51 protein-coding genes, 1 tRNA gene and 2 pseudogenes (1 of these 54 cut by a window edge) are annotated in these 56,430 nt (G+C 64.4%); 21 read left to right on the top strand and 33 right to left on the bottom strand.

Features of this window, described 5'->3' with window-relative positions; genetic code table 11:
• Positions 1-31 carry the 5' end (the start) of an MFS transporter gene (locus tag B4I46_RS05260; RefSeq protein ID WP_286898910.1) on the bottom strand. Its footprint begins 1,301 nt before the window's first position, so only the first 31 of its 1,332 coding nucleotides appear in the window; it begins with the start codon at positions 29-31; its stop codon lies off the left edge, out of view.
• Positions 32-278: 247 nt separating this feature from the next.
• Between B4I46_RS05260 and B4I46_RS05255 the strand changes: the two genes are divergently transcribed.
• The 4 genes from B4I46_RS05255 to B4I46_RS05240 all read left to right on the top strand — a co-directional run bounded on the left by B4I46_RS05255 (position 279) and on the right by B4I46_RS05240 (position 5,394).
• Positions 279-1,277 carry a LacI family DNA-binding transcriptional regulator gene (locus B4I46_RS05255; RefSeq protein WP_229589130.1) on the top strand — a complete coding sequence of 333 codons (999 nt, stop codon included), beginning with the start codon at positions 279-281 and terminating at the stop codon, positions 1,275-1,277.
• A 110-nt stretch (positions 1,278-1,387) separates the two neighbouring features.
• Positions 1,388-1,903 carry a sigma-70 family RNA polymerase sigma factor gene (locus tag B4I46_RS05250; protein ID WP_043864315.1) on the top strand — a complete coding sequence of 172 codons (516 nt, stop codon included), beginning with the start codon at positions 1,388-1,390 and terminating at the stop codon, positions 1,901-1,903.
• Complete coding sequence (locus tag B4I46_RS05245) at positions 1,890-2,846, top strand: FecR domain-containing protein (protein WP_043864314.1); 957 nt, start codon at positions 1,890-1,892, stop codon at positions 2,844-2,846. Before B4I46_RS05250 ends, B4I46_RS05245 begins: the two co-directional genes overlap by 14 nt.
• A gap of 91 nt (positions 2,847-2,937) precedes the next feature.
• Positions 2,938-5,394 (top strand): TonB-dependent siderophore receptor, encoded by a 2,457-nt coding sequence (locus B4I46_RS05240; RefSeq protein WP_286898907.1) that lies wholly within the window; start codon positions 2,938-2,940, stop codon positions 5,392-5,394.
• A gap of 9 nt (positions 5,395-5,403) precedes the next feature.
• Here B4I46_RS05240 and B4I46_RS05235 read toward each other — a convergent pair whose 3' ends face one another.
• The 3 genes from B4I46_RS05235 to B4I46_RS05225 form a co-directional block, all read right to left on the bottom strand.
• Positions 5,404-6,561, bottom strand: a complete 1,158-nt coding sequence (locus B4I46_RS05235) for an MFS transporter (RefSeq protein ID WP_210015434.1) — start codon at positions 6,559-6,561, stop codon at positions 5,404-5,406.
• Positions 6,562-6,637: 76 nt separating this feature from the next.
• Positions 6,638-6,775: a hypothetical protein gene (locus tag B4I46_RS05230; protein ID WP_168186857.1), complete on the bottom strand. Its 138-nt coding sequence runs from the start codon at positions 6,773-6,775 to the stop codon at positions 6,638-6,640.
• A gap of 86 nt (positions 6,776-6,861) precedes the next feature.
• On the bottom strand, positions 6,862-8,082 hold the full coding sequence (locus B4I46_RS05225) for an MFS transporter (RefSeq protein WP_088515261.1): 1,221 nt from the start codon (positions 8,080-8,082) through the stop codon (positions 6,862-6,864).
• Positions 8,083-8,316: 234 nt separating this feature from the next.
• On the opposite strand from B4I46_RS05225, the gene B4I46_RS05220 reads away from it, so the two are divergent.
• The 4 genes from B4I46_RS05220 (at position 8,317) to B4I46_RS05205 (ending at position 12,438) form a co-directional block, all read left to right on the top strand.
• Positions 8,317-8,838 (top strand): RNA polymerase sigma factor, encoded by a 522-nt coding sequence (locus B4I46_RS05220; protein ID WP_054916253.1) that lies wholly within the window; start codon positions 8,317-8,319, stop codon positions 8,836-8,838.
• Positions 8,835-9,761 carry a FecR family protein gene (locus B4I46_RS05215; RefSeq protein ID WP_043864309.1) on the top strand — a complete coding sequence of 309 codons (927 nt, stop codon included), beginning with the start codon at positions 8,835-8,837 and terminating at the stop codon, positions 9,759-9,761. Before B4I46_RS05220 ends, B4I46_RS05215 begins: the two co-directional genes overlap by 4 nt.
• 96 nt (positions 9,762-9,857) lie before the next feature.
• Positions 9,858-12,269 (top strand): TonB-dependent siderophore receptor, encoded by a 2,412-nt coding sequence (locus B4I46_RS05210; RefSeq protein ID WP_229589128.1) that lies wholly within the window; start codon positions 9,858-9,860, stop codon positions 12,267-12,269.
• Between the two features lie 92 nt (positions 12,270-12,361).
• Positions 12,362-12,438 (top strand) — tRNA-Met (locus tag B4I46_RS05205).
• A gap of 116 nt (positions 12,439-12,554) precedes the next feature.
• On the opposite strand, the gene B4I46_RS05200 is transcribed toward B4I46_RS05205, so the two are convergent.
• The 4 genes from B4I46_RS05200 to B4I46_RS05185 all read right to left on the bottom strand — a co-directional run bounded on the left by B4I46_RS05200 (position 12,555) and on the right by B4I46_RS05185 (position 17,271).
• The gene (locus B4I46_RS05200; protein ID WP_286898896.1) at positions 12,555-15,011 is read right to left on the bottom strand and encodes a TonB-dependent siderophore receptor; all 2,457 of its coding nucleotides are present in this window, start codon (positions 15,009-15,011) and stop codon (positions 12,555-12,557) included.
• A gap of 76 nt (positions 15,012-15,087) precedes the next feature.
• Positions 15,088-16,029 carry a FecR family protein gene (locus tag B4I46_RS05195; protein ID WP_052504321.1) on the bottom strand — a complete coding sequence of 314 codons (942 nt, stop codon included), beginning with the start codon at positions 16,027-16,029 and terminating at the stop codon, positions 15,088-15,090.
• Positions 16,026-16,541, bottom strand: coding sequence for a sigma-70 family RNA polymerase sigma factor (locus B4I46_RS05190; protein WP_043864306.1), 516 nt, complete (start codon positions 16,539-16,541; stop codon positions 16,026-16,028). The genes B4I46_RS05195 and B4I46_RS05190 overlap by 4 nt, the downstream gene beginning before the upstream one ends.
• Positions 16,542-16,653: 112 nt before the next feature.
• A complete protein-coding gene (locus B4I46_RS05185) occupies positions 16,654-17,271 on the bottom strand; it encodes a LysE family translocator (protein ID WP_058540620.1) in 618 nt (205 codons plus the stop codon).
• Positions 17,272-17,386: 115 nt separating this feature from the next.
• On the opposite strand from B4I46_RS05185, the gene B4I46_RS05180 reads away from it, so the two are divergent.
• Complete coding sequence (locus B4I46_RS05180; protein ID WP_043859822.1) at positions 17,387-18,235, top strand: LysR substrate-binding domain-containing protein; 849 nt, start codon at positions 17,387-17,389, stop codon at positions 18,233-18,235.
• On the opposite strand, the gene B4I46_RS05175 is transcribed toward B4I46_RS05180, so the two are convergent.
• Complete coding sequence (locus B4I46_RS05175) at positions 18,222-19,865, bottom strand: ABC1 kinase family protein (RefSeq protein WP_286898890.1); 1,644 nt, start codon at positions 19,863-19,865, stop codon at positions 18,222-18,224. The genes B4I46_RS05180 and B4I46_RS05175 overlap by 14 nt on opposite strands.
• 96 nt (positions 19,866-19,961) lie before the next feature.
• Positions 19,962-20,555 carry a YcbK family protein gene (locus B4I46_RS05170; protein WP_054916259.1) on the bottom strand — a complete coding sequence of 198 codons (594 nt, stop codon included), beginning with the start codon at positions 20,553-20,555 and terminating at the stop codon, positions 19,962-19,964.
• 87 nt (positions 20,556-20,642) lie between these two features.
• Between B4I46_RS05170 and B4I46_RS05165 the strand changes: the two genes are divergently transcribed.
• On the top strand, positions 20,643-21,767 hold the full coding sequence (locus tag B4I46_RS05165) for a hypothetical protein (protein ID WP_043859819.1): 1,125 nt from the start codon (positions 20,643-20,645) through the stop codon (positions 21,765-21,767).
• Positions 21,768-21,855: 88 nt separating this feature from the next.
• On the opposite strand, the gene can is transcribed toward B4I46_RS05165, so the two are convergent.
• Positions 21,856-22,494: a carbonate dehydratase gene (gene can / locus B4I46_RS05160; RefSeq protein ID WP_043859818.1), complete on the bottom strand. Its 639-nt coding sequence runs from the start codon at positions 22,492-22,494 to the stop codon at positions 21,856-21,858.
• A 118-nt stretch (positions 22,495-22,612) separates the two neighbouring features.
• Between can and B4I46_RS05155 the strand changes: the two genes are divergently transcribed.
• The gene (locus tag B4I46_RS05155) at positions 22,613-22,936 is read left to right on the top strand and encodes a serine kinase/phosphatase (RefSeq protein WP_286898886.1); all 324 of its coding nucleotides are present in this window, start codon (positions 22,613-22,615) and stop codon (positions 22,934-22,936) included.
• Positions 22,937-22,940: 4 nt separating this feature from the next.
• Here the strand turns inward: B4I46_RS05155 and rimI are convergent, their stop codons facing one another.
• Both rimI and B4I46_RS05145 read right to left on the bottom strand, forming a co-directional pair.
• On the bottom strand, positions 22,941-23,396 hold the full coding sequence (gene rimI, locus B4I46_RS05150; protein WP_043859816.1) for a ribosomal protein S18-alanine N-acetyltransferase: 456 nt from the start codon (positions 23,394-23,396) through the stop codon (positions 22,941-22,943).
• Positions 23,389-24,171: a hypothetical protein gene (locus tag B4I46_RS05145; protein ID WP_054916261.1), complete on the bottom strand. Its 783-nt coding sequence runs from the start codon at positions 24,169-24,171 to the stop codon at positions 23,389-23,391. Before B4I46_RS05145 ends, rimI begins: the two co-directional genes overlap by 8 nt.
• Before the next feature lie 166 nt (positions 24,172-24,337).
• Here B4I46_RS05145 and mksB point away from each other — a divergent pair, with 166 nt between their 5' ends.
• The 3 genes from mksB to mksF are packed head-to-tail and all read left to right on the top strand — an operon-like array spanning position 24,338 to position 29,137.
• Entirely contained in the window at positions 24,338-25,615 is a 1,278-nt protein-coding gene (gene mksB, locus B4I46_RS05140; RefSeq protein ID WP_043859814.1) for an Mks condensin complex protein MksB, read from the top strand.
• On the top strand, positions 25,605-26,306 hold the full coding sequence (gene mksE, locus B4I46_RS05135; RefSeq protein WP_286898881.1) for an Mks condensin complex protein MksE: 702 nt from the start codon (positions 25,605-25,607) through the stop codon (positions 26,304-26,306). Before mksB ends, mksE begins: the two co-directional genes overlap by 11 nt.
• A complete protein-coding gene (gene mksF / locus B4I46_RS05130; RefSeq protein ID WP_286898879.1) occupies positions 26,303-29,137 on the top strand; it encodes an Mks condensin complex protein MksF in 2,835 nt (944 codons plus the stop codon). The genes mksE and mksF overlap by 4 nt, the downstream gene beginning before the upstream one ends.
• 107 nt (positions 29,138-29,244) lie before the next feature.
• Here the strand turns inward: mksF and B4I46_RS05125 are convergent, their stop codons facing one another.
• The 5 genes from B4I46_RS05125 to rplU all read right to left on the bottom strand — a co-directional run bounded on the left by B4I46_RS05125 (position 29,245) and on the right by rplU (position 32,922).
• Positions 29,245-29,706 (bottom strand): CreA family protein, encoded by a 462-nt coding sequence (locus tag B4I46_RS05125; RefSeq protein WP_286898877.1) that lies wholly within the window; start codon positions 29,704-29,706, stop codon positions 29,245-29,247.
• A gap of 4 nt (positions 29,707-29,710) precedes the next feature.
• A complete protein-coding gene (gene proB, locus B4I46_RS05120; RefSeq protein ID WP_043860222.1) occupies positions 29,711-30,829 on the bottom strand; it encodes a glutamate 5-kinase in 1,119 nt (372 codons plus the stop codon).
• Between the two features lie 75 nt (positions 30,830-30,904).
• Positions 30,905-32,128, bottom strand: coding sequence for an Obg family GTPase CgtA (gene cgtA, locus B4I46_RS05115; protein WP_043860221.1), 1,224 nt, complete (start codon positions 32,126-32,128; stop codon positions 30,905-30,907).
• A 191-nt stretch (positions 32,129-32,319) separates the two neighbouring features.
• The gene (gene rpmA / locus B4I46_RS05110) at positions 32,320-32,577 is read right to left on the bottom strand and encodes a 50S ribosomal protein L27 (protein WP_010225698.1); all 258 of its coding nucleotides are present in this window, start codon (positions 32,575-32,577) and stop codon (positions 32,320-32,322) included.
• Positions 32,578-32,610: 33 nt separating this feature from the next.
• Positions 32,611-32,922 (bottom strand): 50S ribosomal protein L21, encoded by a 312-nt coding sequence (gene rplU / locus B4I46_RS05105; protein ID WP_038614793.1) that lies wholly within the window; start codon positions 32,920-32,922, stop codon positions 32,611-32,613.
• Between the two features lie 253 nt (positions 32,923-33,175).
• Here rplU and B4I46_RS05100 point away from each other — a divergent pair, with 253 nt between their 5' ends.
• The 3 genes from B4I46_RS05100 (at position 33,176) to B4I46_RS05090 (ending at position 34,967) form a co-directional block, all read left to right on the top strand.
• A complete protein-coding gene (locus B4I46_RS05100; RefSeq protein ID WP_054916263.1) occupies positions 33,176-34,144 on the top strand; it encodes a polyprenyl synthetase family protein in 969 nt (322 codons plus the stop codon).
• Between the two features lie 99 nt (positions 34,145-34,243).
• Positions 34,244-34,585, top strand: coding sequence for a zinc ribbon domain-containing protein YjdM (locus B4I46_RS05095; protein WP_043860219.1), 342 nt, complete (start codon positions 34,244-34,246; stop codon positions 34,583-34,585).
• Between the two features lie 133 nt (positions 34,586-34,718).
• Positions 34,719-34,967 (top strand): hypothetical protein, encoded by a 249-nt coding sequence (locus B4I46_RS05090; protein ID WP_043860218.1) that lies wholly within the window; start codon positions 34,719-34,721, stop codon positions 34,965-34,967.
• A gap of 114 nt (positions 34,968-35,081) precedes the next feature.
• On the opposite strand, the gene B4I46_RS05085 is transcribed toward B4I46_RS05090, so the two are convergent.
• The 5 genes from B4I46_RS05085 to B4I46_RS05065 all read right to left on the bottom strand — a co-directional run bounded on the left by B4I46_RS05085 (position 35,082) and on the right by B4I46_RS05065 (position 39,822).
• The gene (locus tag B4I46_RS05085) at positions 35,082-35,699 is read right to left on the bottom strand and encodes an FKBP-type peptidyl-prolyl cis-trans isomerase (RefSeq protein WP_043860217.1); all 618 of its coding nucleotides are present in this window, start codon (positions 35,697-35,699) and stop codon (positions 35,082-35,084) included.
• Positions 35,700-35,785: 86 nt separating this feature from the next.
• Positions 35,786-36,091 (bottom strand): DUF6482 family protein, encoded by a 306-nt coding sequence (locus B4I46_RS05080; protein ID WP_058540612.1) that lies wholly within the window; start codon positions 36,089-36,091, stop codon positions 35,786-35,788.
• Between the two features lie 136 nt (positions 36,092-36,227).
• Entirely contained in the window at positions 36,228-36,716 is a 489-nt protein-coding gene (locus tag B4I46_RS05075) for a TIGR00645 family protein (RefSeq protein ID WP_043860215.1), read from the bottom strand.
• Between the two features lie 109 nt (positions 36,717-36,825).
• On the bottom strand, positions 36,826-37,167 hold the full coding sequence (locus B4I46_RS05070; protein ID WP_043860214.1) for a hypothetical protein: 342 nt from the start codon (positions 37,165-37,167) through the stop codon (positions 36,826-36,828).
• 216 nt (positions 37,168-37,383) lie between these two features.
• A complete protein-coding gene (locus tag B4I46_RS05065) occupies positions 37,384-39,822 on the bottom strand; it encodes a Lon protease family protein (protein WP_043860213.1) in 2,439 nt (812 codons plus the stop codon).
• A gap of 276 nt (positions 39,823-40,098) precedes the next feature.
• Here B4I46_RS05065 and B4I46_RS05060 point away from each other — a divergent pair, with 276 nt between their 5' ends.
• The 4 genes from B4I46_RS05060 (at position 40,099) to B4I46_RS05045 (ending at position 43,582) form a co-directional block, all read left to right on the top strand.
• The gene (locus tag B4I46_RS05060) at positions 40,099-40,587 is read left to right on the top strand and encodes a DUF3015 domain-containing protein (protein ID WP_043860212.1); all 489 of its coding nucleotides are present in this window, start codon (positions 40,099-40,101) and stop codon (positions 40,585-40,587) included.
• Positions 40,588-40,666: 79 nt separating this feature from the next.
• A complete protein-coding gene (locus B4I46_RS05055; protein WP_043860211.1) occupies positions 40,667-42,520 on the top strand; it encodes a DUF4105 domain-containing protein in 1,854 nt (617 codons plus the stop codon).
• A gap of 155 nt (positions 42,521-42,675) precedes the next feature.
• The gene (locus B4I46_RS05050; RefSeq protein ID WP_043860210.1) at positions 42,676-43,026 is read left to right on the top strand and encodes a hypothetical protein; all 351 of its coding nucleotides are present in this window, start codon (positions 42,676-42,678) and stop codon (positions 43,024-43,026) included.
• 67 nt (positions 43,027-43,093) lie between these two features.
• The gene (locus B4I46_RS05045) at positions 43,094-43,582 is read left to right on the top strand and encodes a GreA/GreB family elongation factor (protein WP_054916265.1); all 489 of its coding nucleotides are present in this window, start codon (positions 43,094-43,096) and stop codon (positions 43,580-43,582) included.
• Here the strand turns inward: B4I46_RS05045 and gdhA are convergent.
• The 10 genes and pseudogenes from gdhA to B4I46_RS04995 all read right to left on the bottom strand — a co-directional run.
• Positions 43,579-44,916, bottom strand: coding sequence for an NADP-specific glutamate dehydrogenase (gene gdhA, locus B4I46_RS05040; RefSeq protein WP_043860208.1), 1,338 nt, complete (start codon positions 44,914-44,916; stop codon positions 43,579-43,581). The genes B4I46_RS05045 and gdhA overlap by 4 nt on opposite strands.
• Before the next feature lie 265 nt (positions 44,917-45,181).
• On the bottom strand, positions 45,182-46,846 hold the full coding sequence (ettA, locus tag B4I46_RS05035) for an energy-dependent translational throttle protein EttA (protein ID WP_043860207.1): 1,665 nt from the start codon (positions 46,844-46,846) through the stop codon (positions 45,182-45,184).
• A gap of 120 nt (positions 46,847-46,966) precedes the next feature.
• Positions 46,967-47,230: a PAAR domain-containing protein gene (locus B4I46_RS05030; RefSeq protein WP_054916267.1), complete on the bottom strand. Its 264-nt coding sequence runs from the start codon at positions 47,228-47,230 to the stop codon at positions 46,967-46,969.
• Positions 47,231-47,447: 217 nt separating this feature from the next.
• Entirely contained in the window at positions 47,448-48,086 is a 639-nt protein-coding gene (locus B4I46_RS05025) for an SMI1/KNR4 family protein (RefSeq protein WP_256582859.1), read from the bottom strand.
• A gap of 90 nt (positions 48,087-48,176) precedes the next feature.
• Positions 48,177-48,536 (bottom strand): annotated as a pseudogene (locus B4I46_RS05020) (hypothetical protein); the annotation flags it as partial.
• A gap of 54 nt (positions 48,537-48,590) precedes the next feature.
• A complete protein-coding gene (locus B4I46_RS05015) occupies positions 48,591-49,340 on the bottom strand; it encodes a hypothetical protein (RefSeq protein ID WP_286898870.1) in 750 nt (249 codons plus the stop codon).
• A gap of 79 nt (positions 49,341-49,419) precedes the next feature.
• Positions 49,420-49,752: pseudogene (locus B4I46_RS05010) on the bottom strand (hypothetical protein); the annotation flags it as partial.
• Positions 49,753-49,931: 179 nt separating this feature from the next.
• Positions 49,932-50,468, bottom strand: coding sequence for a hypothetical protein (locus B4I46_RS05005; RefSeq protein ID WP_275730373.1), 537 nt, complete (start codon positions 50,466-50,468; stop codon positions 49,932-49,934).
• Positions 50,469-50,471: 3 nt separating this feature from the next.
• A complete protein-coding gene (locus B4I46_RS05000) occupies positions 50,472-55,163 on the bottom strand; it encodes an RHS repeat-associated core domain-containing protein (RefSeq protein ID WP_286898868.1) in 4,692 nt (1,563 codons plus the stop codon).
• Positions 55,160-56,430: DUF2345 domain-containing protein (locus B4I46_RS04995; protein ID WP_286898867.1), on the bottom strand; the 1,271-nt coding region annotated here is incomplete at its 5' end. The genes B4I46_RS04995 and B4I46_RS05000, both read right to left, overlap by 4 nt.

The following is a 56,430-nucleotide window of genomic DNA, read 5'->3' as shown; positions in this document are numbered from 1 at the left end:
AGCGAAAGCGCGGAACGGGTGGGTTGTTCATAGGGATCTGACTCTTCAAGTGATGGCAGAAGTCAAAAATGCGGCCGCGTCCGGCGTATTTTTATTGTGTTGCCCAAACGTTTGGGTTGAGCGAATGTATTCACACAAAAACATTTAGTCAATCGTTTGGGTAAAGGTTGTTTGCCGAGACAAGCCGTCGATTGGGTTAGAATCGCGCCCCGAAATCAGCCACGGTTGGAAGCCCCTCGAACATGCCCACTCCATCACGCCCTGCCACCTTGAAGTCCATGGCAACCGCCCTCGGGGTGCACGTTTCCACCGTGTCGCGGGTGCTCAATGGCGACCCTGCCGGGGTCGAGCGCGCGGCATCGGCCGAGGTGGTGGCGCGCATTCGCGCGTTGGCGAAAGAGCTGGATTATCGGCCGAACACGCAGGCATCCAACCTGAAGTTGCGCAAAAGCCAGGAGATCTGCGTGCTCATGCCGCGCCTTACCGACCTGGTGATGGCGACCATCTACGACAGCATCGACGCCGCCGCCGAACAGGCTGGCTACCTGACCTTCGTGTCCAATACCGACGATCAGCAACCCCGCCAGCTGGCGCGGGCCGAGCATGCCCTGCGCCGCTCGGTGGCGGGGTTGATCGTGGGCGACTCGCACGTGGGCGAGCAGCAGCCATTGCTGGAGCTGCTGGGGCGCAAGCACATCCCCTACGTGCTGGTCAGCCGGCAGATTGCCGGGCACCTCACGGCGGGCAGCGATGACGAGTTGGGCGGCTGGCTGGCGGCCGAGCACTTGTACCGCCTGGGCTGTCGCGACGTGGCGATCCTGGCGGGCGAGCGGCACGCCTCCACCGGTGCCGACCGCACGCGAGGCTTTACCCGGTACTACCGCGAACAGGGCATTACCCTGCGCCCGGAATGGACGCTCAATGGCCCGTTCGACAGCCTCACCGGGCACAAGCAGGGCGAGTACCTGCTGGGGTTGAACCCGCGCCCCCAGGCGTTTTTCGCGGTGAACGACTTTCTGGCCATCGGCCTGATGGGCGCCGCGCGGGACAAGGGCCTGGAGCCGGGCAAGGACATCGCCGTGGTGGGTTTCAACGACACACCATTGGCCAACGAACTGATCGTGCCGCTGACCAGCGTGCGCCTGCCGCTGGCCGAGATGGGTCGGCATGCGGTGGAGTTGCTGCTCAAGCGCATCAAGGGTGAAGCGGTGGAGTCGATCATTCTGGCGCCGCAGTTGCAGGTGCGGGCGAGCTCGGGATTGCGGGTGGCTGGCTGAAGAACGGCTGGCAAAGCGGCCCGCACGCCCACCAATTGCATCGCGCCCTGCTCCCCGCATAGAATGCGAACGATTCACAATCACTTCTTGCGCGCAGGCCCCGACCGACGATGCCCACCAGCGACACGCTCCCTCCGTCCGAGGTCGACCTGCTCTACCGTACCCACCACTCCTGGCTCAACACCTGGCTGCAGCGCCGCGTTGGCTGTCACGCCCACGCCGCCGACCTGGCCCAGGACACCTTCGTGCGCCTGCTCAAGGCTCGCCACGCGCACCCGCTCAAGCAGCCGCGTGCCTACCTGAGCAGCATCGCCCGCGGCCTGATGATCGACCAGTTTCGTCGCCGCGCGCTGGAACAGGCCTACCTCGAAAGCCTGGCCCACCTGCCCGCCGCGCACGCGCCCAGCGAAGAACAGCGCTGGATGATCCTCGATACCCTGCAACGCCTCGACCGCCTGCTGATGCAGCTCAAGCCACGGGTGCGCCAGGTGTTTCTGCACGCGCAACTGGACGACATGAGCTGCCCGAAAATCGCCGAACAGCTGGGTGTGTCCCGCGCCACGGTGGAGCGCGACCTGGCCAAGGCCATGGGCGTCTGCTATCGGTTGCGCCATGCCCGGGGCTGAGCCAGCACCGGGCCAGGCCCACGTCGACCAGGCTATCGAATGGCTGGTGCAACTGCGCTACAACACGCCCACCGTACAGGCCGAACAGGCCTTTGGTCGCTGGCTCGACCAGCACCCGCACAACGCCCTGGCCTGGGCCCAGGTCCAGGCCATGAGCGAGGAGTTCAGCAGCCTGCCCCGCGAGCTCAGTCGGCGCACCCTGGAGGGCACGCAGCGACGCAGCATCAGCCGGCGCGACAGCCTCAAGCTGCTGGGCCTGCTCGGCGCCGCCGGCACCCTGGGCTGGGTCGGTCGCGAGCCGCTCGGGCTGCCCACCCTGCTGGCCGACAAGCACACCGCCACCGGTGAGCGGCGCACCTTCCACAACAACGACGGCAGCGTGATCCAGCTCAACACCGCCAGCGCCATCGACCTGCGCTTCGCGGCCGACCTGCGCGCGCTGAGCCTGATCCAGGGCGAGGTGTCCATCGATACCGGCAACGACCCACGCCCACTGCGCGTGACCACCCGTGACGGTGTACTGCAAACGCAAGGCTCGCAATTGCTGGTACGCGAACGTACCGACGGCACCCTGCTGGCGGTGCGCCAGGGCAGCGTGACGCTGTACCCCGGCAACGGCACCGCGCCGCGCATCGCCCGCCCCGGCGAGCAACTGCTGTTCAGCGCCAGCGGCCAGGTCGGCCCGGCCGTGACTCACGCCGACCCGTGGGGCTGGCGCGAAGGCGTGCTCAGCGTGCAGCGGATGCCCCTGGGCGAGTTCATCGCCGAGCTGTCGCGCTACCGCCCCGGCGTGCTGCGCTGCGCCGAGGCGGTGGCCGGGTTGAAGGTGTTCGGCACCTATCAGCTGGCCGACACCGACCAGATCCTGGCGCTGGTGGCCGAGGCACTGCCGATTCGCATCGACTACCGCACCCGCTACTGGGTCAGTGTCAGCCCGGCTTGAATCTGTTTGAAAAATAAATGAGGTGGTTTCTCATTCAGCTTCGGCCTGTAGGGATAAAGGCGAAACGTCTGTCTCTTCTCAGGAGCCCCGAATGATCCACCCCAGTGTTGCCCGCCCCGATCCCCTTCAGCGCGCCGTGCGTGGCGCCTTGCTCGGCCTGGCCCTGAGCGCCGCCGCTGCGCCGTTGCTGGGCGCTGCCGCACCTGCGGCCACCCAGCAGGTGCAACGCTGGAACATTCCCGCAGGGCCCCTGGACGCAGCGCTTGAGCAGATGGCCCGCCAGGGTGGGCTGAACCTGTCGTATGACGCCGCCAGCCTGCAGGGCAAGACCACCGCCGGCGTGTCCGGCAGCCACGACAACGCCCAGGCCCTGGCGCTGCTGTTGCAGGGCAGCGGCGTGCAGGTGCAGCAGAAGTCGGCCAACAGCTTCCTGCTGCTGCCGGCGGTGGACATCGGCGACGCCCTGGAGCTGGGTGCCACCAGCATCTCCAGCGACCGCCTGGGCGAAACCACCGAGCACAGCGGCTCGTACACCACCGGTGCGGTGACCATCGGCAAGATGCCCCAGACCCTGCGCCACACGCCGCAATCGGTGTCGGTGCTGACCCGCCAGCGCCTGGACGACCAGAACATCACCAACCTCACCACCCTGATGGAGCAGACCCCGGGTGTGGTGGTCGACTACGTCGACAGCGAGCGCGTCACCTACTACTCGCGCGGCTACCAGATCGACGCCATCCAGTATGACGGCGCCACCGTGGTGCAAGGCAGTGGCGGCGGCTCGTTCATCCAGAGTGACTCGGCGATCATCGACCGCGCCGAGATCCTGCGCGGCGCCACCGGCATGCTGCGCGGCGCGGGCAACCCCTCGGGCACCGTCAACCTGGTGCGCAAGCGCCCTACCCGGGACTTCCAGGCCTCGGCCAGCGTCACCGCCGGCTCCTGGGATGCGCAGCGCTACGTGGCCGACCTGTCAGGCGCGCTGACCGACAACGGCGCGATCCGCGGCCGCATGATCGCCGTGCACGATGACAAGGACTCGTTCCAGGACAGCCGCATGGAGCGCAAGAACGTGTTCTACGGCGTGCTGGCCGCCGACCTGGGCGAACGCACCACACTCACCGGTGGCATCGAATACACCGAGCTGGAGGCCACCGGCTCGTGGGGCGGCCTGCCGGCCAACTTCGATGGCTCGCCGCTGAAGCTCTCGCGCAGCACTTACCTGGGCGCCGACTGGAACCGATGGAACCGCAGCAACCTGCAGACCTTCGCCGAGCTCGAGCATGTGTTCGACAACGACTGGACGCTCAAGGTATCGGGCACCCGCACGCAGTTTCGCCTCGACGACCACGGCTTCAAGCAGACCTACTTCACCCGCGCCAGCACCACCAACCCCTACCTGATGAACTACCAGGTGACCGAGGGCGACGGCGGCGAAAGCGAGCAGACCAACCTCAGCGCCACCCTCAACGGCCCCTTCCAGCTGCTGGGCCGCGAGCACGAACTGATGGTGGGCGTGGAGCGCATCCGCAACGACTCCACTGCCTCGGCCACCAACTTCACGGCCTCCGGGGTGTTCGACATTCGCGAATGGGACCCCAAGACCAGCCTGCCCGAGCCGTCGATCAACATCAGCGCAAAGCCGGTGATGACCCGCACCACCCAGCAGGCGGCGCACGCCACCTGGCGCATCTCGCTGGCCGACCCGCTGACCGCGGTGATCGGCGCGCGCATCAACTGGTACGACTACAAGCAGGAAAACAACCTCAAGACCTCAGGCAAGTACAGCGTCGACCGCGAGATCGTGCCGTATGCGGCGCTGATCTACGACCTGAACAGCAACCTGAGCCTGTACGGCAGCTACACCGAGATCTTCAACCCGCAAAGCGCCACCGATGCGTCCAACGCGGTGCTCGACCCGGTCACTGGCGAAGCCTACGAGCTGGGCGTGAAGGGCGAGTTCTACGATGGCAGGCTCAACACCTCGCTGGCGGTGTTCCGCATCTACCAGGTGGGCAACGCCCTGGATGACCTGGGCAGCCCCGACCCGTGCCTGCCCAACTACACCAGCGGCCACTGCAAGGTGGCCGCCGGCAAGAACCGCAGCGAAGGGTTCGAACTGGAAGTGACCGGCGAAGTGCTGCCCGGCTGGCAGGTGTCGGGCGGCTACACCTACACCACCACCGAGTACCTCAAGGACACCCTCAGCAACACCGGCAACGTGCTGCGCCCCACCGACCCCAAGCGCCAGTTGAAGCTGTTCACCAGCTACCGCCTGCCGGGGGCATACGACGCCTGGACCGTGGGTGGCGGGGTCAGTGCGCAAAGCGACATCTACTCGCGCAACGGCAATGCCGTGGCCTCGCAAAGCGGCTATGCGGTGTACAGCGCGCTGCTGGGCTACCGCTTCAACCAGCACTATTCGCTGCAGCTCAACGCCAACAACCTGTTCGACAAGCACTACTACAAGAAGGTGGGCGCCACGGCCACGGGGTACTACTACGGCGACCCGCGCAACGTCTCGCTGACCCTGCGCGCAAGCTTCTGAGGCCGGCCGCTACTGCGCGGTGCGGGCCGCATAGGCCTTGCGCCGCGAGCTACGGGCAAAGCACACGAACAGCGCGGCCATCGCCGCCAGTGCCATCGGCAGGCCATGGGGGGCGACGTCCATGGCCGCGCCACTGACCAGCGGCCCCACCAGGCTGCCCACACCCCACAACAGGCCGACGCTGGCATTGGCCGTGACCAGGTCCTGGCCCTTGAACTGCTGGCCGATCAGCACCAGCGCCAGGGTATACACCCCGCCCGCCACCGCCCCCAGCAGCACCAGCGCCGGCCACAGCAGCCACTGCACCTGGATCAGCCACGGCAGCGCCAGGCCGATCAGCATCGCCACCACGCCGCACACCAGGTGCACCGTGGTGCGCTCGCAGCGGTCGGCCAGCCAGCCCAGCGGCAACTGGAACAGCATGTCGCCGGTCAGGATCACCGTGACCATCAGCGCCGCCACGCCCACCGCGTAGGCGTGGTTGGTGGCGTACACCGGCAGCAGCGAGAGAATCACCGCATCGAAGAACGAGAAGAACAGCACGCCCATGCACAGGGCCGGCGCCACACGAAAGAAGCCGCCCAGCGAAAAGCTCTTCTCGCCGTCGTCACCGTGCTCCACATAGTCGTTGGGCACTGTCCACACGATGCTCGCCAGGGCCAGGGCATAGCAGCCGCTGACCACGATGATCACCCAAGGGCTATGGGTGCCGAACAGCGCAAGCATGGTCGGGCCGAGCATCTGGCAACCGGTGAAGGCGGTGGCGTACAGCGCCATGACCTTGCCGCGGTTGTGCTCTTCGCTCAGTTCGTTGACCCAGGATTCGCCCAGGATGATCGCGATCCCCATGCCCACGCCCATGCCCAGGCGCAGCAGGCCGAGCAGCCAGGTGGAGTCGAACGCCCACTCGATCAGCCCCACGCTCAGGGCGCACAGGCCGAAGCTGAGCAGGTAGATGGTACGCCGGGTGAGGTGGCGGCAGCAGGCGTCCACCAGGAACGCCGAGAGCATCATGCCGGCAGCGGGCGCGGCCGACAGGATGCCGATGTGCAGGGTGCTGGCCCCGGCATCGAGCAGGCGCAGGGAAACCAGTGGCAGGGTGGCGCCCAGGCTCAACCCTACGATCGAAACGGCGAACAGAAGGCCCGCCAGCAAACGCGTGTTCATCTACAACTCCGAAACCCGCCGACGCGCACATGCGCGCAGGCATCAACATGACTGTGTTCTGAAAGCGACGGTCAGTTCAGGCGCGCGGAGGAGAAAAGGTGAAGGCGAACAGGACGCTGCGCCGACGCTTGAGCACCGTATCGCACGGCCAGTCGCACAGCAGGGCCTGGACTACCGGCGGCTTTGCTGCGCAAGGACGGGAGAAACGTTTCATGGGTCGACTACAGGAAAAGGAAGGCCGGCACTCTAGGTGAAACCCCGGCCAGGCGTCAATCGCATCGACGCCTGGCCGGCGCGCTGTCAGCGCTTGCGCGTGGACGGCAGCAGAATCGCCAGCAGCCCGAACAGCGGCAGGTACGAGCACAACGTGTACACGTACTCGATGCCGTGAATGTCTGCCAGGTAGCCCAGCAGCGCCGCGCCGATACCGCCAAAGCCGAACATCAGGCCGAAGAAGATCCCCGCGATCATGCCCACGTTGCCCGGCACCAGCTCCTGTGCGTACACCACGATGGCCGAGAACGCCGAAGCCAGGATGAAGCCGATGATCACGCTGAGCACGCTGGTCCAGAACAGGTCGGCATACGGCAGCGCCAGGGTGAACGGCGCCACGCCCAGAATCGAGAACCAGATCACCGCCTTGCGCCCGATGCGATCGCCGATCGGCCCGCCGAAGAAGGTCCCGGCAGCCACCGCCCCCAGGAACAGGAACAGGTACAGCTGCGAACTGGCCACCGACAGGTCGAACTTCTCGATCAGGTAGAAGGTGAAGTAGCTGGTCAGGCTGGCCATGTAGAAGTACTTGGAGAACACCAGCAGGCCCAGCACCACCAGCGCGCCGATCACCCGGTTGCGGCTCAGGCCGTGGGTGGCGGCCTGGCCGGCCTTGGCCTTGAACAGCGCCAGGTGGCCGCGGTACCAGCGGCTCAGGCCGTAGGTGACGATCACTGCAAACAGCGCGAACAGGCCGAACCACACCACGTTGCCCTGGCCGAACGGGATGATGATGGCGGCAGCCAGCAGCGGCCCGAACGCCGAGCCGGCATTGCCGCCGACCTGGAAGGTCGACTGCGCCAGGCCGAAGCGCCCGCCCGAGGCCAGGCGCGCGATGCGCGAGGTTTCCGGGTGGAAGGTCGAGGAGCCGATGCCCACCAGTGCCGCAGCCAGCAGAATCATCGGGAAGCTGCCGACATACGCCAGCATCACGATGCCCACCAGGGTGCACAGGGTGCCCAGGGGCAGCAGGTTGGGCATCGGCTTGCGGTCGGTATAGAAACCGACGGCCGGTTGCAGCAGCGAGGCGGTGATCTGGAAGGTCAGGGTAATCAGCCCCACCTGGGTGAAGCTCAGCCCGTAGTTGGCCTTGAGCAGCGGGTAGATCGACGGCAGCACCGCCTGGATGAGGTCGTTGATCAGGTGCGCCAGCGCACAGGCAGCGATGATGCGCATCACCAGCGGGCTGCTCTGGCTGGGCGCGGCGGTGCTGGCGGGCGTACTTGACGGGGCAGTGCTCAAGGCCATGGGAAAACGTCCATCGGGTGGTCGGGATCCAATTATCCAGAATTCGTTAGCAAGCGCACTATTCTTTTCAGTGAGTGGGCTACTTGTTAATAATTCTCAGTAACGCTAGCATCGCGAGCACTTGTGGGAGCGGGCTTGACCCGCGATTGCATCGCCGCGGAGCCAGGCACATGCGCGGTGACTGCATCGCGGGTCAAGCCCGCTCCCACACCCATAGCGAGCCCCGACCACTCCATGCCCGACAATCAGGAAGACCGAAGCCTGACGCTGCTCTACCAGCGTCACCGCAACGAGCTGCTGGCCTTTCTCACCCGTCGGGTGCGCTGCCGGGAGACCGCGCGCGACCTCTTGCAGGACGCCTTCGTGCGCCTGATGCACAGCGAGCGCAGCGAGGTCGGCAACCTGCGCGCCTTCCTCTACCGCATCGCCAGCAACCTGAGCATCGACCACGCGCGCCGCAACCAGGTGCGCGGGGTCAGCGACGAGCAGGCCCTCGACCAGTTGCTCACCGACACCAGCCCCGAGCGCAGCGCCGTGGCCGGCAATACCCTCGACCATCTGGAGCGCCTGATCGACGGCCTGCCTTCGCCCACCCGCGAGGTGTTTCTGCTGGCCCGGGTCGAGCAAATGAGCTACAAGGACATCGCCGCACGCCTGGGCCTGGAGCCCCGCGCCGTGGAGCGCCACCTGAACAAAGCCCTGAGCCACTGCGCGGCCGCCGCCCTGCACGCGCGCCAGCCGAACGAAGCCGAATGACGCCCGATCACTCCCCCAGCGCTGAACGCGAACAGCAGGCCTTGCACTGGTTTACCCGGCGCCGTGCCGATGACCTCACGCCCACCGAACGCGACGCCTTCGACGCCTGGGTGCACGACGCACAGAACGCCGCCGCGCTGGCCGCCGTCGAACAGCTCTGGCAGACCCTGGAGCTGCCCGCCCACCGGGTGCGCAAGGCCGACCGGCACCGCGCCAAGAAAAGCCGTTGGCCGCTGTATGCGGCCGCCGCCAGCCTGCTGCTGGGCGCCGGCCTGAGCTGGTTGCTGGTGCCCTCGCTGCACACGCTGGGCAGCGACTACGCCACCGCCGCCGGCGAGCGCCGCGAGGTGCAACTGGCCGACGGTTCGCGCCTGCGCCTGGACAGCGCCAGCGCGGTGGACATCGACCTCGACGGCGACACCCGCACCGTGCGCCTGCGCCAGGGCCGGGTGTTCGCCGACGTGGTGCACGACGGCAGGCCCTTCGTGGTGGAGGTCGACCAGGCCCGGGTGCAGGTGCTGGGCACGCGCTTTTCGGTCAGCCGTGGCGAGCACGATGACGTGGTGCTGCTCAGCGGCAGCGTCGAGGTCAGCACCGCCAGCCAGCGCCAGCGCCTGAGCCCCGGCCAGCGCCTGACCCTGCACGGCGAACGGCTCGATGCGCCGCAGACGGTGGATGCCGAACGCCTGCTGGCCTGGCGCGACGGTCAGCTGCGGGTGCGCGATGTGCCGTTGCAGCAGGTGCTCGAACAGCTGGCCACCTACAAGGGCACCCGCCTGGTGCTGCTCAACGAGGCCGCCGGCCAGCGACGGGTCAGCGGCAGCTTCAACCTGGACCAGGCCGACAGCGCCCTCGATGCCCTGCTCAGCAGCCAGAAACTGCGTGCCGATGCCGTGTTGGGGCACTGGCTGATCGTGCGCTGAAAATATTTTGCCGACGGCGCGGTAATTCCCGTTTCTGCTGCGTCACACCCCCAACATAAGAAGCATTACCATTTGCACCTTCTTGGGGGAGGAACCATGCAGTACCCACGTGACGTCGCATTCACCCGTCGACCCTTGGCCAGCGCGATCCTGGCCGCCAGCCTGCTGGCGTTGCTGCCAGGCGCCGCCGTGCAGGCCGCCGAGGCCACTCAGGCCCAGACGCAACGCATCGATTTCCATATCTCGACGCAGTCGCTGGTCGATGCCATCGAGCTGTTCAGCGCGCAAAGCGGCTACCAGGTGATCTATGACGCCAACCAGGTAGCGGGCATCGTGTCCCCCGAGGTGCAGGGCCAGTACACCGCCGAACAGGCGCTGCGCACCCTCACCGGCAGCAGCGCACGGCTGAGCCAGCCCAACCCCAACAGCTTCCTGATCGAGCTGCCGGTGGATCTGGGCAGCGGCCTGCAACTGGATGCCGTGAGCATTTCGGGCAAGGCGCCAGGCTCGACCACCGAAGGCACCGGGCTGTACACCACCTACTCCTCCAGCAGTTCGACGCGCCTGAACCTCACGCCCAGGGAAACCCCGCAGGCGCTGACCGTGATGACCCGCCAGCGCCTGGACGACCAGCGCCTGAGCACCCTGACCGATACCCTGGAAGCCACCCCGGGCATCATCGTCACCCGTGACGGCCTGGGCGCCGAGAGCGACAGCTACTATTCGCGCGGCTTCGTGATCCAGAACTACGAAGTGGACGGCGTGCCTACCACCACGCGCATGGATAACTACACCCAAAGCATGGCGATGTACGACCGGGTGGAGATCGTGCGCGGCGCCAGCGGCCTGATCAGCGGCATGGGCAGCCCGTCGGCGACCATCAACCTGATCCGCAAGCGCCCCACCTACGAGGGCCAGGCCAGCATCACCGGCTCGGCCGGCACCTGGGACCGCTACGGCAGCGGCTTCGACGTGTCCGGCCCGCTGACCGAAAGCGGCAACGTGCGCGGCCGCCTGGTGGCCGACTACAAGACCGAAAAGGCCTGGGTCGACCGCTACAAGCAGGACACCCAGCTGCTGTACGGCATCACCGAATTCGACCTGAGCGAAGACACCCTGCTGACCCTGGGCTTGAGCTACCTGCGCACCGACGTCGACTCGCCGCTGCGCAGCGGCCTGCCCACCCGGTTCAGCAACGGTGAGCGCAGCAACCTCAGCCGCTCGATCAACAGCGCACCCACCTGGTCGTACAACGACCACGAACAGACCAGCTACTTCGCCTCGGTGGAGCAGCAACTGGGCAACGGCTGGAGCGGCAAGCTCGAGTACAGCCACTCGGAAAACAAGTTCGATGAGCTGTTCGGCTTCGTCATGGGCGACCTGAACCCGGACGGCAGCGGCATGAGCCAGCTGCCGGTGCGCTTCTCGGGCACCCCGCGCCAGGACAACCTGGACCTGTACGTGACCGGCCCGTTCAGCCTGTTCGAGCGCGAGCACGAACTGATTGGCGGCGTGACCCTGTCGCAGTTCAGCCAGAGCGTGCCCGAGTGGGGCGGCTGGCGCTACGACTACAACGCCACCCCGGGTGCGTCGATCGACAACATCTTCGACTGGGACGGCAAGCAGCCCAAGCCGGCGTTTACCGAAAGCGGCAAGTCGTCACAGGAAGAAAACCAGTACGCCGCCTACCTCACCACCCGCCTGCACCTGAGCGACGACCTGAACCTGATCCTGGGCAGCCGCCTGATCGACTGGGAGCGCAAGACCGAGGACCGCCCCTATGGCGCGGCCAGCAGCAACACCGACCGCAAGGAAACCGGCGTGTTCATCCCCTATGCCGGGGTGGTGTACGACCTGAACGACACCTGGTCGCTGTATGCCAGCTACACCAAGATCTTCAACCCGCAGGGGTCGTGGGTGCAGGACGCGCAATTCAAGCCCATCGACCCGATGCAGGGCATCGGCTACGAGATGGGCATCAAGGGCAGCCACTTCGACGGCAAGCTGAACTCCAGCGTGGCGGTGTTCAAGCTCGAACAGGACAACCTGGCGATCTGGCAGCACGACAACGTGTACGAGGCCAAGCAGGACACCACCTCCAAAGGCATCGAGATGGAGATCAACGGCGAACTGGCCGAGGGTTGGCAGGCGTCGGCGGGGTATGCCTATACCCTGACCACCGACAACCAGGACGAGCGCATCAACACCGTGCTGCCGCGTCACAGCCTCAAGACCTTCACCAGCTATCGCCTGCCGGGGGTGCTGGACAAGGTGACCGTGGGCGGTGGCGTGAACTGGCAGAGCAAGGTGGGCAACGACCTGCACACCTTCACCCAGGGCAGCTATGCCATCGCCAACCTGATGGCGCGCTACGACATCAACGAGCACCTGGAAGCCTCGGTGAACCTGAACAACCTGTTCGACCGCGAGTACTACAGCATGGCCGGCCTGTACGGCACCTACGGCGCACCACGCAACGTGATGACCAACTTCACCTACAGGTTCTGAGGGGTTTTTGGCTAAGCGGTTGATCGGGCGTTAAATTTTTTGAAATTGGGTGTTGACACAACATCGTTTCGGGCGAATAATGCGCGCCACTTGGCTACATAGCTCAGTTGGTTAGAGCATAGCATTCATAATGCTGGGGTCCGGGGTTCAAGTCCCTGTGTAGCCACCAAGTACTAAAAAGGGCTTACCGAAAGGTAGGCCCTTTTTTCATGCCTGAAGAAAAGTGCCGGCCGCTTCGCCGGCAAGGCCGGCTCCTGCACGCCCGCAGGAGCCGGCCTGATCCTTTCAGAGCGACCAGCGCAACGTCAGCATCGCATTGCGTGGGTCACCGTAGAAGTTGCCGCCATACACCGTGTTGGTGGCAATGCTCTGGTAGTACCTGGTGTCGAACACGTTGTTCACGTTCAGGCGCACGTCCAGGTGCTCGGAGGCCTTGTAGCTGAGCATCAGGTCGACCAAGGTGTAGGCATCCTGCTCGATGCGGTAGGTGCTGTCGGTGGCGTACCAGTTGTCACCCTTGTTGTAGATCGCATTCTGCCGGTACACCCCGCCGCCGACCTTCCAGCGCTCGAGCTCGCCCGGCAGCTGGTAGGTCGTGAACGCCTTGAACACGTGCCGCGGGATGTCGGTGTCGAACAGCCGTCCCTCGTTGGCCGGGTCGCCGTCCTTCACGTACTTGACCTGGGCGAAGGTGTAGCCCGCGCCCAGTTCCCAGCCCGGCAGCACGGTGCCGTTCACTTCCAGCTCGATACCCTCGCTGCGCAGCTTGCCCGCCGCCTCGGAGCAGCTGGGCACCATGTCGGAGCACTGGTAGCGCTCCAGGGTCTTGGCGCGATTCTCCTGGTCGATGCGAAACACCGCGGCACTGGCATTCAATGCGCCGTCGAAGTACTCGCCCTTGATCCCCACCTCGTAGTTCTTGCCCTCGATCGGCTTGAGTTCGCTGCCGCTGGCATCCTGCTCGGACTGCGGCTTGAAGATGTCGGTGTAGCTCACGTACACCGAATGCTGCGCATCCAGGTCGTAGATCACCCCGGCGTAGCGGGTCAGGTTGCGCGTGACGCTCACGTTGACAGGCTTGCCCAGGCGCGTGCCGTTGCGGGTCTGGGATTCGCTGTCGTACCAGTCCAGGCGCCCGCCCACGATCAGCTTCAGGTCGTCGGCCAGGTTGAAGCGCGACGTGACGTAGGTGCCGGTCTGCGAGGTTTCGCGGTCCTGGTGCCAGTAGTTCAGGTCCAGGCGACGCTTGGGCAGGCTGCCGGGGTCCCAGGCATGGATGTTCATGCCGATCAGGTCGTCGCTGTAGTTGCCCTTGCCCTCGAAGGTCAGCTCGCGGCGGCTGGCCCCCACCACCAGTTCGTGTGTACGCCCCAGCAACTGGTACGGTCCGGTGGCATAGGCGTCATAGCTGCTCTGCTCGTCGTCGTAGTGGTACTGCCCCAGGTACTGGCCGAACACCTCGCCCTCATCGCCCATGCGCTCGGTCATGCTGCCGAGCATCTTGAGCTTCGACCAGGTGCGGCTGGCCGCCAGCAGCAGCTTCCAGTCGTTGTCCAGGCGATAGTCCAGGCGGCTGAACAGGGTGGTGTTGTCCTGGTCCCAGTATTCCCAGTCGTTGCCCAGGTAGGTGGAGCGCGAAAGGTGCAGGTCGCTGCCGTCGATGCCAGTGGGCAGGCCGCCCCAGGTGGAGGTGTTGTTGACGCTCTGGTTCGACAGCCCCAGGGTGAAGGTGCTGTTGTCGCTCAGGTCGGCCTCGCCGATGGCATAGAACACCGAGCGCTCGGTATCGGCCACGTCCTGGAAGCTGTTGCGGGTCTGGTAGGCGGTGACCATCCGGCCGCGCAGGGTGCCGCTGTCGTTGAGCGCGCCGGAGCCGTCGACCTCGGTACGGTAGTTGTCCCAGCTGCCGGCACTGCCGGTGATGCTCAGGCGCGGGTCGGCCGTGGGGCGCTTGCGCACCATGTTGATCGCCGCCGACGGCGTGCCCGAGCCCTGCATCAGGCCGGTGGCGCCGCGCACCACCTCGACGTGGTCGTAGATCGCCATGTCGGGCGTGGAGTTCATGTCCCGCGAGAGGTAATGCGACAGGTCGTTGGAGAGCCCGTCGTTCATCAGGTTCTCGACGGTGAAGCCGCGAGCATAGAAGGTCGGGCGCTGCGGGCCGTCCTTGGTCATGGACATGCCGGGGGTGTTCTTGAGCACATCTTCCAGGCTCTGCATGTCCTGGTCGTCCATGCGCTGGCGGGTGATCACACTCACCGACTGCGGGGTTTCGCGGATGCTCAGGGGCAGCTTGGTGGCCGTCTGCATCGGCCCGGTGGTGTAGGAGCCGGTACCCTCGGTGGTGCTCCCCAGCACCTGCCCGTTGATACTGGTGGCGCCCAGCTCCACCGCGCCGTTGGCCGCCGGCAGCGCCACCAGCACGTAGCCGTCGCTGCTGGCCTGGGCCTGCAGGCCGTGGCCGTACAGCAGCGCGGCGAAGCCGTCCTGCAGGGCATAGTTGCCCTGCAGCCCGGCGCTGGACAGGTTGGCGACCTGGCCGGCATTGAACGAAATGGCCACCCCCGACTCGCGGGCATAACGGCTCAGCACGTCGCCCAGCGCCCCGGCCGGGATGGCATAGCGCTGCACCTGCTGTTGCGCATGCGCCGGCTGCAGGGCCAGCAGCGGCAGCGTGCCGAGGGCTAGATGAACCGCCAGCGCCAGGGCGCGGCTGGGCTTGAGGGGCTTGTGTGAAGGCATGTTCCCGACTCTCCGATGTATTGGCTAATACAAGGACGCACAGGTAACGGGAACTGGAAGCGTTTGATAAGGATTTCTATTCAAGAGTGACTCGCGTGACCCACGGGGTGTAGTGCTGCACCCGGATCGGGAAGCTGCGCGCCAGCAGGCGCAACGCCCGCTCGCTGTCGTCGGCGGGCAACACGGCGGTCACGTTCAGGTGCGCCAGCGCCTTGGCATCGAACAGCAGGTAGCCGCCGTGATTGCGTGCCAGGCGCTCCAGCACCTCGCCCAGCGGCTGCTCCTTGACCATCATCTGGTGGCTGGCCCAGGCCTGCTCCAGCCCAGCGGCGTCGACCGCCTGGAGTGGCTGGATGCCAGTGGCGTCGAAGCGCACCTGCTGGCCGGCGCTGACCGTGCGGCTGCTGCCGGCGCTCTTGACCTCGGTGCTCGACTCGAGCATGGCCAGGCGTGTGCTGTGCTCGCTGCGCTCGACCATGAAGCGGGTGCCCAGGGCACGGATGCTGCCGTGTTCGGTGACCACGCGGAACGGGCGACTGGCGTCCTTGGCCACATCCAGCAGGATCTCGCCACTGAGCAGGCGCAGGGTGCGCGATTGGGCGTCGAACTGCAGGTCGACCGCCGACCGGCCATCCAGGCTGATGCGGCTGCCGTCCGGCAATTGCTGTGTAGTCCACTGGCCGCTGCCGGTACGGATATCGGCCATCAGATAAGCCGGTGGATAGTGCTGCAGCACCAGGCCGGCCGGCAGCAGCAGGCCCAGGCTGATTGCCAGCGCCTTGAGCGCGCGCTTGCCACGGGGTTGCGGCGCAATGCGCTTGAGCGCCGCGCGGGCCGGCGCACGGGGCAGTTCACGCAGTGGCGCGAGGCTGCCCTGCAACTGGCGCACGGCCTCCAGGTGCTGCGGGTCGCTGGCCAGCCATGCCTCGAAGGCCTGCTGGTCGCCGGCACTGGCGCTGTCGTCCAGGCGCACCAGCCATTCGGCAGCCTTGCGCAGCGTGGCCGCAGGCAGGTTCACAGGGCAGGATCTGTGGCAGCGTGGCAGTGCAGCAGGGCCTGCACCAGGTGGTTCTGCACCGTCTTGGTCGAGACGTTCAGGCGTGCGGCGATCTCGGCATGGCTGAGCCCTTCGAGGTGACGCAGGATGAACACTTCGCGGGCGCGCACGCTCATCAGGTCGAGGGCACGGGCGATGTGCTCCAGGGCCTGGAGCGCGGCCAGCATCTGCTCGGGAGAAGGTGCCTGGTCGAGGTACTCGACGTGCCGGGCGAGCGCTTCGCGGTAGGCCTGTTCGAGCTTCTGCCGGCGCCCGCGGTCGATCAGCAGACGCCGCGCCACGGTAGCCAGGAACGCCCGCGGCTCGCGCGGGGCCACATAGCTGCCGGCGCTGAGCAGGCGCATGAAAGTGTCCTGGGCCGTGTCGGCAGCGTTGTGCGGGCAGTCCAGGCGTTGGCGCAGCCACACCAGCAGCCAGCCGTGGTAGCCCTTGTACAACGAAGCGAGACTGTCGGCGGGTGGGGTGGCTTTCATGTCGGTGGCACTAAATGAGAATGGTTATATCTTATGGCGCCGCTGGTGGGAGATGCAATGGCGGGATCGGTGGTGCGCCTTTCGCTGGCAAGCCAGCGCAGCGGCCAGGCGCTCAGCGCACATTCACGAACACCACCGCCACCCCCAGGCCGATCAACGCCACCCCGATCACCCGGTCCACCATGCGCTGGCGGCGCAGCATCGCCTGGCGCAACGCCTCCCGCGAAAAGAACAGCGCCACCAGGCTGAACCACACCCAATGCGCCAGCGACATGAACGCCCCATAGGCAAAGTTGAGCCCCAGCGAGGCCCCCGGCTGCACCACCTGGCTGTAGGCGCTGACCACGAACAGCATGGTCTTGGGGTTCAGCGCATTGGTCAGAAAGCCCGATGCGAACGCCCCCCATGCACCGCGCCCCGTCACCCCCACCGCGCCCTCCAGGGCCACCGGCGCACGAGTGCGCAGCGACCGATACCCCAGGTAGATCAGGTACCCTGCTCCCACCACCTTCATGGCCATGAACAGCCCCGGCGACTGGCTGATCAGCACTGCCACCCCCAGCACCGTGTACACCACATGCACCTGCACGCCGCAGGCAATCCCCAGGGCGGCGAGCAATCCGCTGCGCCTGCCAAACGCATAGCTGCTGCGTGTCACCATGGCAAAGTCCGCCCCCGGGCTGATCACCGCCAACACGGTAATCAAGGCCACCGCCAGCAATTCACCCACCGTCGATACTCCATGAAATGACGCAGATGATTCTGCGCAGCGCCATTATCGAAAGCTTCAGCACGGCAAGAAAGCGATTTATAGTGGCGCAAATCCGCTAGTTTTCCTCACACATATGAAACTGCCCGCCCTCGCCGCCTTTCGCTATTTCGACGTCGCCGCCCAGACCGAAAGCTTCGTGCGCGCCGCCCAACAGCTCAACGTCACCCACGGTGCGGTGAGCCGTCAGGTGCGTCTGCTGGAAGAATCCCTGGGGGTGCAGTTGTTCGAGCGGCGCAACCGCGCCATTTTCCTCACGCCGGCCGGGCGCGCCCTGCACGACACCACCCTGTCGGTGTTCGAGCAGCTGCACGCCAGCGTGCAACGCCTGCAGCAGGCCCGCGACAACGTGCTGGTGCTGTCATGCGAGCCGACCATCGCGATGAAGTGGCTGATCCCGCGGCTGCCGGCGTTCCATGCCGCGCACCCGGACATCCAGCTGCACCTGGTGGCCGCCGGCGGGCCGGTGGACTTTGCCCGCAGCGGCATCGACCTGGCGCTGCGCCGCGACGACTTCCACTGGGATGCCAGCCTGCACAGCCTCAAGCTCTGCAACGAGGCAGTAGGGCCGGTGTGTCGCGCCGACCTGGCACTGCCCGACAAGGGCTTTGCCGGTACCCGCCTGCTGCACAGCGCCACCCGTCCCGACGCCTGGAAGCACTGGCTGCGCCTGAGCGGCCAGTCGGCCAGGGGCAGCAGCCGCGCCGGCTACGAACACTTCTACCTGTGCATCCAGGCAGCCCTGGCCGGGCTGGGCGTGGCGCTGGCCTCGCGCATGATGGTGCAGGACGAGCTCGACAGCGGGCAGTTGGTGGCACCCTACGGGTTCACCGAGGACGGTTCGGCCTACTACCTGCTGAGCCCCGAGCCCTTCGCTGCCGGCACGGCGCAGCGGCGCTTTGCCGACTGGCTCACGGGCTCTTGAACAGGCTGCGCAAAAACGCCAGCAAGCCGCCCAGGGTGGCGATAGCCGCCAGCCAGCTGACGGCGGGCAAGCCCAGCCACACCGGCCCGGCAGCGGCGATCTGCGGGCCGAAGGCAATCACCAGCGCACTGATCAGCAACGCCAGCGACAGCCGCGTCGAGGCCAGGCGCAACGAACGCTCCAGGCGCTCCAGCCCCGGCACATCGACGCGCATCTCCAGCACACCATGCTTGAAGCGGTTCACCAGCAGCCGTGTCAGCTGCGGCAATTCGCCGAGCAGGCCGCGTCCCAGTTCCAGGCCATCGAGCCCCAGGCGCCTGGCGATCTTCCAGCTCAGCTGCGCCTTGAGCTGAGCCCTGATCGCCGGTCTGGCGGTGGCCACCAGGTCCAGTTGCGGGTCCAGCCGGGTCAGTACGCCGTCGGCGGTCACCAGGGCCTTGAACAGCACCAGCAGGTCCGGGGGCAGCAGCAGGCGGTATTCGCGCATCAGCCCCAGAAAATCCTCGATCAGCGCGCCCATCTTCAGCGCCTTGCCGCCGTGACGCGCCATGTACTCGCCGGCCGCCTGCTCGATGGCGGGCATGTTGCGCACGCCGTCGTCGTTCCAGTCCACCAGCACCGTCACCAGTGCATCGCTGTTGCCCTCGGTCAGGGCGCGCATGAACGTCATCACCTCCAGCCGACGGCGCTCGCCAAGGCGCCCGACCATGCCGAAGTCGATGAAGCCCACGCGGTTGTCGTCCATGGCCTTGAGGTTGCCCGGGTGCGGGTCGCCATGGAACAGCCCGTCCTCCAGCAGCATCTTGATGAACGCGGCGGCGCCGCGGCTGGCCAGCAGGCTCGGGTCCAGGCCCTGCTCGATCAGCGCCTCGCGCTCCAGCGGGGTATGGCTGGGCAGGTACTGCTGCACCAGCAGCCGCTCGCTGCTGTGGGCCCAGTAGATGCGCGGAATGACGATGTGCGGCTGGCTGGCGAAATTGGCCGCCACCGCGTCGCAGTGGCTGCCTTCCTGGGTGAAGTCCAGCTCTTCGAGCATGGCCCGGGCCAGTTGCCGCACCATCTTGCGCGGCTGGTAGTCGGCCAGGGCGGTGTTTTGCTCGACCAGTTGCGCAACGCTTTCGAGCAACTGCAGGTCGGCGGTCATCTTGCGCCGCAGCCCCGGACGCTGAACCTTGACCACCACCTCCTCGCCCCCGAGCAGGCGTGCCCGATACACCTGGGCCATGGACGCCGCCGCCAGCGGGGTGGTGTCGAACTCGGCGAACACCTGGTCCAGTTCGGCGCCCAGGTCTTCGAGCACCTGGGCCTGCAGCTGCGCCCAGGGCAAGGTAGCGGCGCTGCTGTGCAGGGCCTGCAACTCGTCGATCCATGCCGACGGCAAAATGTCGCTGCGGCTGGAGAGGATCTGCCCGAGCTTGACGAAGGTCGGGCCCAGCGCCTCCAGCGCCCGCCGCACGCGTTGCGGGGTGCCGTCGTCGGCGGGCAGGCCGGCCACCGTTTCGGCCTCCCCCAGCAGCCTGCCCAGCCCCAGGCGGAACAGCACGTCCTGGGCGCCGAAGTTGGCCAGCACCACGACAATCTCGCGCACACGCTGATGATGCTTGAGCGCAGTCCAGGTCGATTCGAGCATGGGGCGGTTCCTCGGGGCGGGTTGATGTGCAGGGGGTGAACTACTTCCGTACCTTGCGGGGCCCAGGAGTTCCTCGCCCCGCCATCGCCGAGCTGTTCAGGAGCTGGGCGCCAGGCGCGGGCAAAACGACGAGTCGGCACTCAGGTCGCCGCCCCAGGTGCGGTAGCCGGCGGTGTCGATATGGATGCGCCCCGACGGGTAGCGGCCAAGCCCCATGTTCCAGGCCTGGCCCTGGGTCTGCCAGAACTCGCACAATGGTCGCGGATCGGCCCACGCCGGCAGCAGCAGGTCGACCGCGAAGGCGCGGGTATGCGCACTGTCGCGGGCACCACCGGCGCAGCGGTTGAGGGTGGGGTTGCGATAGGCCGAGACCACTTCGTAGGTTTTCAGGCGCTGCTGCTCGCCCAGGGTCTTGAGCAAGTGCAGGGTCGAGCGTACCGCCGGCCACTGGTCGGGCGGCGCCACGGCGAACGGCTCGGCGTTGCACAGGCGCCAGTCGCTGGCCGAGCGCAGCAGCTGGTACAACGGCACTACCCCATACAGCCGCGCCTGCACCAGCATTTCGCGAAACGCGCGCGTATCGTGGCTGCCCGTCCACTGCGCGAACGACCACAGGTCGCGCTCGTCGGCGTGGGCCGGCAACACGCTCAACAGCCCGGCGAACAGTGCAATGCCCGGATACCCCTTCATGGTCCTGCCCCCTTCCCCTCGTCCTGAGAACTACCCCAGTATGGCAAGCCTTCCGCACATCGGGAGTTCATCGACAAGGAGTTGAACATGCGTACACCTTTTGCCCTGGGCCTGATCGCCCTTGCCGCCAGCAGCGCCGTGCTGGCCGACGCCCGCGTACCGCTGGGCGATGCGCAGCGCGTGACCCGCCTATTCGCCTACCCCAACAACTGCGGGGTGATCTGCTTTCGCGACTGGTCGCTGGAGCGCACCGTGGAGCACTACCTGACCCAGAGCGTGCAGCGCGATGGCTACCCGACCGCCACGGTGACGGTGCGTCGCGAGCACGACCAGCTGCATGCCGACATCAGCGGCGTACCGACCACCTACGCTGCCCCGCTCAAGGCCCTGCTCGACAGCGGCGAACTGGCCTATGCAGGTGCCGACCGGCTCAATCGCGAGGGCAAGTGGGCGTACAACTGGGCGTTGTTCCTGCCGTTGGGCATGGCCCTGGAGAACCGGCGCAGCATCGAGCTGCTGCACTTTCCGCCGGACTACTCGCTGACCCAGGCCCAGGACTACCTGCGCTCCAACACCACCGACCGCTGGGCCCAGCTGCTGACCTTCAACGGCGTGCCGGCGCAACACACCCCGGCCTACCAGACCATCGTGGACATCGCGCCGATTGCCGCGCCAGCCAGTGCCGGCAAGGACCTTGAAGGGGTGTACGGGTATTTCACCGACTACCAGGTGCGCATGGTCAGGGACATGACCGCGGCCGCTGACGGCGCCAGCCTGCCGATGGTGGCGTTCGGTGCGCCGGTGCGCAGCTGGGTGCAGCAGCAGTACGGGCCAGAGGTGAAGGTACTGGGGCTGGTGAGCATCAGCCCGGTGCCTGGGCGCAACGTGCCGGTGCTGGGCGCAAATCACCCGAGCGCGATCTGGTACGCCGCCGACCCGAAGAACAACGACAACGACCCGGACAAGGCCGATGCGGCCGGTTTGCGGATGATGGGGCAGGACTTGAGCGCGGCGTGCTGGCAGGCGGGAATGGGGCGCAACCCGAAGGCTGATGCAAGTGCCACGCTGGGGGCATGCACGCAAAAATGGCAGGTGAAGGAGAAGAAGCAGACCTGCGGGCTGTTTTTCCGCACGGTACGCCAGATGACGCCGGAGCAGGCCCATGCCAAGTGCAATACGGGGGTGATGACGCGGGCGTTACGCAACCTGTAGGAGCCGGCGTTGCCGGCGAAGGCCGCACCACGGACAGGTAGCGCGGCCTTCGCCAGCCAGGCTGGCTCCTGCAACAGCCAATGGGCGGTCAGTCCTGCGGACGCAACCGGTACTGCGGCGGCAGCTGCTCGAACCCGCTGATGGTGGTGTTCAGGCTTTTCCACAGGCCATCCTTGATCCCGTAGATGCACCCATGGATCGACAGGCTCTGCCCGCGATGCCAGGCGTTCTGCACGATGCTGGTGTGCCCCACGTTCGCCACCTGCTGGATCACGTTCAGCTCGCACAGGCGGTCGACCTGCTCTTCCTCGGTCGCCAGCTTGGACAATTCCACACGATGCTCGTAGTACACGTCGCGAATCGCCCGAAGCCAGCCGTCGATCAGGCCCAGCTGGCGGTCCTGCATCGAGGCCCGCACGCCGCCGCAACCGTAGTGCCCGGTCACCAGGATGTGCTTGACCTTGAGTACGTCCACCGCGTACTGGATCACCGACAGGCAGTTGAGGTCGGTGTGCAGCACCACGTTCGCCACGTTGCGGTGCACGAACAGGTCGCCCGGCAGCATGCCGACGATCTCGTTGGCCGGCACCCGCGCATCCGAACAGCCGATCCAGAGGAATTCCGGAGTCTGCTGACGCGCCAGCTTGGCGAAGAAGTCCGGATCTTCCTGCTTGATCGCATCGGCCCAGCGCGCGTTGTTATCAATCAGTTCTTGTAGATCGTGCATGGTCAAGCCTCATGGGAATGCGCATGTGTGACTGGCGCCACCCCGTTCGGGTCACGCCTTTGAATCTTCCCGCCAGTGGCCGGTCCATCCCTTAGAGGCCACCCGCAGGAGAATAGACATGACCGAATCACATCGCCCGCCGCATGCCCCGGAACCCGCACCGATCGATACCATCGAGGACCAGATGGGCTCGGTGCAGCCGCTGGACTTCGATCAAGACCCACCGGTGACCGACACGCACTACGACCCCAGCGACGATGACCTGACGCCCGAAACCCTGATCCCCGAAGACGGCGCCCGCTCAGCCGATGAAGTCGGCGACGACCACCCGGCCGACTGGGACCTGAGCGTAGTCGACGAAGATGACATTGGCGGCGGCAACGGCCTGGACGAGGCCGAACTGGCGCGCCGCGACCCGCTGGACGGCAAGCGCGAGCGCTGAAGGGTTATTCTTCGAACAGCGTGCAGGCCATCACCAGCGCATCTTCGCGGCCACCAGCCACCGGGTAGTAGTCGCGCCGTCGGCCGATCTCGTTGAAGCCGAAGCGCTCGTACAGGCGATACGCCGACTGGTTGCTGGCGCGCACTTCGAGGAAGCACTCGCGGCCGTTGCTGGCGTAGGCGCGCTTCATCAGCTCTTCGAGCAGGCGCAGGCCCAGGCCACGGCCCTGGCTTTCGGGCTTGACGGTGATGTTGAGCAGGTGCGCCTCGTCGATGATCACGTTGATCACGCCGTGGCCCACCTGCTGCTGGCCTTCGAACATCAGCCAGATTTCGTAGTTCTTCAGCCCGTCGAGAAAGATCCCCCGGGTCCACGGGTGGCTGAAGGCGGCGTATTCGATCTTCAGCACGGCATCCAGATCCGCCTCGGTCATGCGGCGAAAACTGATGTTGTCACTCATTGCGTGGTTTCCAGCGCGCCATCAGCCGGCGCATGGCTTGCCAGACGTGCGCCTTGCGGGCGGGCTCGTCCATCAACAGTTCAAGGCCAGGCAAGGCCCAGCAGTTGCCCAGGCCCTCCACCGGCAATTCGCGGTAGTACGCCTGCTCGTCGGCTTCACCGGCAAAGCGCACCGCCGGCAGGCCGACCAGCCACAGGCAGCTGCAGGGCGCCTCTTCAAGGCGGGCCTGGATGAAACCCTGGACAAAATCACGCGCCGCCAGCGGGCCCTGGTCGAGGGTGCCGCGCACCAGCAACGGCCAGCGTACCGGCTCGCCGATGATCTGCGGGCTGTCGGGCAGGCCGGCGGCGCGCAGCATGTCCTTGAGCAGCAGGTAGGACGGGTCGCGGCTCTGGAACGGCTGGCCGGTGACCAGCTCCACCAGCACCAGGCAATCGCCGGCACGCAGCAACTGCAAGGCAAAGCGGGGCGGCGGTACCAGCACCGGCTTGACCACGGCGGCGGTTTCTTCGGCATCGAGCACCGGCTTGCTGGCCGGCTTGGCGCTGACCGTCGGTCGCGGAATCTCGATTTTTGGCCGCTCGGCCGGCTTGGCAGCCGGTGCAGACGCCTTGGCCACCACTGCCGGCAGCACCACCGGCGCCTCGACCAGCGGTTCGGGTACCCGCAGCAGCTCGGGACGCGATGGCGCGGCGAACGGCAGTTCGGCGCGCGGCAGCCAGTGCACCACTTGCATGGCGTTCAGGTAGGCGCGGCGGCGGGACTCGGTAAGCAAAGGGCGGCCATCTGTGGATAAGTCGGGGCGAGCATTCTACCGCCGTTACGCCGCCGTTGCAGGCACAAAACCGCCCGACAACACCGGCAAACGATCAGGGGGTGAATCGATCCCCCCCTGATGCAGTACAATCGGCGCTTTTACTTGGCAGCGAGTCGACCCGCCAATGATCGAACCCAAGCGCGTCCTGCGCGCCCTAGCCGAACACTGGGCCCTGCTCGAGCCGTTGTGCGAGCGCTTCGACGGGGGCACCCTGAGCCTGGCCGAGCTGCGCGGGCAACTGGCCGCACAACAGCTCGACAGTACGCCCCAGGACATCACCAACCTGCTGGACGTGTGGATTCGCCTGGACATCCTGGTCCCGGTGGCCAAGAGCCCGAACCGCTTCGAGCTCAACGCCCAGATCCACGACTTCCTGGCCTACCTGCGGCGCGAGCACCGCCTGGGCCTGTGCCTGGAGATCGAAGCCTACCTGCGCCACCTCGAACGACTGGCCGGGCATATCCAGGACGCCTTCGACATCCGCGACGGCAACGACCTGGCGCGCCAGCTGCGTCTGCTCGACATGCGCGTGCGTGACGTGCTGAAAAAACTCGACAACGACGAGCAGGCGCTGGTGGCGGTGGCCGAGCGGGCCAAGACCAGCGACCGGCAGATCCCGCTGCGCCAGCGCTACGCCGAAGTGCTGGCCACCTGGGACGAATACGTCGAGCCGATGATCCAGCTGGTGAACGCCGACGGCGCCTTCGAACAGGGCGTGCGCAAGGTCGAGACCGTGCTGCTGCGCCTGCTGGGCGAGCAGGCGCGACTGGGCCACCTGGTCGACGACGACATGCTGCTGCGCACCCACGCGCGCATCCTCGAGATGCAGACCAGCGCCCAGCTGACCCTGCGCCACGCCCGCGAGCTGCTGCTGCCGCTGCGTGAAGAGGCGCGCCGGCACAACGCCGTGACCCGTGGCGCCGCACTGGCGCTGTCGGTGATCCGGCGCAAGGGCATCGACGCCGTGCCGCAGGCGGCCATGCCGCTGTTCACCCGCCCGCAGAGCACCTTCCTCGGCAGCGCCAGCCAGGTCGAGGCCTACGTGTATGCCCTGGCCCGCTTCGAAGCCAAGCCGGCGCAGTTCCCCAAGGCGCACAAGAGCCACAAGGGCGCCGCGCCGCGTGCACCGCGCACGGTCAAGGAAATGCTCGAGCGCTGCGAAGACGCCCTGCCGCTGCCCGACCTGATGGTGTGGCTGCTGGAGCAGGAGCCCGAAGGCGCCACCGACGAACTGCTGTACTGGTTCTCGCGCCTGTCGCGGGAAAAACGCTTTACCCGCGCGCGCCTGGAGCGCCGCGAGTACACCACTCAGGAACACCTGGTCAGCCTGCGCTCGTTCGCCCTGACTTCAAGCCGCGAACCGTCGCCCGAGCCTACTGCGAGCCCTACCCATGCATCTTGATCTTTCCGAACTGTCCCAGCTCGCACCGATCTTCCGCGAGCTGTTCAAGGGCTTCCACATCAGCCGGCGCGACCCGGAGCTGTATGCCCAGCTGTCGAACTTCCAGGACCAGTACCGCGGCCTGTTCAAGGCCCTGGGCTTCGAACTGGTGTGCGACACCCGTGGCTTCTACTACTTCGTGCCGGAACTGGCTGCTGCCCAGGTCAACAAGACCGCCCAGCGCCTGTCGCTGTTCACCTTCATCCTGGTGGAGCACCTGGCCGACCAGGGCCGCGACCCGATGTCGGTGCTCGACGGCGGCAGCCTGGGGCGCGACGAGCTGCCCTCGCTGCTGGAAAAGTACCGCGACCTGTTCCTGCAGGCCGAGGTGCAGACCCCCGACGAGCTGGAAGAGAAGATCATGCGCCGCATGACCCAGCTCGGCTTTTCCAGCGAAGACAACGGCATCTACCGCTTCCTGCCGCCGATGCACCGCTTCCTCGACGTGTGCCTGTCGGTGCAGCAGGACCGCGACCTGGCCGCCAGCCTGCACAGTGCCCTGCCGCTGCCGACCCCGGTGCTGGTGGTGGAAGAAACCCCTGAAGAGCTGAACAGGACCGACGACCCGCTCGACCTGAGCCCGTTCGAGGAAAGCGAAGAAGACGCCTTGGCCCGTGCCATTGCCCAAGAGCAACAGGAGATTGACGCATGAGCCAGGACCGCTACGGCATTCGCCGCTTTGCATTGCTCAACACCGCCGGCTACAGCCTGGGCCTGTTCCCGCTGGAGCACCCGCTGTCGGTGTACGGCGCCAACAACCTGGGCAAGAGTGCGTCGATCAACGCCCTGCAGTTCCCTATCCTGGCGCGCATGTCGGACATGAGCTTCGGCAAGTACAGCCTGGAGCAGTCACGCCGCTTCTACTTCGCCAGCGACACCAGCTACATCCTCTGCGAGGTCAACCTGCCCCACGGCCCGCACGTGATCGGCGTGGTCGGGCGCGGCCCTGGCGGCGGCTTCGGCCACCAGTTCTTCGCCTATGCCGGCGAGCTGGACCTGGGCCACTACCAGAAGAACGACACCTGCCTGCGCCAGAAGGAGCTGTTCACCAACCTGGAGCGCAACGGCCTGAAAGCCTACGAGCTCAAGCCAGACGAACTGCGCCGGCTGCTGGTGGGCGGGCACACCTCGGTGCCGCTGGACCTGACCCTGATTCCGCTGCGCTCCACCAGCGAGCAGAGCCTGAAGACCTTCCGCGCCCTGTTCATCAACCTGCTGCACATGCGCGAGATTACCGCGGCCAAGCTCAAGCAGCTGTTCCTCGATGCGTTCGAGCACAGCCTGCGCTCGGGCAGCGTCGACTACATCGCCGCCTGCGAAGAAGCCTTCCGCGACGTGCGGCGCATGGAACAGGACTACAACTCGCTGGTAGCCGCCGGCCCGCTGGTCGAGGCCCTGGCCAATGGCGTGGCCCAGCGCGACATCCTGCGCGGCAAGCTGCACCGCCTGTCACCGCTGCTCGACCAGTTGCTCGGCACCTGGCAGGACTACGCCGGCGCACGCAAGGAAGAACTGGTGCTGCAGGCCGAGCACTACAGCCACGAGCAGGACGCGCTGCAGAACAACCAGCGCGGCGGCACCCAGGAGCTGATGCGCCTTGAACGCGAAATGACCGGTATCCAGCGCTGGCTGGGCGAACTGTCGGTGCTCAAGCACCGCTTCGCGCTGGTGGATGACGTCAAGGTGCTGGAGCAGCAGCTGCTGGCCGCCAAGGACGCCCACGACGAACTGGCCGGTGCCCTGGCGCAGTCGCGCCAGTTCAGCGCCGAGGACCTGGAAGAGCGCCTGCGCGACCTGGAGAAACGCCTGAAGTCGGTCAAGCAGCAGCTCGACCATGCCGACAACAACAGCTATGCACGCCTGCGCGAAGAGTTCTCGCAGCAGGACGTCGAGCGCCTGATGCGCCTGTTCAACGGTGCGCTGTTCAGCCTGCCGCTGGGCGAGCGCGGCATCGAGCTGGATGACAGCGACGTGTGGGTCAAGTCCCTGGAAGCGGTACTCGACGGCTTCAAGGGCGAGCGCTTCGAGGCGCCGGGGCTGTCCATCGACCTCAGCCATATCGAGCCGCCGGCCTTGCAGGCTCTGGCCGACCGCGCCGCGCTGCGCGACCAGAAGGAGCGCCTGGAAAAAGAGCTCAAGCAGCTCAAGACCCAGCAAGCCGTGGCCGCCGACCGCGCCGCGAGCAAGACCCAGACCGAAGCGCTGTACCAGCAGGTGCTGGATGCGCAAAAGGCCCTGGAAGACTACCGCCGTACCCAGACCCTGTCGGCCGAGGAAGGCGACAAGCTGGAGCAGCTGGCGCAGATGGAGGCGGCCCAGGACGAGCTCAAGCGCTCCAGCGACGCGTTCACCGAGCGCGTGCAGCAACTGTCGGCCAAGCTGCAACTGGTCGGTCGCCAGATCGCCGACATGGAGGCCAAGCAGCGCACCCTCGACGACGCCCTGCGCCGTCGCCAGCTGCTGCCAGCCGACCTGCCGTTCGGCACGCCGTTCATGGACCCGGTCGACGACTCCATGGACAACCTGCTGCCGCTGCTCAACGACTATCAGGACAGCTGGCAGGGCCTGTTGCGGGTGGATGGCCAGATCGAGGCGCTGTACGCCCAGGTACGCCTCAAGGGCGTGGCCAAGTTCGACAGCGAAGACGACATGGAGCGCCGCCTGCAGCTGCTGATCAACGCCTATGCGCACCGTACCGACGAAGCCCTGACCCTGGGCAAGGCGCGGCGCGCGGCGGTGACCGACATCGCGCGTACCCTGCGCAACATCCGCAGCGACTACGACAGCCTCGAGCACCAGCTGGCACTGTTCAACCGCGAGATCAACAAGCGCCAGGTATCCAACCTGCAGAGCTTTCGCATCGTGCTGGCGCCGAACAAGGAAGCGCTCAAGCACATCGACCAGATCATCCACAGTGCCGGCCAGTACGAGGAAGGCGAGACCCTGTCGGTGTTCGACCTGAGCCAGAGCGCCGAGCAGGACAACAGGAACGAAGAGGCCAAGGAGTACCTGGCGCGGCTGGTGGCAGCCAACCACAACCAGCTGGGCCTGAAGGACCTGTTCGAGCTGGCGTTCGAGATCACCAAGGTGGGCGGCCAGCCGATCATCCATACCGACATCGATGGCGCGGCCTCCAACGGCACCACCATGACCATCAAGGCGCTGACCAACATGTACCTGTTGCTGCACCTGATGGACCGCGACCAGGCCGGGCGCGTGCGCCTGCCGTACTACCTGGACGAGGCGGCCGACATCGACGAACGCAACCAGGCGGCATTGCTGGAGACCAGCCTGCAGTTGGGCTTCGTGCCGATTCTGGCGAGCGTGAAGCCGCAGGTATCGGCGCACGTTGCAATCGACCTGGAGGGCGGTAGCGGGCCGAACGGGATCTACATCGACGAGGCGGACTGGAAGTACATCAGCCGTCGCGATCAGGTGAAGGTCGAGGTGCGGGAAGTGGAGGTTGAGCCGGCGTCGATCTGACGGCCTTGGGGGCCCTTTGGGCCCCATCGCGGGTCAAGCCCGCTCCCACAGAGGGCACCATTGAACCTGTGGGAGCGGGCTCGACCCGCGATGGATTCAACGCGGTCTTATTCTGCCCAAGGCAGAATCGGAATCGCCGTCACCGCGTTCTGCGGACTGCCTTCGATCAGGCGGTCGCTGTACACCAGGTACACCAGCGTGTTGCGCTTCTTGTCCAGAAAGCGCACCACCTGCATGGTCTTGAACACCAGCGAGGTGCGCTCCTTGAACACTTCATCGCCATCCTTGAGCTCGCCCTTGAAGCGAATCGGCCCCACCTGACGGCAGGCGATCGACGCCTCGGCACGGTCTTCGGCCAACCCCAGCCCACCCTTCACGCCGCCGGTCTTGGCGCGCGACAGGTAGCAGGTCACGCCCTCCACCTTGGGGTCGTCGAACGCCTCGACCACGATGCGGTCGTTGGGCCCGACGAACTTGAACACCGTCGACACCTGGCCGATTTCCTCGGCACCGGCCAGCATCGGCAAGGCCAGCAAGGCGACTGCAAAAATCCCTTTGATCACGCTCATTTCCTCATACCAGAATCAGGTTGTCGCGGTGCACCAGTTCCGGCTCGGCGCTGTAGCCCAGCACGGCCTCGATGGCCTCGGATGACTGGCCGATGATCTTCTGCGCTTCCAGCGCGCTGTAGTTGGCCAGGCCGCGGGCCACCTCAAGGCCGTCCGGCCCTACGCACACGACCATCTCGCCACGCCGGAAACTGCCCTGCACGGTCTTGACGCCCACCGGCAGCAGGCTCTTGTTGGCCTGGCGCAAGGCCTGCACCGCACCGGCGTCCAGCACCAGGGTGCCGCGGGTCTGCAGGTGCCCGGCCAGCCATTGCTTGCGTGCCGCGAGCATGCCGCGCTCGGGCGAGAGCAAGGTGCCCAGGCGCTCGCCGGCCTTGAGGCGGTCGAGCACGCGCTCGATGCGCCCGCCGACGATGATGGTGTGCGCCCCCGACCGCGCGGCCAGGCGCGCCGCACGCAGCTTGGTCTGCATGCCGCCACGCCCCAGTGCGCCACCGGTGCCGCCGGCCACGGCGTCCAGCGCCGGGTCATCGGCGCGCGCCTCGTAGATCAGCTGGGCTTCGGGGTTGTTGCGCGGGTCGGCATCGAACATGCCGTCGCGGTCGGTGAGGATCACCAGCAGATCGGCTTCCACCAGGTTGGCCACCAGTGCGGCCAGGGTGTCGTTGTCGCCGAAGCGGATCTCGTCGGTGACCACGGTGTCGTTCTCGTTGATCACCGGTACCACGCCCAGCTCCACCAGGGTACGCAGGGTGCTGCGGGCGTTGAGGTAACGCTTGCGGTCGGAGAGGTCGTCGTGGGTCAGCAGGATCTGCGCGGTGTGCCGGCCATGCTCGGCAAAGCTCGACTCCCAGGCCTGCACCAGGCCCATCTGGCCGATGGAGGCGGCAGCCTGCAGCTCGTTCATCGCACTCGGTCGCTTGCTCCAGCCCAGGCGGCTCATGCCGGCAGCCACGGCCCCCGAAGAGACCAGCACCAACTCGACCCCTGCCTCATGCAGGGCCACCATCTGCTCGACCCACACGCCCATCGCCGCGCGGTCCAGGCCCTTGCCATCCGCCGTCAGCAACGCGCTGCCGATTTTCACGACCCAGCGCTGCGCACCCGTCACCTTGCTCCGCATCTTCTTCCAACCTATAGAGATCTTTAGATACCAAAACGCCGCTTGAAAAAGCGGCGTTTAGTGTACTGCAACGAATCAGTCGCGCACGTAAATGATTTCCGGGCCGTCTTCGTCGTCTTCCCAGTCGTCATCGTCATCATCGTCGCCGATGTCGTGCACGCTCTTGACGCCGGTACGGCGCAGGGCGCGCGCGTCGTCCAGGGCCTGCAGCTGGGCACGGGCCTCGTCTTCGATGCGCTGGTCGAGGTCGGCCAGCTCGTCGCGGTAGGCCGGGTCGGCCGCCAGGCGGTCGGCACGGTCTTCGAGGTAGCGCATGATGTCGCGGCTGAGCTGCTCGGTGCCCTGCTTGGAGATCGCCGAAATCACGTACACCGGGCCTTCCCACTGCAGGCGCTCGACCACTTCCTTGACGCGCTCGTCGCGCTCGTCGTCCATCAGCATGTCGGTCTTGTTCAGCACCAGCCAGCGGTCACGCTCGGCCAGCGACGGGCTGAAGCGGGTCAGCTCGTTGACGATGACTTCGGCGGCGTCGGCGCTGCTGCTTTCATCCAGCGGGGCCAGGTCGACGAGGTGCAGCAGCAGGCGGGTACGCGCCAGGTGCTTGAGGAAGCGGATACCCAGGCCGGCGCCTTCCGAAGCGCCTTCGATCAGGCCGGGGATGTCGGCGATGACGAAGCTCTTCCAGCGGTCGACGCTGACCACGCCCAGGTTCGGCACCAGGGTGGTGAACGGGTAGTCGGCGACTTTCGGCTTGGCGGCCGACACCGAACGGATGAAGGTGGATTTGCCGGCATTGGGCAAGCCCAGCAGGCCGACGTCGGCCAGCACTTTCATTTCCAGTTTCAGGTCACGCTGCTCGCCGGGCTTGCCCGGGGTGGTCTGGCGTGGCGCACGGTTGGTGCTGGACTTGAAACGGGTGTTGCCCAGGCCGTGCCAGCCGCCCTGCACCACCATCAGTTTCTGCCCGGCCTTGACCAGGTCGCCGATCACTTCCTGGGTGCCCGCGTCGATCACGGTGGTGCCGACCGGCACGCGCAGGATCAGGTCGTCGCCCTTCTTGCCGGTGCAGTCGGTGCTGCCGCCATTGGAGCCGCGCTGGGCCTCGAAGTGACGGGTGTAGCGGTAGTCGACCAGGGTGTTGAGGTTTTCGTCGGCAACCATGTACACCGAGCCGCCGTCGCCACCATCGCCACCGTTGGGGCCACCGTTCTCGATGAACTTCTCGCGGCGGAAGCTCATGCAACCGTTACCGCCGTCACCGGCCTTGACCTTGATCGATACTTCGTCAACAAACTTCATAAAAACCGCCTCTCGTCAGTTGGACGAGCTGAGTGACACAAAGACATAAGGCTCTTGCAAAAGTGAGCGCGGCGGCCCCGATACGGCCAGAACACCAGCGCCGGCAGCCCATACAAACAGCTTTGCAAGAGACTCACCCCACAAACGAAAAAGCCCCGTCGCGAGACAGGGCTTTTCCAGCGATCGCGCGATTACTCGGCAACGACGCTCACGTAACGACGACCGAAGGCGCCTTTTACTTCGAACTTGATCTTACCCGCGATCTTGGCGAACAGGGTGTGATCCTTGCCCATGCCAACGCCGTAGCCAGCGTGGAATTGGGTGCCGCGCTGACGCACGATGATGTTGCCCGGGATGATAGCCTGGCCGCCATACATCTTCACGCCAAGGCGTTTGGCTTCTGAGTCGCGACCGTTACGGGTACTACCACCAGCTTTTTTGTGTGCCATGGTTCAATTCTCCAGAAATGGGGATTTGGGCGATTAAGCCGAAATACCGGTGATCTTGATTTCGGTGAACCACTGGCGGTGGCCCATACGCTTCATGTGGTGCTTACGGCGGCGGAACTTGATGATGCGCACTTTGTCGTGACGACCTTGCGAGATCACTTCAGCAACAACCTTGGCACCAGCAACGACTGGAGCGCCGATGTTCACGTCGTCGCCATTGGCAACCAACAGAACGCGGTCGAAAGTCACGGATTCGCCAGTGGCGACTTCCAGTTTTTCGATTTTCAGGTATTCACCTTCGGCGACTTTGTACTGCTTGCCACCGGTAACAATTACTGCGTACATGGGTATTTCTCCGATAATCCTGCTCACCCAGCTCTTTATAGGAAGAGTATTGGCTGGCATGGCTGCATAGGGCTGGAACGGCCCAGTGCAATTGCGTAAGGCAGGTGCTGCCCAGGAAGTTCAGGGTGCGCGATTGTACGCAAGCCAGCTTTGCCTTGCAAGTGTGGCCATTGACCCCACGGGCAGTGCGCCTTGACACGCCGGGACCCGCAACCTAGCATGCCGCGCAACCCTTATGGAGCACCTGTGGCCGATGCAACCCCAAGCTTTCTACCGTGCGGTAGCGGACGACTTCAGCGCCGTTGACGAGATCATCAAGAAGCAGCTGACTTCGCGTGTGCCGCTGGTATCGAAAATCGGCGACTATATTACCTCGGCCGGGGGCAAGCGTCTGCGCCCGCTGCTGGTGTTGCTGTGCGGCAAGGCACTGGGCCGCGAAGGCGACGACCTGCGCCTGCTGGCAGCCACCATCGAGTTCCTGCACACCGCCACCCTGCTGCATGACGACGTGGTCGACATGTCGGGCATGCGCCGTGGCCGCTCTACCGCCAATGCCCTGTGGGGCAACGCGCCAAGCGTGCTGGTGGGCGACTTCCTGTACTCGCGCTCGTTCGAGATGATGGTCGAGCTGGGCTCGATGCCGGTCATGCAGATCCTCTCCAAGGCCACCCGCGTGATTGCCGAGGGTGAAGTGCTGCAGCTGTCGCGCATTCGCGACGCCAGCACCACCGAGGAAGTCTACATGGACGTCATCCGCGGCAAGACCGCCATGCTGTTCGAAGCCTCCACCCACAGCGCCGCCGCACTGGCCGGCGCCAGCGACGAACAGCGCGAAGCCCTGCGTACCTTCGGCGACCACCTGGGCGTGGCCTTCCAGCTGGTCGACGACCTGCTCGACTACAAGGGCGACGCCGAGACCCTGGGCAAGAACGTCGGTGACGACCTGGCCGAAGGCAAGCCGACCCTGCCGCTGATCTACACCATGCGCGAAGGCACCCCCGAGCAGGCGGCGCTGGTGCGCCAGGCCATCCAGAAAGGTGGCCTTGAAGACCTGGAGAGCATCCGCAACGCAGTGGAGGCCGCCGGCGCGCTGGAGTACACCGCACAGATGGCGCGTGACTACGTGGCCCGTGCCATCGCCTGCCTGGACGTACTGCCGGCCAGCGAATACCGCGATGCGCTGGTCGAACTCAGCGAATTCGCCGTCGCCCGCACGCACTGATCCCCTGCCCCGGCCCATCGCTCGATGGGCCTGCTTTTCCTCTGGCCGGCAAAACCCTATACAATGTGGGTTTTCTGCACGTAGTCCTGAGGAACCGTAGTGAGCACTTTGCCACCCTGCCCCAAATGCAACTCCGAATACACCTACGAAGACGCCAGCCAGCTGATCTGCCCCGAGTGCGCCCACGAGTGGTCGGCCAGCGGTGAAGCCGAAGCGGCCAGCGACGAAGCGGTGAAGAAGGATTCGGTGGGCAACGTCCTGCAGGACGGCGACACCATCACCGTGATCAAGGACCTCAAGGTCAAGGGCACCTCGCTGGTGGTCAAGGTCGGCACCAAGGTCAAGAACATCCGCCTGTGCGACGGCGACCACGACATCGACTGCAAGATCGACGGCATCGGCCCGATGAAGCTGAAATCGGAATTCGTGCGCAAGGTCTGACCCCTGCCTGCCCGGGGCTGCACTCGCAGCCTCGACCCTACCGCCCGGCGGTAATCGCAAGAAAAATCCAATAGTCACTTGCTATTTTGATAATAAGAATTATTCTCATTGGACGCTTTCAAGGAGAATAGCCATGACTTATCTGATAGACGCCTGGCTTGACCGCCCCCATCCGTACCTGCGCATCCTGCACCGCGAAACCGGCGAGGTATGCGCCGTGCTCGAAGAAGACGCGCTGGGCGAACTGCGCGACCAGGGCGACCTGGATCTTCACGGGTTGAATTCGAGCGAGCCTGTGGTGCTCAAGGAGCTGGTGAGGAATCTGTTCCTGTTCTGCTATGCCCGGGCGTTGCGCCCTGGGGGTGGCGCGCAGTGGAACTGAAAGCATCGCGGGTCAAGCCCGCTCCCACAAGGATCACTGCAATCATGAGACTGGCAGTGTACCTGTGGGAGCGGGCTTGACCCGCGATGAGGGCCGCAAGGTCCTGCGACGTACTTACAGTACGTCCAGCAGCTCGACGTCGAACACCAGCACGCTGTGCGGCGGGATGCTGCCAACGCCCTGGGCGCCGTAAGCCAGCTCGCTCGGTACGTACAGGCGCCATTTGCTGCCCGCGTTCATCAGTTGCAGGGCCTCGGTCCAGCCAGCGATCACGCCGCCGACCGGGAATTCTGCCGGCTGGCCACGCTCGTAGGAGCTGTCGAACACGGTGCCGTCGATCAGGGTGCCGTGGTAGTGGGTGCGCACGCTGTCTTCACGGCTTGGCTTGGCGCCTTCACCGGCAGTCAGTACTTCGAACTGCAGGCCCGAGGCCAGGGTGGTGATGCCGTCACGCTTGGCGTTCTCGGCCAGGAAGGCCTTGCCTTCGCCAGCGGCCGCTTCGGCCTTGGCAGCCGCTTCGGCCTGCATGATTTCACGGATGACCTTGAAGCTGGCCGAAAGGTCTTCTTCGCTGACGCGGCTGGCCTGGCCATTGAAGGCGTCGGTCAGACCGGCCAGGATCGCGTCCAGGTTGACGCCCGGTGGCGGGTTGTCACGCAGCTGGCCACCCAGCTGACGGCCAATGCCGTAGCTGACGCGGGTTTCGTCGGTGGACAGGTTGAGTTCGGACATGTTTCTGCTCCGCTACAGGGCGCACAAAAGCCGCGCCCGCTGTGAAAAGGGCAAGCAGCCTAGCACACTGCGGCAAAGCAGTTCAGCTACCAGGCAGTACGTCGCGGCATCGGCACCTTGAGGTCTTCTTCGGGGGTGCCGTGCAGGCCGCACATCTCGTCCTGCACCGACCAGTGCACCAGGTGCAGCGGCACGGCGGGCAAGCCATTGAGCAGGCGCTGGCCATCGACCACCGAGTGCACCTTGAGACGTACACCCCTGGCATCCAGCAACGGGTGCGCCTTGCCCTTGACCCGGGCCTCGAGCACGAAGTCCCCCCCTTCGATGGCGATCAGGTTCAGTTCGTCCACGCGGCCGGCCCTGGCCTCGCTGTTCAGTTCATGCAGGTTCATTGCGATACCTCGCTACTGGAACATTCCACAGGCCGTTCATTTTTTGTACAGCATCGACCAAAGCACAAGCCAGAAACGCAACCGCCCGTCCGTTATGCAACGGACGGGCGGCTGACAAGGCGTGATACCCCGCAGGTCAGTGCTTGGTCATCTTGTCCAGGTAGCCCATGGCGAACGCCGAGACCACGAAGGTCATGTGGATGATCACGTACCACATCAGGTACTGGGTCTCGATGTTGCGCGCGTCCATGAACACCCGCAGCAGGTGGATGGAGGAGATCGCCACGATCGAGGCGGCCACCTTCATCTTCAGCGAGGAAGAGTCCATCTTGCCCAGCCAGTTGAGCTTTTCGGTGCCTTCGGCGATATCCAGCTGCGACACGAAGTTCTCGTAGCCGGAGATCATCACCATCACCAGCAGGCCGCCCACCAGGGCCATGTCGATCAGCGACAGCAGTACCAGGATGAGGTCGGACTCGGCCAGCGAGAAGACGTTGGGCAGCACATGGAAGATCTCCTGAAAGAACTTCAGCGCCAACGCCAGCAGCCCCAGGGACAGGCCAAAATAGATGGGTGCGAGCAGCCAGCGCGAGGCGTACATCGCATTTTCGATAAAGCGTTCCATTGAGCAGATCACCAGGTGGCTGGAAAAAAACGAGCGCGAGTATAGCAGCCACCTGTGACAGGAAAAGCCCGCGACACGCTGCCACAGGCCAGTGGATGATCCGGTCGGTTCAGGTGTCGGGGTTGGACTGCAGGTCACCCACATGGTGAACCCGTTCGCCGTTGATGCGACGCAGCTGCGCCTGCAGGTGCACGCACCAGATCTGCGGGTCGTCGGCCACCTGGTAGCCGTGCAGGGTCAGGCTGTCGACAATCGCGCTGAGCACCGACTCGGCCACGAACGGCCCGTGAAACGGCCCCTGGGCCTTGATCGCGGAGGGTTGCTCGCCGGCCATGCCGGCGGCGAACAGCAGTGTCCACATGCCGGTGTCACCGGCCAGCGGGCGGATACGGCACTCAATGCGGGTCACCAGGCCCAGGCATTGACGGGTAAGGCTGAGGGTACGCGGCATGGCGACGGTCCTCGGTGAGGCGTTGCGTAGCCTGTGGCCAGGCTGGTTTCGATCCTTTTGCGCACGACGGTCCATGCCTTGAGGATAGAAGAAATCCGCCGGCGACAAGCGGTCGGCGCCGAGCGGTCATGTGCCATGCGCCGAACTGCCCCCTTCGCCCGTAATGCCGACTCCCACATGTAGGAGCCGGCATTGCCGGCGAAGAACCCAACGCGGTCAGGAAGGCTTCACCTGCGCCAGCGCCTCTTCGGCCTGCTCCTTCTCGGCTTCCTTGAGGTCCTCTTCGCTGATCATCTCGGCAATCACCCGCAACCGCTCGACTACCCGCGCATTGATGCTGCCTTCGGGGAACTCGCCCTCCTCGTTCGGCTGCCCGGCCGGCTCGCCCACCAGCAGGCTCAGGGCCTCGTCGGCCTGGCTGACTGCGTAGACATGGAATTGCCCGGCGCGCACCGCCTGCAGCACGCGCTCGTCGAGCATCAGCGTGGCCACGTTGGCCCGCGGGATGATCGCGCCCTGCTCACCGGTCAGGCCACGTGCCTCGCACAGGCGGAAGAAGCCCTCGATCTTCTCGTTGACCCCGCCCACCGCCTGCACTTCACCGAACTGGTTGATCGAGCCAGTGATCGCAAAGCACTGCTTGAGCGGGGTTTTCGACAGGGCCGAGATCAGCGTGCAGGCCTCGCCCAGCGATGCGCTGTCGCCATCCACATAGCCGTAGGACTGCTCCAGTGCGATGCTGGCCGAAATGGCCAGGGGGAACTCCTGGGCATAGCGGCTGCCCAGGTACCCGGTGAGGATCATCACGCCCTTGGAGTGGATCGGCTGGCCCAGGTTGACCTCACGCTCGATATCGACGATGCCGCTGCCGCCCGGGTACACCGTGGCGGAAATCCGCGCCGGCACGCCGAACGCCGAATCGCCCACCTCCAGCACGGTCAGGCCGTTGCACTTGCCCACCGCCGCGCCTTCGGTGTCGATCAGGATGATCCCGGCCAGCATGTCGTCGAGAATCCGCGCCGATACCCGCCCGGTACGCGTGGCCTTGGCCTTGAGCGCCCGCTCGATGTGCCCGGCGTCGGTCATCTCGTCGTTGGCCAGGTGGCGAATGAAATCCGCCTCGCTGACCAGCTGGAACAGGTCGCCGATGCGCGCCGAAAGACGCCCCTGGTGCTCGGCCAGGCGGGCGCTGTAGGTGGCCAGGCGCGCCACCGCATCGGCGGTCAGCGGGGCCATGCCCTCCTCGCTGGTGCGGGTCTTGAGCAACTGGGCGAACTGCTCCAGGCTCTCCTCGACCATGGGAATGTCTTCGTCGAAGTCCACCAGCACCCGGAACATCTCCTGGAAGTCCGGGTCGTGGTCCTGCAGCGCGTAGTACAGCTGGCGGGCGCCGATGATGATCACCTTGACCTGCAGCGGGATCATCTGCGGGGTGAGGGTCACGGTGGCCAGGCGACCGAACTCGCCCAGCGGCGACTCCATCTTCAGCTTGCGCGATTGCAGGGCGCGCTTGAGCGCATCCCACACGAACGGCTCGCCGAGCATCTTCTCGGCTTCCAGAATCAGGAACCCGCCATTGGCGCGGTGCAGCGCCCCCGGGCGCAACTGGCGATAGGTGGTGTACAGCGCGCCCTGGTCGTTGCCGTATTCGATGCGGCCGAACAGGTTGTCGTAGGTAGGGTGCGGCTCGAACACCACGGGCGCGCCGCCGCTGGCATGATGGCCGACCACCAGGCTGGGGGCGTACTGCTCTTCGAGCATCTTGCGCGCCACGGCGTCGGTCTTGCTGTCGTCGACCAGTTGCTCGACCACGGTGCGCAGCAGGTTGACCTGCATGGCCTGCAGGTAGGCGCACACCGCAGCGTTCTCGGCGTATTTCTCCGACAGCGGGGCCAGCAAGGGCTGCAGGGCCAGGGTGATGGTTTCTTCGTTGAGCTGGCGCAGCTGGTTGTTCGACTCGCGCTTCCACTGCGGCAGGCTGGCGAGCTCTTCGTTGAGGCGCTCTTCCAGCGCGGCGATGTCCTCGTGGAAGCGCTCGCGCTCGGCCTCAGGCAACTGGGCGAACTCGGCCTCGTCCAGCGCCTTGCCATCGGCCATGGGGGTGAAGGCGACGTTGCTGCTGTCGCGGTACAGGGCCACGTCCTTTTCCAGCGAGGCGCGCTCGATCACATCCAGGGCACGGTCGTAGCGCTGGTTGAAGGCGCGGTCGATGGCGCTTTTCTTCTGCTGATAGGACGGGTGCTCGAACACCGCCGGAAAGGTCGCCAGCAGGTTGTCGATCAGGCCCCCGATATCGGCGATGAAGGCCCCGGCACTGCCGGCCGGCAGCTCGAACGCCTTGGGCTCGCGGGGCTCGTCAAAGTTGTTGACGTACAGCCAGTCGGACGGCGTCTGCAGGCGCTTGCCTTCTGCCTTGAGGTAGCGCTTGACGAACGAGAAGCGGCCGGTGCCCGGCTCGCCCATGACAAACACGTTGTAACCGGGGCGTGGCATGGCGACGCCGAACTGCAAGGCTTCGACTGCACGTTCCTGGCCTAGCACACCGCGAAAGGGCTCCAGATCATTGGTGGTGGAAAAATCGAACTGTTCAGCGGAAAACGGCCGGGTCAGGGCTTCGGGCGCAAGACGCAGGCTCGCAGCAACAGGATCGGGCATCGGGCTTCCTTACTTCGGCGGGGCGGATGACGGCATTCTGGCGCCGCCTGCGCCCGGCTTGCAAGGCTCTTCAACGCTTTAGCGCGCAGGGTCGAAAACCTGCTCCGCGTCAATTATTTCAAGCAATCTTTTGCAATTAATCACGGAACCCTTAGATCGTGCCTAAACTCCAAACTGCGCGGCTGGGTAAACAACCGACCCGTCCTGGCAACTAGTCCTACAGACATGCCAGATAACCCTGACCTTTGGTTTGAACATCAGAAAGAGAACAATGCTATGAAACGGATTCTTCTGGGTACTCTGTTCACCGCGGTTTCGCTCAACGCCATGGCCCAGGCGCCAGGCGGCCCGGACTGCGGCTGGGGCAACATGCTGTTCGAGGGCCAACGCGGCACGCCGGCTCACTTCCTCGCATCCACCACCAACGGTACCTCGGGCAACGCCACCTTCGGCATGACCTCGGGCACCAACGGCTGCTCCACCAATGCGTCGCTGACCTATGGCGGCAAATCCTGGTTCGCCATGAATGGCATGATGAACGAGCTGTCCGAAGACATGGCGCAAGGCCAGGGCGAAGCACTGACCACCTACGCGGTGGTACTGGGCGTCGCACCGGAAGACCGTGCGCACTTCGCGGCCGTGACCCACCAGCACTTCCAGGAAATCTTCACCACAGCCGACGCTACCGCTGAAGATGTTCACACCAACACCCTCGCCGTCCTGAAAAGCGACGCCCGTCTGGCCAAATACGCAACCCCGGCCTAAGCTCGGCACACCCGCCCCGACCACGGGGCGGGTTTGTTTGCCCGCCTCTATCGGCATCATTCAGACGTAGTTGCCCGACATGCTCAAACGCCTTGCCTACCTGGCGCTCTGTGCCTGCGCCCCGCTGCACGCTGCCACCGTGCTGGACGATGCTCGTCTGCACGCACTGGCCAACGACCGCTACTGGATCTCCCTGGGCCATTACGAAACCGCCAAGCTCGGCGGATGGCGCAGCTACGTGGACGACCCCAAATTCTTCCTGGCCAAGGACGGTGCGCACCACCCTGACCAGGAACTGCGCGCCACCTATGAGGCGCTGTACGCCCCGGCCAGCCTGGGCGACCAGCACGCGCAATGCGTATTCCCGGCGCGCACCCGCTGGCTGCGCGAGCAGTTGCAGCTCACCGACCTGCCGGCGCCGGACTGCAAGGCCTACACCCAGTGGTACTCGGATGTGTCGCCGCACAGCGCGGTGATGATCTTCCCGGCGGCCTACCTGAACAGCCCCTCGTCGATGTTCGGGCACACGCTGCTGCGTATCGACCAGGCCGACGTGCAAAGCGACAACACCGCACTGCTGAGCTACGCGATCAACTTCGGCGCCTACATCGAGGGCAACGACAACAGCATCCTGTATGCCTGGAAGGGCCTGATGGGCGGCTACCCCGGCCTGTTCGCGCTGGTGCCCTACCAGGAGAAGCTGTCCGAATACCGCAGCCTGGAAAACCGCGACCTGTGGGAATACCGGCTGAACCTCACGCCCGAGGAAACCGGGCGCATGGTCGAGCACATCTGGGAACTCAAGCAGATCCAGTTCGACTATTTCTTCTTCGACGAAAACTGCTCGTATCGCCTGCTCGAACTGCTGCAGGTGGCACGGCCGAGCCTGGACCTGACCTCGCAGTTCCCGCTCACGGCGATCCCCACCGACACGGTCAAGGCGGTGAAACAGTCCGGGCTGGTGGCGCGTACCGACTACCGCCCATCGCGCGAGCGCGAGCTGCTGGAGCGGGCCAAACCGCTGGACCATGCCGAACAGCAGCAGGTGCTGGCCGTGAGCGCCGACACCGCGCAGCTGCAGAGCCCCGCCTTCACCGAGCTGCCGCGCGAGCGCCAGGCGCTGGTGCAGGACGCCGCCTATCGCCTGGAGCGCTACCGCGCCAATGGCCTGGAGCGCGACCCGGAGCGGGCCAGGCGCAGCTTCGAGTTGCTGCGCGCGATCAACCGCAACCCGCCACCGCCGTTGCAGATCGAACGCCCCGGGCTGCCGGAGGACGGCCACGAGTCGCGCACCTGGCAGCTGGGCGTGGGTACCCGAGAAGACCGGGCCTTTGCCGAGTACGGGCTGCGCATGGCCTATCACGACCTCAACGACAACGCCTACGGCTTCCCGCTGGGGGCGCAGATCGAGATCCTGCAACTGAAGGTGCGCCAGTACGAACACAACGACTGGCAGGTGCAGCGCCTGGACCTGGCCACGATCCGCTCGCTGACGCCGCGCAACGACCTGCTCAAGCCGTGGTCGTGGCAGGTGGCCGGCGGGTTGGAACGGGTGCTGGGCAAGCATGAGAACGAGGTGCTGGTCAGCCATGTGAATGGCGGCGCCGGGGGCACCTGGCAGTTGGGCGAGGACATGCTCGGGTTTGCCCTGGGCACGGTGCGGGTGGAGCACAACAATGACTTTGCCGGGTTCATCGCACCCGCGGCAGGGTTCAACACCGGCGTGCTGTGGCGCAACGGGCTGGGCAACCTGAGCCTGGAGGCCAAGGGCGACTACTTCACCAATGGCGAGGTCCGCCGCAGCCTGAGCCTCAACCAGCAGTGGGAACTGTCGCGCAACCTGGGCCTGCGCCTGAGTGCCAGGCGCGAGTTCAGCCAGCTGGCGACGGCGCAGAACGAGGTGATGCTCGAGGTGAAGTGGTACAACTACTGAAGTCATCGCGGGTCAAGCCCGCTCCCACAAGGGCAATGAGAAACCTTGTGGGAGCGGGCTTGACCCGCGATGCGATCCAATTGTTTGACATCTTTTTGACCTCTCTTGCACACACCAGCACCTAGACTTCCCCCCAACAGGTGGAGAGTTCGAACATGCGCGGGCACTGGGTACTGGTGGCAATGATGCTGGGCGGTTGCGCCAGCACCCACGATCAACTGATCGAGCAAGGCTACCCTGCCCCCTACGCCGACGGCTTCCAGGCCGGTTGCAGCAGCGGCCACCAGGCCGCAGGCGTGATGATGGGCGAGTTTCGCAAGGACGTGCCGCGCTATCTGCACGACCGCCAGTACGAGACCGGCTGGGACGACGGCTTTCGCCAGTGCCAGGCCATGCAGCAGAGCCAGGACCAGGACACCTACCGCAGCCGCCACTGGGACGAGCGCGATCAGCAGTGGCAGCAGGAAAAGGACCGCGACGCCGCCCGCGCCTATCGACGCCAATAGGTCGCCCTCGAACATTCGATGCAACCGGTGACCGCGCATCATGGTCTTCCTACAAAGGAGGCCAACCATGAGCCGAGCATTCGTCAACGAAGACCAGGCCGCCGATCAGGCCAATCAACCGGTAGAGCGGCGCATCAGCGAACAACCCAACCACGTCACCGCCCAGGGCCTGACCCTGCTCAAGCAGCGGGTCAGCGAACTGGAGACCCTGCGCAGCACGCTGCTGGGCGACCCCGACAAACAACGCCTGGCCGAGGTCGAGCGCGACCTGCGCTACTTCAGCGCCCGCGTGCAGAGCGCCCAGGTGGCCGCACCCGCCACCTCGCAGAGCAAGGTGCAGATCGGTAGCCGGGTGGTGTTTGTCGATGAAGAAGGCCGCCAGCATGAAGTGCAACTGGTCGGCGAAGACCAGGCCTATGCCGCCAGTGGCCTGATCAACTGGGGGTCACCCCTGGGCCGGGCACTGCTGGGGGCAGCGCCCGGTGACGAGGTGCTGTGGCGACGACCGGCGGGGGATCAACTGATCGAGGTCGTCGCCATCGAGCCGCAGGCCTAGACCACGCCCTGGGCCAGCATGGCGTCGGCAACCTTGACGAAGCCGGCGATATTGGCGCCCTTGACGTAGTTGATGCGGCCGTTCTCTTCGCCGTAGTACACACAGGCATGGTGGATCGACTGCATGATGTTGTGCAGCTTGCTGTCCACCTCGCCGGCCGTCCACAGCAGGCGCATGGCGTTCTGCGACATCTCCAGGCCGCTGACGGCCACGCCGCCGGCGTTGGAGGCCTTGCCCGGGGCGAACAGGATGCCGGCCTCGATGAAGAGGTCCACGGCGTCCAGGGTGGTCGGCATGTTGGCGCCTTCGGCCACGCAGATGCAGCCGTTGCGCAGCAGGGTGCGTGCGTCTTCGGCGTCCAGCTCGTTCTGGGTGGCGCACGGCAGGGCGATGTCGCAGGCCAGGCTCCAAGGGCGCTGGCCGGCGCGGAACTCCAGGCCGAACTCGCCGCCCAGCTCGCTCAGGCGGCCGCGCTTGACGTTCTTGAGCTCCATCAGCGCATCCCACTGCGCATCGTTCAGGCCGGCTTCGCAGTACAGGGTACCCTCGGAGTCGGACAGCGAGATGACCTTGCCGCCCAGGTCCATGACCTTGCGCGCGGCATATTGCGCCACGTTGCCGGAGCCGGAGATGGCCACACGGCGACCGTCGATGCGCAGGCCGTCGCGCTTGAGCATTTCTTCGGCGAAGTACACGCAGCCGTAGCCGGTGGCTTCGGGGCGAATCAGGCTGCCGCCGTAGTTCATGCCCTTGCCGGTCAGCACCGAGGTGAACTGGTTGGCCAGGCGCTTGTACTGGCCGAACAGGAAGCCGATTTCGCGACCACCTACGCCGATGTCACCGGCCGGCACGTCGAGGTCGGCGCCGATGTGGCGGTACAGCTCGCTCATGAATGCCTGGCAGAAGCGCATGACTTCGGCGTCGCTCTTGCCCTTGGGGTCGAAGTCCGAGCCGCCCTTGCCGCCGCCCATGGGCAGCGAGGTGAGGGAATTCTTGAGTACCTGTTCGAAGGCCAGGAACTTCAGCACGCCGAGGTTCACCGAAGGGTGGAAACGCAGGCCGCCCTTGTATGGGCCGATGGCGCTGCTCATCTGGATGCGGTAGCCGCGGTTGACACGCACCCTGCCCTTGTCGTCGACCCACGATACACGGAACAGAATGGCCCGCTCCGGCTCGACCATGCGTTCGAGAATACCGGCCTGCAGGTAGTGCGGGTTGGCTTCGAGGAAGGGCCACAGGCTGCGCAGTACCTCTTCCACGGCCTGATGGAATTCGGGCTGGGCAGGGTCGCGTTTTTGCAGGCGTGCGAGGAAGTCTTCGACGGATTCGATCATTTAGACATTCACCAGATAGAGTTGGACTTATTAGTTTTTTCAGGACTTTACCAAGAACCACTCGCACCGCAACAGGGCAAAATGTCGTTTTTATGGAAATAAATGGTGCATTTCTATAAATGTATACACCTTCGCCGGCAAAGCCGGCTCCTACAGGAGATCGCACAACCCTGTAGGAGCCGGCCTTGCCGGCGAAGGATTCACCCGGATTCCAGGCAAAAAAAACGGGGCCCGAAGGCCCCGTTTCAGTGCAAGACCGTGAAGGTCATGCCAGTTTCTTGTGCCGTACCCGGTGCGGCTGGGCAGCGGCTTCACCCAGGCGCTTCTTGCGATCGGCTTCGTACTCGGTGTAGTTGCCTTCGAAGAACACCGCCTGCGAATCGTCTTCGTAGGCCAGGATGTGGGTAGCCACACGGTCAAGGAACCACCGATCGTGAGAGATCACGATAGCGGCGCCCGGGAAGTCCAGCAGGGCTTCCTCCAGCGAACGCAGGGTTTCGACGTCGAGGTCGTTGGACGGTTCGTCGAGCAGCAGCACGTTGCCGCCCTCTTTGAGCGTCAACGCCAGGTGCAGGCGGCCACGCTCACCACCGGAGAGGTCCTTGACGAACTTCTGCTGGTCGCCGCCCTTGAAGTTGAAGCGCCCCACGTAGGTACGCGCCGGGATCTCGTAGTTGCCGATGCGGATCTGGTCGGAACCGTCGGAGATCTGCTGGAACACGGTCTTGCCGCCGTCCAGGTCTTCGCGGCTCTGGTCGACGCAGGCCAGTTGCACGGTTTCACCGATCTCGATGCTGCCCGAGTCCGGTTGCTCCTTGCCCATCAGCATGCGGAACAGGGTCGATTTACCGGCGCCGTTACCGCCGATCACACCGACGATGGCGCCTTTTGGCATGCTGAACGACAGGTTGTCGATCAGAACGCGGTCGCCGTAGCCCTTGGTGACGTTCTTGAACTCGATGACCTTGTCACCCAGGCGCGGGCCGGCCGGGATGTAGATCTCGTTGGTTTCGCTGCGCTTCTGGAATTCCTGCGACTGCATTTCTTCGAAGCGTTGCAGACGCGCCTTGGATTTGGACTGGCGGGCCTTGGCGCCTTTGCGCACCCATTCCAGTTCTTCCTTCATGGCCTTTTCATGGGCCGACTGCTGCTTGGACTCCTGGGCCAGGCGGTCCGACTTGGCTTCCAGCCAACCCGAATAGTTGCCCTCGTAAGGAATACCGGCGCCGCGGTCGAGTTCCAGAATCCAGCCGGCGACGTTGTCCAGGAAGTAACGGTCGTGGGTAATCGCGACCACGGTGCCCGGGAAGTCGTGCAGGAAGTGCTCCAGCCAGGCGACCGAGTCGGCATCCAGGTGGTTGGTCGGTTCGTCGAGCAGCAGCATGTCGGGGGCCGACAGCAGCAGGCGGCACAGGGCCACGCGGCGCTTCTCGCCACCGGACAGGTGTTCGACCTTGGCGTCCCAGGCCGGCAGGCGCAGCGCGTCGGCGGCGACTTCCAGCTGGCGCTCGAGGTTGTGACCGTCGCTGGCCTGCAGGATCGCTTCCAGCTTGGCCTGTTCGGCGGCCAGCTTGTCGAAGTCGGCGTCCGGGTCGGCATAGGCGGCGTAGACCTCGTCCAGGCGGGCCTGGGCGTCCTTGATCACGCTGACGGCCTCTTCGACCACTTCACGCACGGTCTTGGTGGGGTCCAGTTGCGGCTCTTGCGGCAGGTAGCCGACATTCAGATCGGGCATCGGACGCGCTTCGCCGTCGAACTCGGTGTCGACGCCGGCCATGATTTTCAGCAGGGTGGATTTACCCGAACCGTTGAGGCCGAGCACGCCGATCTTGGCGCCGGGGAAAAAGGACAGCGAAATGTTCTTGAGGATTTCCCGCTTCGGCGGCACAACTTTGCTAAGCCGATGCATGGTGTAGACGTATTGAGCCAAAACGTGAGCTCCAGTAAGTAGGTCAATCAAAGGAGCTGATTGTAGACACAATTGGGTACCCCGGCCATCGTCGCGACTGGCGGTGCGGCCGGGGGGGAAAGTGCACGTTGCGGGCAATGCCTAGCTGATGACTGCGCCCTTGGGGCCACTGGCGATCAGCGCGGCGCCGCAGGCGGTCTTCATGCCATCCAGCGCCACTGGCGTACCGCCGACGCTGTAGGTGCTGCTGCCCTCGGCAATGGGAAATACCCCTTTGCACAGGGGGCAACTGACGCTGTGCCCTACCCCGGCAATCGGCTTGCCATTGAGGTTGGTGTTGGAAAAGGCTTCGAGTACCACGCCACCGTGGGTGGTGGCATCGCCCAGGCGAACAATGTCTTTCATGAGGTGGGTCCGTCCTTGTGTGATGGGATGTATTACGTGTGGAGGTGCAGGCCTTTGCACTCACGTCCGATGGTGCCTGATTGGAAGAGGGCTGAACATCAACATGCCGTTGCATGTCGTGGGAACGCGGGCGTCATCGAGCGGGTATCACGCTGGGCAGCCCAGATACTCATAGCCGCTGTCAAACATTCAAGCCATCCAGGGGTACTGATGATCGTTAAGGAGCAGGATCAACGCTACTCAGCCACTGCTCAAAGTCATCCGCAAACCGGCGGGCACTGCCCGTTTCATGATCCCACAACACCACGGCAGGCTCGCCTGAGGCGCCTTGCGCGTCATAATCGAAGCAATAATAATCACCTGTTCCAAACTCTGCGAAGGGCAACAGCGGTGCAAAACGCTCAGGCAATTGCGAGAAGTTTTCCAGCCACGCCTGCCACCCTGACGTGTAATTTCGGACGATCGAGTCCCAGGTCTTCCTCGGGTCTCGGCTGTCGAACACGGGGAACACCACCAGGCCACCCAATGACCGTCCATTGTTGGCAAGCAGCCAGCGGGAAAAGGATGTGGGGAACGTTCTGTTCAGTTCCTTCTCTGCAGAAGCGATTGCAGAAAGCGTTGTGCCGATGACACGCGTTTTTGACATTCGGTTTCGATGTCCATCACTGGAGGCTACAAGAATCCCGCGTTGAGCACTGTATTGGTGGCCCTGACTCACGTCCAGAAGATCATCGTGCAGCAAGTAGTGATTCATGCAGGTTTTCAACACGTCTGAAGACACTGCGCTGTCCTGCGAATATGCCAGATCGGTAACACCCTGAAACGGCTCCATCATGTAACAGAATTTGAGATCCAACTCCTTGGCACGCTATGGCCTGGTCGATCACGCCGCATGAGGTCGCTTGTAGTTTCGTTCACATGCCAGTAACTGCTTTCGGACCTGCACACCGTTGTGCAACCGGTGGCTCAGGTTGCCCCGCTCGTCATAGGTGTAATGCGTGCCCGCATACTCACGCAGCAGGTTGTCCATCAACCGGTTACGCCTGGGCGCACGCTCCAGCGTACGGGTCGGTTCGTGGTGCTTGTCGTCCAGCAGATTGCCGGCCGGGTCGAAGGCGAAGGTCTCCACGCCCAGGCGGCTGGTGGCCTGTAACAGGCGGCCAATCGGGTCGTACTGGTAGGCCAGATGACCACGCCGGGCGTCATGGATGTCGGTCAGCTGGCCTACCGCGTCGTACTGATACTCACGCTTGAGCAGGGTCGCTTTGCCGTCCTGGCTGCCCAGCAGCTGTTCCTGTAAGCGGCCCACCTGTTATAGAAGGCTGTTACCCCGCAGCGTGATTTAGCAAATCTACCGAGGTCACGGACAATAGGACGCTAGCAACTCAACAGCTTTCAACTCTGTTCTCACAGTTTCTAGTTCATGATTATCTAATGCCCACACGGTAAATTCACCTCGTGTGTCACACACGCCGAACCTCTTCATAGCCGACTCTAACGCTGTTCTTTTTTCAGGTGGAAGAGCGGAGAGCTTCCGGTCGGAAAAAATGTTTACAGGATAAACATCTCGTATAAATGAATCCGTAGTTCCAGCCCGCTGTTTTTTCCACCATATACCGACCTCATTGCGCCGAGGCCACATTAAGGGATGCTTTTCATCTGGCATATAAATTCCGCGCGCATAACCGAACCCATAAGCGTGGCTTTCCCCATACGAGTATATGTAGTCAAATGATTCACTCCATCGATCAAACTCATAGAACGATTCAACTAAAGCCTCCAATTTCATTTTTTCGGAAAATGCAGACAATAACAGCCCTGCTTCTCCTGAAAGAACTGCAGAGAAATTGCAGTTCAACATTTCACTACCACCACTTTCTTCCCAGATACGACCTGAGTACAGTTCAATCTCTCCAATAGCTCCATCATGCAGATCCTTAAGGTATTTTTTTTCACTGTATTTTATTATTTTCTTACCTCTTCCACCACACCGGCTTATTTGCTCGCCAGCCTTGTACATCCAAGCCCGAAGGCCAGCATCAAAATTAGCAACACTCAGAACTTCATGCGGCCTAGGATGAGCAACTAAAAAATTATATACATCAGCCATTCATTTTCTCCGAAGAGTTGGTGGTGTAGCCAAGTAGGTTCCCTCGCGTTCGCCTAATGCTGCCAGAGGCCGCTTGCTGCCAGAGCGGGTCCTGGTCGATGTCGTAGGGGCGGTTGCTCCAGTCCGGCTCCTTGTACAACCGTATCGGGGCCTTGCGCAGAGCCTGCGCCACCGGCACAAAGCTGCCGGGTTCGTACAAGTAGTGCACCGTGCGCCCGGTGTCACCTTCATCCTGCGCAGGCGAGCTTTCCCAGGCGAGGGTGTCGCCGTCCCAGCCGAACAGGGTGAAGCCGCAGTTCAGCTCGCGCTGGCGCTTGGCTCGCTCCAGCTGGTTCCAGCCAGTACCGGCTTCAGGTTTGTTCCAGTAATGCGCCGTCGAGTGCTTGTGCAACCGTCGCCCGAGGGCGTTATAGATGAACTCGGCCTTGTGGTTGCCGTCGCCGCATCTTTTTAAACAGCCAAATGGGTACTAAGTGACCTACCTGCGCACTCCTGTGCAGTTGGCGGCTGAGATTCCCGGACGGATAGAGAGGAACCAATCTTAAAAAGCAAGCCTACGCGACCATAAAATCAAGTAACCCCAAAAACTTGCTACTTCGGAAAGTATCCAGGACAAGAGTTTTTCGGCCTATCCACTCCCCGTCCAAGGAACAAATGCCAGTTCTTCCCTGAAACAAACGCTCCTTCGGTCCAGTAATATCGATCGGTAACATAACTAACATTCCCCCCTGAGTCCTTAACACCTTTGCGTGCTATTTTCTTCAAAATTCTTGTCAGTACACGATCAATAACTTTTTCAGACTCAGATTTATCACCACTAAAAATTGTTGCTCCAATAGCATATTCGTCTTCCCCCCCATAGCAAGCACGAACAAAACCAACTTTATCCTTCCTGTCAACTTCAATCTGGGCTTTACCCTTGAAGGAGAAGTCGCGATCTGAGCCCATTATTATTTTCATCTGAGGAAAGATCTCAAATGAATCGAGCCTTACAAAGCCCCTATCTTTTACAAGTAGAAATGGTTCATTCATTCGGTATGAGATATACACTCCAAACCCAGTTTCATCCCTCAATTCATTAACCACTCCAATGTACTCTTGAAAATCCATAAAAACTGTTTTTTCCATGACTCACCTCGACGGACAATTTTTATTATAAGGTCGAAATTGAACATCAGATGGTCTATCGACACCTAAAGTTTTGGTACGTAAGTCTTCCATAGCTTTTTGCTCGCGCGGGACTGGTGTGCTCCCATCAGCTTTGACTTTCCCTACATTCCCATAGACAACTTTTCCATCAGCATCTCTATAGATAATGTCCGGCCGGCGTCCCTCTTTATTACCTCCAGGAGTTTTAATTAAATTCTCTTTTTCAACGCCACCTCCAGCTAGAACGGTACCCCCTGATGCTTGAACCTCTCGCCCCCAAGCATGAATGACTTGGTTATGCGGCCCTTCACCATTGGTCTTAGGTCCCCGTTTAGCCAGCCCAAATGGATCTATCCAGTCAATCGGATTCGGCGCATATATGAACAGGTTCAACCCACCAAAGTAACTGATCGGATCCTGCCCAACAAACCGCCCAACCGCCGGATCATAGTACCGATACCGGTTGTAGTGCAGGCCCGTCTCATGGTCGTGATACTGGCCCTGGAAGCGGATCGGGTTGTTCAACCCCACCTGTTTCGCCCAGGCCGAACGTTCTTGTTTCACCTCACCCCACGCCTTGTACTGCGCCGACCACGCCACGTCGCCGTTGTGGTCGGTCAGCTCCATCGGCGTGCCCAGGTGGTCACACTGGTACCAGGCAATCGCATCAAAGGGTTGTGGCGAGGCCGCTTGCTGCCAGAGCGGGTCCTGATCGATGTCGTAGGGGCGGTTGCTCCAGTCCGGCTCCTTGTACAACCGTATCGGGGCCTTGCGCAGAGCCTGCGCCACCGGCACAAAGCTGCCGGGTTCGTACAAGTAGTGCACCGTGCGCCCGGTGTCACCTTCATCCTGCGCAGGCGAGCTTTCCCAGGCGAGGGTGTCGCCGTCCCAGCCGAACAGGGTGAAGCCGCAGTTCAGCTCGCGCTGGCGCTTGGCTCGCTCCAGCTGGTTCCAGCCAGTACCGGCTTCAGGTTTGTTCCAGTAATGCGCCGTCGAGTGCTTGTGCAAGCGTCGCCCAAGGGCGTCATAGCTGTACTCGACCTTGAGCTTGTCGTCGCTGTAAGCCTGCAAGCGGTCAAACAGGTCCCAGGTGAACCGGGCCTGCACACCGTTGTGCAACCGATGGCTCAGGTTGCCCCGCTCGTCATAGGTGTAGTGCGTGCCCGCATATTCGCGCAGCAGGTTGTCCATCAACCGGTTGCGCCTGGGCGCACGCTCCAGCGGACGGGTCGGTTCGTGGTGCTTGTCATCCAGCAGGTTGCCGGCCGGGTCGAAGGCGAAGGTCTCCACCCCCAGCCGGCTGGTGGCCTGCAACAGGCGGCCAATCGGATCGTACTGGTAGGCCAGATGACCACGACGGGTGTCGTGGATGTCGGTCAGCTGGCCTACCGCGTCGTACTGATACTCACGCTTGAGCAGGGTCGATTTGCCGTCCTGGCTGCCCAACAGCTGTTCCTGCAAGCGCCCCGCCGGGTCCCACGCCTGAGTCTGGCTCAACCTGTTGCCCTGATGCCGCACAACCTCGCGGTGCAGGTCATCGCGCTCGTAGGCCAGCAGTTCATGCTGATCGACCGTCATGCCCAACAGATGACCGCTACCGTAGGTCAGCCAGCTGACCTTGTGCCCGTCCGGACGAGTGGTGGAGGTACGCAGGTTGAGGGCGTCGTACTCGTGCTGCCACACCGCGACCATCGGGGTGCCGGTGGCCAGGTAGTGCTGGTGCTCGCGGGTAAGGTTGCCGGCCTCGTCATGGAACCACTGCAGTTTGCTCGCGGCGTTGATGGCCTGGATCAGCCTGCCGTTGCCGTCGTAGGCAAAGGTTTCTTCCTCGCGCTGGTCACCCTGGCTGGCCACGCGGGAAATGAGACGGCCGACGGGATCGAAGGTGACGTCGAGGCGGCGTTGCCCGACGTGGGTGGAGGTCAGGCGCCCAGTGTTCGTGTCGTACTGGTAGCGCGTGGTGAGGCCGTCGAAGCCGCTCTCTTCCAGCAGACGGCCGACCGGGTCGTAGCGGAAACTGGCGTGGCTTTCGTTTTCGTTTTCCAGGCCCGTGAGGCGGCCCAGTTTGTCCCAGCGGTAACGCAGGGTGTTTTCGGCCGCGTCGACCCGCTCGGCGAGCAACCCGGCGACGGTGTAGGTCCAGGTGGTGCAGCGGTCGAGGGCATCGACGTGGGCCAGCAGGCGACTCTCGGCATCGCGCTCGAAGCGCTCTTCGGTCTTGTCCGGATGGATGACCAGGGCGAGCTGGCCGGCCTTGTACGTGTACTGGGTCTTGTTGCCGGCGGCATCGGTGAACTGCACCAACTGTCCGATATCGTCATAGGCCCATTTGCTGGTCTTGCCCGAGCAGTCGGTGTACTCGACCAGTTGCCCGGCGTCGTTGTACACCAGCGCCTTTTCGTTGCCGTTGGCGTCCTTGATCGCCTTGACCAGACCGGAGGGTGTGTAGGCGAACTCGGTCTTGTTGCCCAGCGGGTCGACGGTTTCGCTGAGGTTGCCCTTGAGGTCGTACTGGCGTTCCCACACACCGGCCTCGGCGTCGCGGATCCTGATCGGGCGACGGCGGTCGTCGTAGGCAAAGTGAACCTGGCTGTGGTCGGCACGGATATGCCGCACCACGCTGCCTTGCTCGTCGTAGTCGTAACGGTCTTCGCTGCCATCGACGTGGACATGCCGAACGATGTGCTTGCGCTCGTCGCGAAAGATCCACTCCGAGCGCTCGTCGGGGTAACGCACACGGTACAGATGTCCAAGGATGTCGTAGTAGTACCAGGTCTCCTGGCCATGGGCGTCGGTGACGTAGGTGAGGCGAATGTTGCTGTCCCACTCCAGGTGCAACTCGTAGCTGCCGTCATCGGCCCATTCGCGGATGGCCTTGGCATCGAACGCACTGCCCTTCCACTCCAGGTTCATGCCCCGGCCGGTACGGTCGGTGTAACGGGTCACCAGGTGATTTTGGTAGTGGTAGTGCCAGGTGCCTGCGTGTTCATCCTGCGCGGCGACCAGGTCGCCATGGGCATCGTAGTGATAGGCACACAGTTGGCGTAGCGGTTGGCCGTCACGCATTTCCCAAAGGCCGGTGATACGGCCATGGTCATCGATCAAGGTGCCTAGGTGACGCAGCACGTCACTCATGTCCCCTTGAAAGGTGATGATGTCGGACAGTACCGGCCGGCCCTCGTGCCGATGCTCGTAATGCAGCATGCAGCCGGCATCGTTCTGCAACAGGATCTTCTGCAGGTAGTAGCGCTCGCCCACGCGCAGATAGTGTTCCTTGCGCACGAAGCCGCGGCAGATCACCAGTTCGTCTTCACGACTGCGAACCAGCAGCAGGTCTTCGATAGCGTTGTACTGCGCCTTCTCGACCTTGGGCAGGTCGAACGCATGGCTACGGCCATCGTAGTCGTGAAACAGCAGACCCGTGCCGACCACATCGATGCAGGTGGTGAACGGCGTGACCCAGCGAGCGCCCAGGTTGCCTTGGTCGTACTCGGCCAGGCGCGAGTGGTAGATACGCTGCCACTCGATGGGAAATGCACCCGGCAGGCTGAAGTCGGTATGGATGATGAATTCCGAACCCAGGGCAAAGCTGATGTGGTTGCCTGAGTGCGCCTTGGGCGCTGGGCGCGGGATCGGGCAGGTATCTGGAAGCGGGCTGGTCGAAGCCACGGCCTCATGCTGCCTGGCCGTCGCCCCCAGCTCCCCCTTGGGTTTCTCCCGTTCCACCTGGGTCACGGTGCCCGGCTTGCTCACGCCCGACTGCCCGTTCTTGTTGCGCTTGCGAAAGCCCTTCACGGCGCCGTCCAGCACATTGAGCATCGAACCGATGCTCATCGCCAGCGACGGGTCCGCCAGCCTGTTCAACTGGCGCGCCAACTCCGGCCCCAGCTTGCGCAACTGCCCGGTCTGGGCCAGTACCTGAGCCTTGATGTCATCCGACACCAGCTTGCTCACGGCGCTGTTCACCACCCCCTTGCCCGCAGCCTTGCAGGCACTGTGCATCGCACCGAAGATATTCCTGATCGCCGCCCTGGGGCTGTGCGTGAGCTGGTCGCCAGCCGCAGACAACTGCTGGCTCATCGCCGTGCGGTCGCTCCTGGCATCGAGCTGGCCGGTGGCCACGGCGTCCAGGCCGTCGGCGATTTCGCCGAGCATCTGGGTGCCCTTCGCACCCGCCGCGTCAAGAATCTCGGCCAGCCTAGGCTTGGCCTGGGTGACGAAGTCGTCGATGGTGCCGGCGATGGTGGCGTTCAGGTGCCCTATCAGCACCTGGATCAGCGAATCGCCCAGCAGCATCTTGGCGCTGTTGCGCAGTTCCTGGCGCACCAGGAACAACGTCGGGCGCAGGCTCATGCGCGCGGCCGCCATGGTCGGCGGTGCCGGCAGTACGCCGATCAGGTTGATGCCCAGGCTGACCCAGTCCAGCACCTCGCGCTGCTTGCTCTTGACCAGGGTGACCACGTCCCCCAGTGCATCCACCAGGGCCATGATGTTGCCCACCACCGGCAAGGCGCCGGCCACGGACTTGATGCGCTCCAGGGTGACGGTGCCACCGCTGATCGATTGCAGCCAGGCGTCGAATTCGGCGGCGCCGCGGCCCACGTCCTTGGCGTCGATGGTGTTGAGCGGGGCGACCGCGACCTGGGGTTCGCGGGGTTTGGCGGACTCGCTCATGCCAGCACCTCGCGGCTGGCCAGAGCCTTGGCCGGGCTGCTCGGCAAGGTCGGCTGGGCCAGACCGGGCAAGGTCTTGAGCGCCCTTGCCGCTTCCAGCGACGCCGCTGCGCCGGGCACCACGCTACTGGCCAGGCCGGCCATCGCGGCAGGCTCGCCCTTGAGTGCAGCGCCCACCTGCTGTGCCTGCTGCAAGGCCGCCTGGCCACTTCTGGCCAGTTGCAGCCCGCTGCCCGCAAGCGCCTTGCCATCGTCCATCACTGCAGAGCCACCGGGGCCCATGAGGCCCTGGGCCATTGTCTTTCCTTGTGCCATAACGTCCTGTACCAGTCCTTTGCCCTTGTCCATGCCTTGCTGCACCAGTGCCTTGCCGTTCTCCAGGCCATCCCTGGCCGCGCCCAGCACCTCGCCGACCACTGATTGCTGGCCGGGTGCGATATCGTCGAGTGAGGGGCTGAGCGGCCACGTGCTGGCGCCAAAGTGGCTGGCCTCGGCCCAGGTGTCAGCCGGGTCCAGGCCGAAGTCGGCCCACAGCGGGCCGAGGGCGGCACCGCTGGCGAGGTTGAAGCCGTCGGCGTCGAGCGTACCCTTGATCGATTTGCCCAGTGCGTCGGTCACGTTGTAGTCGCCGGTTTTCACGCCTTTGCTGTTGGCGTACTGGTACAGCAACTCCAGATCGCCCTTGCCCGGTTTCGGCGGCTCGGGGAAGGTGCCGGCCAGGCTCTTGGGCCCCACATGGGCGAAGTTCGCCGCGTGCGCGGTGTACGGCCCGGTGGTCACGTGGGTGATGCCACTGGCGTTGTAGGTGGTGGCACTGCCGCCGCCCTGCACCACCAGTTCGGTCTTGGCGGTGAGGGTGATGCGGTCGGCATTGGCGGTGATGTCGAGCTTGGCCAGCAGGTTGATGTTGTCTTTCAGTGCTTTGATATCGATGTCGCCCGACGCCGCCACCAACCGCCAGCCCATGTTCTGCACGAACAGCCGCATGCCCTGGCTGGCACTGGCCAAGAGGCGCTTGCCGATCGAGAGACTCGTATGCCCGGTGCTGCTCAACGCCAGGTGTTCACCGGTCGCGACATGCGTCGAGCGCGGGGTGGTCAGGGCAATGCCCGCCGGGCTGGCCAGCACCAGGTGCGGTTCGCTGAACTCGGGAAATTCGTTGGCGCTCTGGTTGGTCGGGCCGCTGCCGACGATGCCCTGGTGCTGCGCATGCAGGGCCTTGGCCACCTCATCCTGATCGCCCGACTCCTGCGCCTGCACCTCGCGCG

Source organism: Pseudomonas sp. UBA7500 (genome assembly GCF_002478435.1).
Taxonomy (GTDB): Bacteria; Pseudomonadota; Gammaproteobacteria; order Pseudomonadales; family Pseudomonadaceae; genus Aquipseudomonas; species Aquipseudomonas palmensis.
This window is presented reverse-complemented; position numbering and strand designations above follow the sequence as displayed.

What these genes read in the sequence shown, in the direction of transcription:
- B4I46_RS05210 (WP_229589128.1), top strand. Translation starts at nt 9,858, where the DNA reads ATGCAGTACCCACGTGACGTCGCATTCACCCGTCGACCCTTGGCCAGC.
- B4I46_RS05070 (WP_043860214.1), bottom strand. Translation starts at nt 37,167, where the DNA reads ATGCCGCGTACCCTCAGCCTTACCCGTCAATGCCTGGGCCTGGTGACC.
- B4I46_RS05220 (WP_054916253.1), top strand. Translation starts at nt 8,317, where the DNA reads ATGCCCGACAATCAGGAAGACCGAAGCCTGACGCTGCTCTACCAGCGT.
- B4I46_RS05155 (WP_286898886.1), top strand. Translation starts at nt 22,613, where the DNA reads ATGACCGAATCACATCGCCCGCCGCATGCCCCGGAACCCGCACCGATC.
- B4I46_RS05245 (WP_043864314.1), top strand. Translation starts at nt 1,890, where the DNA reads ATGCCCGGGGCTGAGCCAGCACCGGGCCAGGCCCACGTCGACCAGGCT.
- B4I46_RS05090 (WP_043860218.1), top strand. Translation starts at nt 34,719, where the DNA reads ATGACTTATCTGATAGACGCCTGGCTTGACCGCCCCCATCCGTACCTG.
- cgtA (WP_043860221.1), bottom strand. Translation starts at nt 32,128, where the DNA reads ATGAAGTTTGTTGACGAAGTATCGATCAAGGTCAAGGCCGGTGACGGC.
- rplU (WP_038614793.1), bottom strand. Translation starts at nt 32,922, where the DNA reads ATGTACGCAGTAATTGTTACCGGTGGCAAGCAGTACAAAGTCGCCGAA.
- mksF (WP_286898879.1), top strand. Translation starts at nt 26,303, where the DNA reads ATGAGCCAGGACCGCTACGGCATTCGCCGCTTTGCATTGCTCAACACC.
- B4I46_RS05080 (WP_058540612.1), bottom strand. Translation starts at nt 36,091, where the DNA reads ATGAACCTGCATGAACTGAACAGCGAGGCCAGGGCCGGCCGCGTGGAC.
- B4I46_RS05250 (WP_043864315.1), top strand. Translation starts at nt 1,388, where the DNA reads ATGCCCACCAGCGACACGCTCCCTCCGTCCGAGGTCGACCTGCTCTAC.
- B4I46_RS05235 (WP_210015434.1), bottom strand. Translation starts at nt 6,561, where the DNA reads ATGAACACGCGTTTGCTGGCGGGCCTTCTGTTCGCCGTTTCGATCGTA.
- gdhA (WP_043860208.1), bottom strand. Translation starts at nt 44,916, where the DNA reads ATGATCGAATCCGTCGAAGACTTCCTCGCACGCCTGCAAAAACGCGAC.
- B4I46_RS05255 (WP_229589130.1), top strand. Translation starts at nt 279, where the DNA reads ATGGCAACCGCCCTCGGGGTGCACGTTTCCACCGTGTCGCGGGTGCTC.
- B4I46_RS05240 (WP_286898907.1), top strand. Translation starts at nt 2,938, where the DNA reads ATGATCCACCCCAGTGTTGCCCGCCCCGATCCCCTTCAGCGCGCCGTG.
- B4I46_RS05055 (WP_043860211.1), top strand. Translation starts at nt 40,667, where the DNA reads ATGCTCAAACGCCTTGCCTACCTGGCGCTCTGTGCCTGCGCCCCGCTG.
- B4I46_RS05100 (WP_054916263.1), top strand. Translation starts at nt 33,176, where the DNA reads ATGCAACCCCAAGCTTTCTACCGTGCGGTAGCGGACGACTTCAGCGCC.
- B4I46_RS05045 (WP_054916265.1), top strand. Translation starts at nt 43,094, where the DNA reads ATGAGCCGAGCATTCGTCAACGAAGACCAGGCCGCCGATCAGGCCAAT.
- rpmA (WP_010225698.1), bottom strand. Translation starts at nt 32,577, where the DNA reads ATGGCACACAAAAAAGCTGGTGGTAGTACCCGTAACGGTCGCGACTCA.
- B4I46_RS05170 (WP_054916259.1), bottom strand. Translation starts at nt 20,555, where the DNA reads ATGAAGGGGTATCCGGGCATTGCACTGTTCGCCGGGCTGTTGAGCGTG.
- B4I46_RS05030 (WP_054916267.1), bottom strand. Translation starts at nt 47,230, where the DNA reads ATGAAAGACATTGTTCGCCTGGGCGATGCCACCACCCACGGTGGCGTG.
- B4I46_RS05165 (WP_043859819.1), top strand. Translation starts at nt 20,643, where the DNA reads ATGCGTACACCTTTTGCCCTGGGCCTGATCGCCCTTGCCGCCAGCAGC.
- B4I46_RS05050 (WP_043860210.1), top strand. Translation starts at nt 42,676, where the DNA reads ATGCGCGGGCACTGGGTACTGGTGGCAATGATGCTGGGCGGTTGCGCC.
- mksE (WP_286898881.1), top strand. Translation starts at nt 25,605, where the DNA reads ATGCATCTTGATCTTTCCGAACTGTCCCAGCTCGCACCGATCTTCCGC.
- B4I46_RS05190 (WP_043864306.1), bottom strand. Translation starts at nt 16,541, where the DNA reads ATGAAAGCCACCCCACCCGCCGACAGTCTCGCTTCGTTGTACAAGGGC.
- B4I46_RS05215 (WP_043864309.1), top strand. Translation starts at nt 8,835, where the DNA reads ATGACGCCCGATCACTCCCCCAGCGCTGAACGCGAACAGCAGGCCTTG.
- proB (WP_043860222.1), bottom strand. Translation starts at nt 30,829, where the DNA reads ATGCGGAGCAAGGTGACGGGTGCGCAGCGCTGGGTCGTGAAAATCGGC.
- B4I46_RS05075 (WP_043860215.1), bottom strand. Translation starts at nt 36,716, where the DNA reads ATGGAACGCTTTATCGAAAATGCGATGTACGCCTCGCGCTGGCTGCTC.
- B4I46_RS05005 (WP_275730373.1), bottom strand. Translation starts at nt 50,468, where the DNA reads ATGGAAAAAACAGTTTTTATGGATTTTCAAGAGTACATTGGAGTGGTT.
- B4I46_RS05125 (WP_286898877.1), bottom strand. Translation starts at nt 29,706, where the DNA reads ATGAGCGTGATCAAAGGGATTTTTGCAGTCGCCTTGCTGGCCTTGCCG.
- rimI (WP_043859816.1), bottom strand. Translation starts at nt 23,396, where the DNA reads ATGAGTGACAACATCAGTTTTCGCCGCATGACCGAGGCGGATCTGGAT.
- can (WP_043859818.1), bottom strand. Translation starts at nt 22,494, where the DNA reads ATGCACGATCTACAAGAACTGATTGATAACAACGCGCGCTGGGCCGAT.
- B4I46_RS05180 (WP_043859822.1), top strand. Translation starts at nt 17,387, where the DNA reads ATGAAACTGCCCGCCCTCGCCGCCTTTCGCTATTTCGACGTCGCCGCC.
- mksB (WP_043859814.1), top strand. Translation starts at nt 24,338, where the DNA reads ATGATCGAACCCAAGCGCGTCCTGCGCGCCCTAGCCGAACACTGGGCC.
- B4I46_RS05225 (WP_088515261.1), bottom strand. Translation starts at nt 8,082, where the DNA reads ATGGCCTTGAGCACTGCCCCGTCAAGTACGCCCGCCAGCACCGCCGCG.
- B4I46_RS05065 (WP_043860213.1), bottom strand. Translation starts at nt 39,822, where the DNA reads ATGCCCGATCCTGTTGCTGCGAGCCTGCGTCTTGCGCCCGAAGCCCTG.
- B4I46_RS05000 (WP_286898868.1), bottom strand. Translation starts at nt 55,163, where the DNA reads ATGAGCGAGTCCGCCAAACCCCGCGAACCCCAGGTCGCGGTCGCCCCG.
- B4I46_RS05175 (WP_286898890.1), bottom strand. Translation starts at nt 19,865, where the DNA reads ATGCTCGAATCGACCTGGACTGCGCTCAAGCATCATCAGCGTGTGCGC.
- B4I46_RS05200 (WP_286898896.1), bottom strand. Translation starts at nt 15,011, where the DNA reads ATGCCTTCACACAAGCCCCTCAAGCCCAGCCGCGCCCTGGCGCTGGCG.
- B4I46_RS05085 (WP_043860217.1), bottom strand. Translation starts at nt 35,699, where the DNA reads ATGTCCGAACTCAACCTGTCCACCGACGAAACCCGCGTCAGCTACGGC.
- B4I46_RS05015 (WP_286898870.1), bottom strand. Translation starts at nt 49,340, where the DNA reads ATGGCTGATGTATATAATTTTTTAGTTGCTCATCCTAGGCCGCATGAA.
- B4I46_RS05230 (WP_168186857.1), bottom strand. Translation starts at nt 6,775, where the DNA reads ATGAAACGTTTCTCCCGTCCTTGCGCAGCAAAGCCGCCGGTAGTCCAG.
- B4I46_RS05060 (WP_043860212.1), top strand. Translation starts at nt 40,099, where the DNA reads ATGAAACGGATTCTTCTGGGTACTCTGTTCACCGCGGTTTCGCTCAAC.